59 protein-coding genes (2 of these 59 running past the window's edge) are annotated in these 55,435 nt (G+C 65.8%); 40 read left to right on the top strand and 19 right to left on the bottom strand.

The features are described 5' to 3' along the window. The 3 genes from E5675_RS12575 to E5675_RS12565 all read left to right on the top strand — a co-directional run. Nucleotides 1-974, top strand: the 3' portion of a protein-coding gene (locus E5675_RS12575) for an amidohydrolase family protein (protein ID WP_136174819.1). The gene continues 328 nt to the left of window position 1, outside the view; only the last 974 of its 1,302 coding nucleotides appear in the window; its start codon lies beyond the left edge, outside the window; its stop codon occupies nt 972-974. A 152-nt stretch (nt 975-1,126) separates the two neighbouring features. Continuing rightward, nucleotides 1,127-1,828 (top strand): NnrU family protein, encoded by a 702-nt coding sequence (locus E5675_RS12570; RefSeq protein ID WP_136174818.1) that lies wholly within the window; start codon nt 1,127-1,129, stop codon nt 1,826-1,828. Nucleotides 1,829-1,835: 7 nt separating this feature from the next. After that, nucleotides 1,836-2,375, top strand: coding sequence for a DUF1003 domain-containing protein (locus E5675_RS12565; RefSeq protein ID WP_247594602.1), 540 nt, complete (start codon nt 1,836-1,838; stop codon nt 2,373-2,375). 210 nt (nt 2,376-2,585) lie between these two features. On the opposite strand, the gene E5675_RS12560 is transcribed toward E5675_RS12565, so the two are convergent. Together E5675_RS12560 and gltX are read right to left on the bottom strand one after the other, a co-directional pair. Then, complete coding sequence (locus E5675_RS12560) at nt 2,586-3,869, bottom strand: citrate synthase (RefSeq protein ID WP_136174816.1); 1,284 nt, start codon at nt 3,867-3,869, stop codon at nt 2,586-2,588. Nucleotides 3,870-3,907: 38 nt separating this feature from the next. Then, nucleotides 3,908-5,374, bottom strand: coding sequence for a glutamate--tRNA ligase (gene gltX / locus E5675_RS12555; protein WP_136174815.1), 1,467 nt, complete (start codon nt 5,372-5,374; stop codon nt 3,908-3,910). A 59-nt stretch (nt 5,375-5,433) separates the two neighbouring features. Between gltX and E5675_RS12550 the strand changes: the two genes are divergently transcribed. Continuing rightward, complete coding sequence (locus E5675_RS12550) at nt 5,434-7,593, top strand: ComEC/Rec2 family competence protein (RefSeq protein WP_136174814.1); 2,160 nt, start codon at nt 5,434-5,436, stop codon at nt 7,591-7,593. On the opposite strand, the gene lexA is transcribed toward E5675_RS12550, so the two are convergent. From lexA to E5675_RS12505, 9 genes are all read right to left on the bottom strand, one after another. Further along, nucleotides 7,547-8,230: a transcriptional repressor LexA gene (gene lexA, locus E5675_RS12545; RefSeq protein WP_136174813.1), complete on the bottom strand. Its 684-nt coding sequence runs from the start codon at nt 8,228-8,230 to the stop codon at nt 7,547-7,549. The two genes, E5675_RS12550 and lexA, sit on opposite strands and share 47 nt — an antisense overlap. Nucleotides 8,231-8,294: 64 nt before the next feature. Beyond that, the gene (glp, locus tag E5675_RS12540; protein ID WP_136174812.1) at nt 8,295-9,485 is read right to left on the bottom strand and encodes a gephyrin-like molybdotransferase Glp; all 1,191 of its coding nucleotides are present in this window, start codon (nt 9,483-9,485) and stop codon (nt 8,295-8,297) included. After that, entirely contained in the window at nt 9,482-9,955 is a 474-nt protein-coding gene (gene moaC, locus E5675_RS12535) for a cyclic pyranopterin monophosphate synthase MoaC (RefSeq protein WP_136174811.1), read from the bottom strand. Before moaC ends, glp begins: the two co-directional genes overlap by 4 nt. A 272-nt stretch (nt 9,956-10,227) precedes the next feature. Beyond that, on the bottom strand, nt 10,228-11,013 hold the full coding sequence (gene trpC / locus E5675_RS12530; RefSeq protein ID WP_136174810.1) for an indole-3-glycerol phosphate synthase TrpC: 786 nt from the start codon (nt 11,011-11,013) through the stop codon (nt 10,228-10,230). Then, entirely contained in the window at nt 11,010-12,008 is a 999-nt protein-coding gene (gene trpD, locus E5675_RS12525) for an anthranilate phosphoribosyltransferase (RefSeq protein ID WP_136174809.1), read from the bottom strand. Before trpD ends, trpC begins: the two co-directional genes overlap by 4 nt. After that, nucleotides 12,005-12,595 (bottom strand): aminodeoxychorismate/anthranilate synthase component II, encoded by a 591-nt coding sequence (locus E5675_RS12520; RefSeq protein WP_136174808.1) that lies wholly within the window; start codon nt 12,593-12,595, stop codon nt 12,005-12,007. The genes trpD and E5675_RS12520 overlap by 4 nt, the downstream gene beginning before the upstream one ends. A gap of 96 nt (nt 12,596-12,691) precedes the next feature. Next, entirely contained in the window at nt 12,692-13,756 is a 1,065-nt protein-coding gene (locus E5675_RS12515) for an alpha/beta fold hydrolase (protein ID WP_136174807.1), read from the bottom strand. 226 nt (nt 13,757-13,982) lie between these two features. Then, complete coding sequence (locus tag E5675_RS12510; protein ID WP_136174806.1) at nt 13,983-14,978, bottom strand: aldo/keto reductase; 996 nt, start codon at nt 14,976-14,978, stop codon at nt 13,983-13,985. Continuing rightward, complete coding sequence (locus E5675_RS12505) at nt 14,975-16,222, bottom strand: dicarboxylate/amino acid:cation symporter (RefSeq protein ID WP_136174805.1); 1,248 nt, start codon at nt 16,220-16,222, stop codon at nt 14,975-14,977. The genes E5675_RS12510 and E5675_RS12505 overlap by 4 nt, the downstream gene beginning before the upstream one ends. A 175-nt stretch (nt 16,223-16,397) precedes the next feature. Here E5675_RS12505 and glmM point away from each other — a divergent pair, with 175 nt between their 5' ends. From glmM to folP, 7 genes are all read left to right on the top strand, one after another. Further along, the gene (gene glmM / locus E5675_RS12500) at nt 16,398-17,735 is read left to right on the top strand and encodes a phosphoglucosamine mutase (protein WP_136174804.1); all 1,338 of its coding nucleotides are present in this window, start codon (nt 16,398-16,400) and stop codon (nt 17,733-17,735) included. A gap of 132 nt (nt 17,736-17,867) precedes the next feature. Beyond that, the gene (locus E5675_RS12495) at nt 17,868-18,092 is read left to right on the top strand and encodes a DUF1272 domain-containing protein (protein ID WP_136174803.1); all 225 of its coding nucleotides are present in this window, start codon (nt 17,868-17,870) and stop codon (nt 18,090-18,092) included. Then, complete coding sequence (gene thiD / locus E5675_RS12490) at nt 18,089-19,234, top strand: bifunctional hydroxymethylpyrimidine kinase/phosphomethylpyrimidine kinase (RefSeq protein WP_136174802.1); 1,146 nt, start codon at nt 18,089-18,091, stop codon at nt 19,232-19,234. The genes E5675_RS12495 and thiD overlap by 4 nt, the downstream gene beginning before the upstream one ends. Then, a complete protein-coding gene (locus E5675_RS12485) occupies nt 19,231-19,785 on the top strand; it encodes a ribonuclease HII (protein WP_136174801.1) in 555 nt (184 codons plus the stop codon). Before thiD ends, E5675_RS12485 begins: the two co-directional genes overlap by 4 nt. A 297-nt stretch (nt 19,786-20,082) precedes the next feature. Next, a complete protein-coding gene (locus tag E5675_RS12475; RefSeq protein WP_136174800.1) occupies nt 20,083-20,979 on the top strand; it encodes an oxidoreductase in 897 nt (298 codons plus the stop codon). 359 nt (nt 20,980-21,338) lie between these two features. Continuing rightward, nucleotides 21,339-22,478 carry a site-specific DNA-methyltransferase gene (locus tag E5675_RS12470; RefSeq protein ID WP_136174799.1) on the top strand — a complete coding sequence of 380 codons (1,140 nt, stop codon included), beginning with the start codon at nt 21,339-21,341 and terminating at the stop codon, nt 22,476-22,478. Between the two features lie 110 nt (nt 22,479-22,588). Beyond that, the gene (folP, locus tag E5675_RS12465; protein ID WP_136174798.1) at nt 22,589-23,719 is read left to right on the top strand and encodes a dihydropteroate synthase; all 1,131 of its coding nucleotides are present in this window, start codon (nt 22,589-22,591) and stop codon (nt 23,717-23,719) included. Here folP and E5675_RS12460 read toward each other — a convergent pair. The 3 genes from E5675_RS12460 to E5675_RS12450 all read right to left on the bottom strand — a co-directional run bounded on the left by E5675_RS12460 (nt 23,716) and on the right by E5675_RS12450 (nt 26,333). After that, nucleotides 23,716-24,162: a metalloregulator ArsR/SmtB family transcription factor gene (locus E5675_RS12460; protein WP_247594601.1), complete on the bottom strand. Its 447-nt coding sequence runs from the start codon at nt 24,160-24,162 to the stop codon at nt 23,716-23,718. The genes folP and E5675_RS12460 overlap by 4 nt on opposite strands. Next, nucleotides 24,159-24,815 carry an SRPBCC family protein gene (locus E5675_RS12455; protein ID WP_136174797.1) on the bottom strand — a complete coding sequence of 219 codons (657 nt, stop codon included), beginning with the start codon at nt 24,813-24,815 and terminating at the stop codon, nt 24,159-24,161. The genes E5675_RS12460 and E5675_RS12455 overlap by 4 nt, the downstream gene beginning before the upstream one ends. Nucleotides 24,816-24,902: 87 nt before the next feature. Then, a complete protein-coding gene (locus tag E5675_RS12450; protein WP_136174796.1) occupies nt 24,903-26,333 on the bottom strand; it encodes a sigma-54 dependent transcriptional regulator in 1,431 nt (476 codons plus the stop codon). A gap of 239 nt (nt 26,334-26,572) precedes the next feature. Between E5675_RS12450 and E5675_RS12445 the strand changes: the two genes are divergently transcribed. The 7 genes from E5675_RS12445 (at nt 26,573) to E5675_RS12410 (ending at nt 32,167) form a co-directional block, all read left to right on the top strand. Further along, on the top strand, nt 26,573-26,695 hold the full coding sequence (locus E5675_RS12445) for an aa3-type cytochrome c oxidase subunit IV (RefSeq protein WP_136174795.1): 123 nt from the start codon (nt 26,573-26,575) through the stop codon (nt 26,693-26,695). A gap of 10 nt (nt 26,696-26,705) precedes the next feature. Then, nucleotides 26,706-27,827, top strand: a complete 1,122-nt coding sequence (locus E5675_RS12440) for an NAD(P) transhydrogenase subunit alpha (protein ID WP_136174794.1) — start codon at nt 26,706-26,708, stop codon at nt 27,825-27,827. A 7-nt stretch (nt 27,828-27,834) separates the two neighbouring features. Continuing rightward, a complete protein-coding gene (locus E5675_RS12435) occupies nt 27,835-28,200 on the top strand; it encodes a PH domain-containing protein (protein ID WP_136174793.1) in 366 nt (121 codons plus the stop codon). 113 nt (nt 28,201-28,313) lie between these two features. Next, entirely contained in the window at nt 28,314-28,907 is a 594-nt protein-coding gene (locus E5675_RS12430; RefSeq protein WP_136174792.1) for a fasciclin domain-containing protein, read from the top strand. A gap of 684 nt (nt 28,908-29,591) precedes the next feature. Further along, a complete protein-coding gene (locus E5675_RS12420) occupies nt 29,592-29,873 on the top strand; it encodes a proton-translocating transhydrogenase family protein (protein WP_136174791.1) in 282 nt (93 codons plus the stop codon). A 1-nt stretch (nt 29,874) separates the two neighbouring features. Then, on the top strand, nt 29,875-31,359 hold the full coding sequence (locus tag E5675_RS12415; protein WP_136174790.1) for an NAD(P)(+) transhydrogenase (Re/Si-specific) subunit beta: 1,485 nt from the start codon (nt 29,875-29,877) through the stop codon (nt 31,357-31,359). Nucleotides 31,360-31,471: 112 nt separating this feature from the next. Then, a complete protein-coding gene (locus E5675_RS12410) occupies nt 31,472-32,167 on the top strand; it encodes an amino acid racemase (protein ID WP_136174789.1) in 696 nt (231 codons plus the stop codon). Nucleotides 32,168-32,315: 148 nt separating this feature from the next. Here E5675_RS12410 and E5675_RS12405 read toward each other — a convergent pair whose 3' ends face one another. After that, nucleotides 32,316-32,729: a DUF2147 domain-containing protein gene (locus E5675_RS12405; RefSeq protein WP_136174788.1), complete on the bottom strand. Its 414-nt coding sequence runs from the start codon at nt 32,727-32,729 to the stop codon at nt 32,316-32,318. A 95-nt stretch (nt 32,730-32,824) separates the two neighbouring features. Here E5675_RS12405 and E5675_RS12400 point away from each other — a divergent pair, with 95 nt between their 5' ends. The 8 genes from E5675_RS12400 (at nt 32,825) to E5675_RS12365 (ending at nt 40,455) form a co-directional block, all read left to right on the top strand. Further along, nucleotides 32,825-34,042, top strand: coding sequence for a parallel beta-helix domain-containing protein (locus tag E5675_RS12400; RefSeq protein ID WP_136174787.1), 1,218 nt, complete (start codon nt 32,825-32,827; stop codon nt 34,040-34,042). Next, entirely contained in the window at nt 34,039-35,067 is a 1,029-nt protein-coding gene (locus E5675_RS12395) for an SO2930 family diheme c-type cytochrome (protein WP_136174786.1), read from the top strand. The genes E5675_RS12400 and E5675_RS12395 overlap by 4 nt, the downstream gene beginning before the upstream one ends. Before the next feature lie 7 nt (nt 35,068-35,074). After that, complete coding sequence (maiA, locus tag E5675_RS12390) at nt 35,075-35,707, top strand: maleylacetoacetate isomerase (RefSeq protein WP_136174785.1); 633 nt, start codon at nt 35,075-35,077, stop codon at nt 35,705-35,707. Next, nucleotides 35,704-37,773 carry a TonB-dependent receptor gene (locus E5675_RS12385; protein WP_136174784.1) on the top strand — a complete coding sequence of 690 codons (2,070 nt, stop codon included), beginning with the start codon at nt 35,704-35,706 and terminating at the stop codon, nt 37,771-37,773. The genes maiA and E5675_RS12385 overlap by 4 nt, the downstream gene beginning before the upstream one ends. Nucleotides 37,774-37,861: 88 nt before the next feature. Continuing rightward, the gene (locus E5675_RS12380; RefSeq protein ID WP_136174783.1) at nt 37,862-38,308 is read left to right on the top strand and encodes a MarR family winged helix-turn-helix transcriptional regulator; all 447 of its coding nucleotides are present in this window, start codon (nt 37,862-37,864) and stop codon (nt 38,306-38,308) included. Continuing rightward, a complete protein-coding gene (locus E5675_RS12375) occupies nt 38,301-38,582 on the top strand; it encodes an HPr-rel-A system PqqD family peptide chaperone (RefSeq protein ID WP_136174782.1) in 282 nt (93 codons plus the stop codon). The genes E5675_RS12380 and E5675_RS12375 overlap by 8 nt, the downstream gene beginning before the upstream one ends. Continuing rightward, on the top strand, nt 38,579-39,445 hold the full coding sequence (locus E5675_RS12370) for an HprK-related kinase A (protein ID WP_136174781.1): 867 nt from the start codon (nt 38,579-38,581) through the stop codon (nt 39,443-39,445). Before E5675_RS12375 ends, E5675_RS12370 begins: the two co-directional genes overlap by 4 nt. After that, nucleotides 39,442-40,455 (top strand): nucleotidyltransferase family protein, encoded by a 1,014-nt coding sequence (locus E5675_RS12365; protein ID WP_247594600.1) that lies wholly within the window; start codon nt 39,442-39,444, stop codon nt 40,453-40,455. The genes E5675_RS12370 and E5675_RS12365 overlap by 4 nt, the downstream gene beginning before the upstream one ends. On the opposite strand, the gene gph is transcribed toward E5675_RS12365, so the two are convergent. After that, nucleotides 40,452-41,114, bottom strand: coding sequence for a phosphoglycolate phosphatase (gene gph / locus E5675_RS12360; protein ID WP_136174779.1), 663 nt, complete (start codon nt 41,112-41,114; stop codon nt 40,452-40,454). The two genes, E5675_RS12365 and gph, sit on opposite strands and share 4 nt — an antisense overlap. Before the next feature lie 47 nt (nt 41,115-41,161). On the opposite strand from gph, the gene glmU reads away from it, so the two are divergent. The 10 genes from glmU to E5675_RS12310 all read left to right on the top strand — a co-directional run bounded on the left by glmU (nt 41,162) and on the right by E5675_RS12310 (nt 48,696). Then, nucleotides 41,162-42,526, top strand: coding sequence for a bifunctional UDP-N-acetylglucosamine diphosphorylase/glucosamine-1-phosphate N-acetyltransferase GlmU (gene glmU, locus E5675_RS12355; RefSeq protein WP_136174778.1), 1,365 nt, complete (start codon nt 41,162-41,164; stop codon nt 42,524-42,526). A gap of 4 nt (nt 42,527-42,530) precedes the next feature. Then, nucleotides 42,531-43,067, top strand: coding sequence for a GNAT family N-acetyltransferase (locus tag E5675_RS12350; RefSeq protein ID WP_136174777.1), 537 nt, complete (start codon nt 42,531-42,533; stop codon nt 43,065-43,067). Further along, a complete protein-coding gene (locus E5675_RS12345) occupies nt 43,064-43,378 on the top strand; it encodes a hypothetical protein (protein WP_136174776.1) in 315 nt (104 codons plus the stop codon). Before E5675_RS12350 ends, E5675_RS12345 begins: the two co-directional genes overlap by 4 nt. Next, the gene (locus E5675_RS12340; RefSeq protein ID WP_136174775.1) at nt 43,375-43,836 is read left to right on the top strand and encodes a GNAT family N-acetyltransferase; all 462 of its coding nucleotides are present in this window, start codon (nt 43,375-43,377) and stop codon (nt 43,834-43,836) included. Before E5675_RS12345 ends, E5675_RS12340 begins: the two co-directional genes overlap by 4 nt. A gap of 31 nt (nt 43,837-43,867) precedes the next feature. After that, complete coding sequence (locus E5675_RS12335) at nt 43,868-44,272, top strand: ribbon-helix-helix domain-containing protein (protein ID WP_136174774.1); 405 nt, start codon at nt 43,868-43,870, stop codon at nt 44,270-44,272. Continuing rightward, nucleotides 44,269-44,646, top strand: coding sequence for a type II toxin-antitoxin system VapC family toxin (locus E5675_RS12330; RefSeq protein ID WP_136174773.1), 378 nt, complete (start codon nt 44,269-44,271; stop codon nt 44,644-44,646). Before E5675_RS12335 ends, E5675_RS12330 begins: the two co-directional genes overlap by 4 nt. Nucleotides 44,647-44,661: 15 nt before the next feature. Continuing rightward, nucleotides 44,662-46,485 carry a glutamine--fructose-6-phosphate transaminase (isomerizing) gene (gene glmS, locus E5675_RS12325; protein WP_136174772.1) on the top strand — a complete coding sequence of 608 codons (1,824 nt, stop codon included), beginning with the start codon at nt 44,662-44,664 and terminating at the stop codon, nt 46,483-46,485. Then, nucleotides 46,482-46,895, top strand: a complete 414-nt coding sequence (locus tag E5675_RS12320; RefSeq protein ID WP_210727522.1) for an aldehyde-activating protein — start codon at nt 46,482-46,484, stop codon at nt 46,893-46,895. The genes glmS and E5675_RS12320 overlap by 4 nt, the downstream gene beginning before the upstream one ends. Before the next feature lie 4 nt (nt 46,896-46,899). Further along, on the top strand, nt 46,900-47,565 hold the full coding sequence (locus tag E5675_RS12315) for an HAD family phosphatase (RefSeq protein WP_168707854.1): 666 nt from the start codon (nt 46,900-46,902) through the stop codon (nt 47,563-47,565). 261 nt (nt 47,566-47,826) lie between these two features. Next, a complete protein-coding gene (locus E5675_RS12310; protein ID WP_136174770.1) occupies nt 47,827-48,696 on the top strand; it encodes a dienelactone hydrolase family protein in 870 nt (289 codons plus the stop codon). Nucleotides 48,697-48,711: 15 nt separating this feature from the next. Here the strand turns inward: E5675_RS12310 and E5675_RS12305 are convergent, their stop codons facing one another. Continuing rightward, complete coding sequence (locus E5675_RS12305; RefSeq protein WP_136174769.1) at nt 48,712-49,179, bottom strand: DUF411 domain-containing protein; 468 nt, start codon at nt 49,177-49,179, stop codon at nt 48,712-48,714. A gap of 47 nt (nt 49,180-49,226) precedes the next feature. Here E5675_RS12305 and E5675_RS12300 point away from each other — a divergent pair, with 47 nt between their 5' ends. Further along, on the top strand, nt 49,227-49,793 hold the full coding sequence (locus E5675_RS12300; RefSeq protein ID WP_136174768.1) for a hypothetical protein: 567 nt from the start codon (nt 49,227-49,229) through the stop codon (nt 49,791-49,793). A 139-nt stretch (nt 49,794-49,932) separates the two neighbouring features. On the opposite strand, the gene E5675_RS12295 is transcribed toward E5675_RS12300, so the two are convergent. Both E5675_RS12295 and E5675_RS12290 read right to left on the bottom strand, forming a co-directional pair. After that, nucleotides 49,933-50,913, bottom strand: a complete 981-nt coding sequence (locus tag E5675_RS12295; protein WP_247594599.1) for an aldo/keto reductase — start codon at nt 50,911-50,913, stop codon at nt 49,933-49,935. 99 nt (nt 50,914-51,012) lie between these two features. Further along, nucleotides 51,013-51,603: a LysE family translocator gene (locus E5675_RS12290; protein ID WP_136174766.1), complete on the bottom strand. Its 591-nt coding sequence runs from the start codon at nt 51,601-51,603 to the stop codon at nt 51,013-51,015. A gap of 73 nt (nt 51,604-51,676) precedes the next feature. On the opposite strand from E5675_RS12290, the gene E5675_RS12285 reads away from it, so the two are divergent. From E5675_RS12285 to E5675_RS12275, 3 genes are all read left to right on the top strand, one after another. Further along, on the top strand, nt 51,677-52,129 hold the full coding sequence (locus E5675_RS12285) for an Lrp/AsnC family transcriptional regulator (RefSeq protein WP_136176458.1): 453 nt from the start codon (nt 51,677-51,679) through the stop codon (nt 52,127-52,129). A 67-nt stretch (nt 52,130-52,196) separates the two neighbouring features. Next, entirely contained in the window at nt 52,197-53,183 is a 987-nt protein-coding gene (locus tag E5675_RS12280; protein ID WP_136174765.1) for an LLM class flavin-dependent oxidoreductase, read from the top strand. Nucleotides 53,184-53,293: 110 nt separating this feature from the next. After that, a protein-coding gene (locus E5675_RS12275) for a TonB-dependent receptor (protein ID WP_136174764.1) crosses the window boundary here: on the top strand, nt 53,294-55,435 show its 5' portion. Its footprint extends 444 nt past the window's final position; the window shows 2,142 of its 2,586 coding nt (coding positions 1-2,142); its start codon is at nt 53,294-53,296; its stop codon lies beyond the right edge, outside the window.

Here is a 55,435-nt window from a genome sequence, read left to right as displayed (position 1 = left end):
ACATCGCGCCCGCATTGAACCCGATGGGGTCGCCGGTCGCGGTCAATCGTGCGTCGGGGGTGACGCGCGCGATCGTCGCACCGGGCGGCAGCAGCAATTTGTTCGCAGGGCAGGGCGCGGTGGTCGACCTCGCCGACGACATGGACATGGTGACGCGCCCGCGCGCGCTCCAATATGTCGCGTTCGGCGAGGATGGCGCGTCGAAGGCCGGCGGCAGCCGCGCGGCGACTTTCCTCCTGTTCCGCGAACAATTGCTCGCGGCGCGCAGCTATGCCCGCAATCCGGCGGCGCTTGCCGAATGGGGCAATGACGCGATGATCCAGCGCGCCGACGCCGATGCGCTTGTCCGCGTCATCGACGGCACGACGCCGCTGTTCGTGCGCGTCGACCGTGCGGTCGACATCGTCAATGTGCTGAAGCTGAAGGGCGAATTTCCCGCGCTGAAGCTGGTGCTCGTCGGTGCCACCGAGGGCTGGCTCGTCGCGCGCGAGATCGCCGCGGCGAAGGTGCCGGTGCTCGTCTCGCCGCTCACCGACCTGCCGTCGAGCTTCGAACAACTCGGCGCGACGCAGTCGAACGCGGGACGGCTCAAGGCCGCTGGCGTCGACGTGTCGGTCGGGGTGTTCGACGACGATGACGCGCACAAGATGGGCTATGCGACGCAATATGCCGGCAACCTCGTCGGGCTGACGCGCGTGCCGGGGGCGAGCGGGCTGAGCTGGGATCAGGCTTTCGCGTCGATCAGCAGCATGCCCGCGCGCGCGGTCGGCATGGAAGGCAGCATCGGGTCGCTGCGCCCGGGGCGCGCCGGCGACGTCGTGATCTGGGACAATGACCCGCTCGAGCTGGGCAGCCGGCCGACGATGGTGTGGATCGACGGCAAGGCGCAGTCGCTGACGACGCGGCAGGACCGGTTGCGCGAGCGCTATGCGACGCCGGAGGAAGGGGCGCTGCCCAACGCATACGACTGGTAGGGAAGCGGCGCGGAGGTCGAACCTTCGCGCCGCTTCCACATCCTCTATGTTGACACTGTTATCTTTGTCGCGGATGGTGGCGATGACAATGTTCCGAGTCGCCCGAGGAGGGGGATGTCGGAGCAGCGGCATTGCTCGATGAGGATTTGGCCATGCAACCCATCTCGCTTCTGATCGTCACCTGCATTTTGTTCGTCGGATCGCATCTTCTTCTCTCGCATCCGCTTCGGGACGGGCTCGCGGGGCGGCTCGGCGAGCGGGGGTTCCAGATCGTCTATTCGATCGTCGCGATCGCGACGCTGATCATGGTCGTGCAGGCCTGGCGCGGGATGCCGCCCGAGCCGCCGCTGTGGGCGGTCGGCGATGCGCTGTGGGCGGCCGCCTCGCTGATCGTGCTGTTCGCCAGCATCCTCTTCATGGGGTCGCTGATCGGCAATCCGGCGCTGCCCGCGCCGCACGCCGCCAGGGACGCGGCCGCCGCCCCGCGCGGTGTGTTCGCGATCACGCGGCACCCGATGATGTGGGGGTTCGCGCTGTGGGCGGCCGCGCATATCATGGTCATGCCGACGCCAGGGCAGATCATACTCTCCGCGACGATCGCCTTTCTCGCGCTCGTCGGGTCGGCGGGGCAGGATGCGAAAAAGGCGCGGCTGATGGGCGACGCGTGGCGCGGGTGGGCGGCGCGGACGAGCTTTGTGCCTTATGCGGGGCAGCTTTCGGGCAAGGCATCATGGGGCGAAGCGATTCCCCGGCCGCACGCGCTGCTCGGCGGAATAGTGCTTTGGATCGTCGCGACATGGGCGCATGGTGCGCTCGGCTATATGGTCGCCGGGATCTGGCGCTGGGTCGGATAGGAGCGATGTGAACGCGGACACGCATCTCAACGATCTGTCGCTGCGATTGCTCGGCCGCGCCTTCGGCGAGCTCGATTCCGAGGAAAGCCGCGTCGTGCAGGCGATCGCGAAGCGCGCGCCGAGCAGCCGCGACGCCGCCGATATCGAGGATGCGCAGGCGAGCAGGGGCGACCGGCTCGCCGACAAGGTCGCTGCCGTGGGCGGCTCGTGGGGCTTCATCATCGCTTTTTCGCTGGTGCTGGTCGGCTGGATGCTTCTCAATTCGGAGGTGCTCGAACATTTCGGGCTGGCGTTCGACCCCTATCCGTTCATTTTCCTGAACCTGATGCTCTCGACCCTTGCTGCGGTGCAGGCACCGATCATCATGATGAGCCAGAACCGGCAGGCGGCGAAGGACCGGCTGACCGCGAGCGTCGATTACGAGATCAACCTGCGCGCCGAACTGGAGATCATGCGGCTGCACGAAAAGCTGGACCAGATGCGGATCGCAGAACTGGCGGCGAAGATCGATGCGCTGTGCGCGCGGATGGATGGAGAGGCGAGGTAAAAGAGCGGTTTCGGGGTGGGAAGCGGACCTCCGCTTTTTCTCCTTCGTCATCCCGGACTTGATCCGGGATCCATTGCGGCGCTGACGTCTTGGACCCCGGATCAAGTCCGGGGTGACGATGCAGGATAGGTCCGCAACCGGTCGGAAGCTGCCTAACATTAAAAAAGGGGCCGCAGCGCGGCCCCTTTGTTGTGTCGGTGAGGGTTCCGCTCAGCGCTTGTCGACGGGGACGAACGGACGGTGCGTCGGGCCGGTGTAGAGCTGGCGCGGACGGCCGATCTTCTGCGCGGGATCCGAGATCATCTCGTTCCACTGCGCGACCCAGCCCACGGTGCGCGCGAGCGCGAAGAGCGCGGTGAACATCGTCGTCGGGAAGCCGATCGCCGAGAGGATCACGCCCGAATAGAAATCGACGTTCGGGAACAGCTTCTTTTCGATGAAATAAGGATCGTTGAGCGCCATTTCCTCGAGCTGAAGCGCGACTTCGAACACCGGGTCGTTGACCTTCAACGCGTCGAACACCTCGCGCACCGTCTTTTGCATGACGGTCGCGCGCGGGTCGTAATTTTTATAGACGCGGTGGCCGAAGCCCATCAGGCGGAACGGATCGTCCTTGTCCTTCGCGCGGGCGATATATTCGGGGATGCGCTCGGGACGGCCGATTTCGCGCAGCATGTTGAGCGCGGCTTCGTTCGCGCCGCCGTGCGCGGGGCCCCAGAGGCAGGCAATGCCCGCCGCGATGCACGCAAAGGGATTGGCGCCGGACGAACCCGCGAGGCGGACGGTCGAGGTCGACGCATTCTGTTCGTGATCGGCGTGAAGGATGAAGATGCGGTCGAGTGCGCGCTCGACGGCGGGAACGACCTCATATTCCTCGGCCGGCACGCCGAAGGTCATGCGCAGGAAATTGCCGGTGTAGCTGAGCTTGTTGTCGGGATAGACGAAGGGCTGGCCGACCGAATATTTATACGCCATCGCGGCGATCGTCGGCATCTTCGCGATCAGCCGGTGGCTCGCGATCATCCGCTGGTGCGGGTCGTGGATCTCGGTCGAATCGTGGTAGAAAGCCGAAAGCGCGCCGACGACGCCGCACATGACGGCCATCGGGTGCGCGTCGCGGCGAAAACCGCGATAGAAGGTCGCGAGCTGTTCGTGCAGCATCGTGTGGCGGGTGATGGTGTTGTCGAATTTCGCGAGTTCGTCGGCATTCGGCAGCTCGCCGTTCAGGAGGAGGTAGCAGACCTCCATGAAGCTCGAATTTTCGGCGAGGTCGCCGATCGCGTAGCCGCGGTGGAGCAGGACGCCTTCGTCGCCGTCGATATAGGTGATCTGCGATTCGCAGCTCGCGGTCGAGGTGAAGCCGGGGTCGTAGGTGAAGGCGCCCGTCTGGGCATAGAATTTGCGGATATCGACCACATCGGGGCCGACGGTGCCCGACAGGACAGGGCTGTCGACGGTCTTGTCGCCCAGCGTGATTTTCGCGGTGTCGGTCATATTTTTTTCCCTGTTCTGACGGCGGGGAGAGAGAGTGGCTACGCCCCTGCCGGATAATGTTGCGCTGCGTCAAGTCGGGCGAGACTGACATCGCGTCCGAGCAAGAGCAGCACGTCGAAAATTCCCGGGGAAACGGTTCGGCCGGTTAATGCAGCGCGTAGAGGCTGCGCGAGTTTTCCGAGCCCCAGTTCGGCGGCTTCGGCTTCGGCGCGCACGGCGGCGTCCAGCTCTTCTGTCGTCCAGTCGTTCAGCCCGCGCAGCCGCTTGGTCACCGCAGCCAGCAGGCCTTCGGGCGCAGCCTTTAGCACCTCGGCCGCCTTTTCGTCCATCGGCAACGGGTCCGGCTGAAACAGGAAAGTCGCGCCGTCGGCGATCTCGTCGAGCGTCTTCGCGCGCGGTTTGAGTGCGTCCATCGCGCGCGTCAGCAGGTCGCGATCAACGCCGTCGAGCGCGCGGCCGACCAGCTTTTCGACTCGCGGCGCGACGAGGTCCGCAAGGCGCGCGTCGTCGGCCTCGCGGAGATAATGGCCGTTGAGATTTTCGAGCTTCTTGAAGTCGAAGCGCGACGGCGAGCGGCCGACATGGTCGAGATCGAACCACTCGGTCGCCTGTTCGCGGCTGATGATCTCGTCATCGCCGTGGCCCCAGCCGAGACGGAGGAGATAATTGTTCACCGCTTCGGGCAGATAGCCCATCTCGTCGCGATAGGCATCGACGCCGAGCGCGCCGTGACGTTTCGACAGCTTCGCGCCGTCGGCGCCGTGGATCAGCGGGACATGTGCATAGACGGGCTCGCGCCAGTTCATCGCGCGCAGCAGCGCCAATTGGCGGAAGGCGTTGTTGAGATGGTCGTCGCCGCGGATGACGTGCGTGACGCCCATATCGTTATCGTCGACGACGACGCTTAGCATATAGGTTGGCGTGCCGTCGCTCCGCAGCAGGATGAAATCGTCGAGTTCGGCGTTCTGGACGGTGACCTCGCCCTGTACCTTGTCGGCGATCGTCACCGCGCCGTCTTGCGGCGCGCGGAGGCGCAGCACATGCGGCGCCGCGGGATCGCCGTCGTCGCGGTCGCGCCACGGGCTGCGCACGCGGAAGGGCTGGCGCTTTTCCTGCGCTTCGGCGCGCATCGCGGCGAGCTCGTCCTGCGTCAGATAGCAGCGATAGGCGGCGCCCTTGGCGAGCAGCTCGTGCGCGACCTCGGCATGGCGCGATGCGCGCGCGAACTGATACACGGTCTCGCCGTCCCAATCGAGATCGAGCCACTGCATCCCGTCGAGAATCGCATCGATCGCGGCATCGGTCGAGCGCGCGCGGTCGGTATCCTCGATGCGGAGCAGGAATTTTCCGCCGTGATGGCGAGCGAAGAGCCAGTTGAACAGCGCGGTGCGCGCGCCGCCGATATGCAGATAGCCGGTCGGCGAGGGCGCGAAGCGGGTCACGACATCGGCGCCGGTCGCCTCGGGGGTCGCTCCGGCCGTTCTGGTTGGGTTTTCGGTTGCCACTACGGCCTCTTTCACTCACTTTGCCGCCCTGTTGGACGGGGATCGGGGGTGCCCCTAGCATGGCGACAAGTCCGCTTCAAACGCCCATTTCGACGCGTCGGGCGGCTATCCTGCAACGGACGGGCGAAGCGCTCGAAGCGCGGCTCGAAGCCGAGCGCGAGCGGATCGGGCTTTGGCTCCCCGTCGCATTGGGCGCGGGGATTGCGGCCTGGTTCGCCTTGCCGGCGCATGCGCATTGGATCGGGCTGCTGCTGGCGCTGGCGGCGGGCCTGTTGTTCGGGCTGCTCGTCGGATGGCACAGCCGGCTCGGCCGCTCGCTTTTCGTCGGAAGCGGGGCCGCGGCGGCAGGAATCCTGTTGATCTGGACTCGCGCGCTGTGGGTCGCGGCGCCCGTGCTCGCGGCGCCGGTGACGACGAGCTTTTCCGCCATCGTCGAGCGTGTCGAGCCGCTTCCGGCAAGGGGACAGGTCCGCATCCTCGCGCTGCCGCAGCGGCGGAGCGACCTGCCGCCGCGTGTGCGCCTGACGCTGCGCGCGGGGCAGGCCGCGGGGCTGGCCGAGGGCGAAACGATCGGCGTCCGCACGCGGCTGATGCCGCCGCCGACCGCGAGCCTGCCCGGCGGCTATGATTTTGCCCAGCGCGCCTGGTTCGACGGCATCGGCGCGGTCGGGACGATACTGGGCGAGGTGTCCCGCGTGCCGGGAAAGGAAGCCGCCGCGCCGCCGCTGCGCACACGGCTGAGCGCGCATATCCAGGGCGAGGTCGAAGGTTCGGCGGGCGGCATCGCGGCGGCGCTGGTGACCGGCGACCGCGGCGCAATTTCCGAGGCCGACGAGGAGGCGATGCGCCGCAGCGGCCTCGCGCACCTGCTGTCGATCAGCGGGCTGCATGTGACCGCGGTGGTCGGCTTTGCCATGCTGCTGGCGATGCGCTTGCTGGCGCTCAACCGGCGGCTGGCGCTCGCGGGCCTTGTCCTGCCGCTCGCGGCGGCGGCGGGGGCGCTCGCGGGCGGGGGCTATACATGGCTCGCCGGCGCCGAGGTGCCGACGCTGCGGTCGTTCATCGCGGCGCTGCTCGTGCTCGTCGCCTTTCTGATGGGGCGCGAGGCGCTGACGCTGCGGCTTGTTGCCGCGGGCGCGCTGATCGTGTTGATCTGGCGGCCCGAGGCGCTCGTGGGCCCGAGCTTCCAGTTGAGCTTCGCCGCGGTCACCGCGATCATCGCGCTCCACGAGGGCCCACCGATGCAGCGTTTCCTCGCGCGCCGCGACGAGCCATGGCTGTTCCGCCTGGGGCGCGGGATCGCCGGATTGCTCATCACCGGGCTCGTCGTCGAGGTCGCCCTGGCACCGATCGCACTGTTCCATTTCCACAAGGCGGGGCTCTACGGCGCGCTCGCCAATGTCGTCGCGATCCCGCTGACGACCTTTGTCATCATGCCGGCGGAGGCGCTCGCGCTGCTGTTCGATAGCGTCGGGCTGGGCGCGCCCTTCTGGTGGGTGGCCGAACAGGCCCTGCGCGCGTTGATCGCGCTGGCGCATGGGGTCGCCAACGCGCCGGGTGCGGTGGCGACGATGCCGAACTTTCCACCGTGGGGATTTGCGTTCGCGGTCTTCGGCGGGCTCTGGATATTGTTATGGCGGACGCGCTGGCGCTACGCGGGGGCGGTGCCGCTGGCGATCGGCATGGCGGCGCTGCTCGCCGCGCCGCGCCCCGACCTGCTCGTCACCGGCGACGGGCGCCATATCGCCGCCGCGCTTCCCGACGGCGGCTATGCGCTGCTGCGCGACCGCGCGGGCGATTATGTCCGCGATACGGTCGCCGAGGCGGCCGGGGTCGACGCACCGCTCCTTGCCCTCGCCGAGTTGGGTCATGTCGAATGCAATCGCGATTTCTGCCGCTGGGCGCAGGGTGAGGGCAGCGCGCGGCGCATCATATTGGCATCGCACGGGCGCGACCGGATCGAGGGAGCCGACATGGCAGCGGCATGCGCCGCCGCCGACGTCGTGATCAGCGACCGCTGGCTACCGCACGAATGCGTGGGGCGCTGGATCACGATCGACCGCGACAGCCTCGCCGAAACCGGCGGGCTGGCGATCTATCTGGGCGAAGCGCCAGAAGCCGTCGCCGCGCTTCGCGCGGGCGACGCGCATCCGTGGCGGCTGCCGCAGCAGCTTAGTGGTAACGACGAAGCAGTCCCGAAAGCCGCCCTTGCACGATGACGCGCTCGGCGGGGTAACGCTGCGGCTCATAGGCGCTGTTCGCCGGGTCGAGCCGGATCATCTGCCCTTCGCGGCGGAAATATTTGAGCGTTGCGTCCTGCCCGTCGACGAGTGCGACGACGATGTCGCCCTCGCGCGCGGTGCTCGCCTTCTGGATCAGCGCATAGTCGCCGTCGAAAATTCCTGCTTCGACCATCGAGTCGCCCGATACTTCGAGCGCATAATGTTCGCCCGAGCCGAGCAGCGCGGCGGGGACGGCGAGATTGTTGTGATCCTCGAACGCTTCGATCGGCACGCCGGCGGCGATCTTGCCGTGCAGCGGCACCTCGACGATGTCGTTCGCCGCGATCGGGCGCATCGCGGGCGCGGGCTTGCGCAGCGGCACGACATTTTCGCGCGCCGGTTCGCGTGCCGCTGTCGCCGATTCGGGCACCTTGAGCACTTCGAGCGCGCGCGCACGGTTGGGAAGACGGCGGAGGAAACCCCTTTCTTCCAGGGCGCTTATCAGCCGGTGTATGCCCGATTTCGACTTGAGGCCCAGCGCCTCCTTCATCTCCTCGAACGAGGGCGAAATGCCGCTCGCGTCGAGGCGTAGCTGGATGAAGTGGAGCAGTTCATGCTGCTTCGCGGTCAACATCGGTCGTTCTCCATGATGTCATATCGGACATATTGAGAACGATAGTGGAACAAAGCGGAACTTGTCAAGCGATGACGATATAGTCCGCCATGGCTCCGGCATCGCGCGCGGGCGCGCCGATATCGCGGATCAGCAGCGCATTGGCCGCGGCGAGTGGAAGCGTGCGGCCGCTTTCCTGCCCGATCATCGGCGTCAGGCGGCCATTTTCGAGTCGCGCGCGGAGGTAATCGCGGCGCGTTCCGCCTTCGCCGAGCGGCGCGGCGAGCGGTGCTCGATGCACGGGCGGCAAGGGATGGCTCGCGCCGGCAAGGTGACGGACGAGCGGGAGCAGGAACAAGGTCGCGGTGACGAAGGCCGACGAGGGATTGCCGGGCAAACCGAGGAGGACCGCGTCGCCGAGCGTTCCCGCAATCAGCGGCTTGCCGGGCTTCATCGCGATCTTCCAGAAATCGAGCCGTCCACCAGCATCGGCGAGCGCGCCGCGGACATGGTCGTGATCGCCGACCGACGCGCCGCCGACGGTGACGATGACGTCGTGACGTCGCGCCAACTCCTTGAGCGCACTGGCGAGTTTCGCGCGGTCGTCGGGAATATGGCGCGGCGGCGTGGGCGCAGCTATCTCGCCGACGAGCATCGCGGCGAGCATGACGCCGTTGCTTTCGGGGATATGGCCGGGCGCGAGCGGCCGTCCGGGCTGGACGAGTTCGTCGCCGGTCGTGACGATCGCGACGCGCGGGCGGCGGCCGACGGCGAGGTCCCCCGCACCGCTCATCGCCGCCGCGGCGATGGCGCCCGGGGTCAGACGCGTGCCCGCGGGGAGAAGGCAGTCGCCCGCAGCGAAATCGGCTGCGCGCGAGCGGATGTGGCGCCCGCGCGCGCCGGGGCCGTCGCGCGTCAGCGTCAACGCGTCGCCCTCGCGTGCGACATCCTCCTGCACGATCACCGCGTCGGCGCCGGGGGGAAGCATCGCGCCGGTGAAGATGCGCATCGCCTCACCGGGACCCACGCTGCGGTCGGGCGCGGTCCCTGCAGCGCTTTCGCCGGTGACGGTCCACGGGCCCGGCAAGTCGTCGAAGCGGATCGCGTAGCCGTCCATCGCCGAGAGCGGTGCCGCGGGCTGGTCGCGCAGCGCAACGATATCGCGCGAAAGATGGCGTCCAAGTGATTCGGAAAAGGCGATATTTTCGCTATCGAGCGGTTCGCGTAGCGCGACGAGCCGTGCCTGTGCATCCTCGACGGCGAGCAGTCCGCTCATTCGGCGCGCCAGTCGCCCGAGCGGCCGCCGCTCTTTTCGAGGAGGCGAATGTCGCCGAGCACCATCGCCCGGTCGAGCGCCTTTGCCATGTCGTAGAGGGTGAGCAGGGCGACCGAAGCAGCGGTGAGCGCCTCCATCTCGACGCCTGTTGGTCCCCTCGTCTGGGCGACGGCCGTGACCGCGATGCCACCCTCTTCCCACGTAAAATCGACGCCGACCTTGGTCAGCGCGAGCGGGTGGCAGAGCGGGATGAGGTCGGACGTGCGCTTCGCGGCCATGATCCCGGCGATGCGCGCGGTCGAGAGCACATCGCCCTTCGGCGCGTTGCCGCTCCGGATCGCTTCGAGCGCCTCAGCCGACATGGTGATCCGCCCGCCGGCAACCGCGCGGCGCTCGGTTGCTGGCTTGGCGCCGACATCGACCATGTGCGCGGTGCCGGTCTCGTCGAGATGAGTCGGTTTGAGTGTCATGCGCGGGGAGCGAAGCAAGGTGGGGGGCGAAAGGCAAGGGGGATGGGGGTAAAGCGTTTGCAGTTTTATCCTCCCTGTGGCGAAGCCATGGGGAGGTGGCAGCGGCGTAGCCGCTGACGGAGGGGCTAATAGTGCGAGGTTGCGGCCCCTCCACCACCGCTTCGCGGCGGTCGAGGTTGCGGCCCCTCCACCACCGCTTCGCGGCGGTCCCCCTCCCCATCGCTTCGCGACAGGGAGGATCGGCAATAGCAGTTCCCACCCTAAAGCGAACGTCAGCCCTCCAGCAGCGCCCTCGTTGCCGCCGTGACGTCATCCTGGCGCATCAGGCTTTCGCCGACGAGGAAGGTTTTGACGCCGCTTTGCGCGAGTCTTTCGCAATCGGCGTGGCTCGCGATGCCGCTTTCGCCGACTAGCAAAGTGTCCGGCGGGACCAGTTTTGCGAGGCGTTCGGTGACCGCTAGGTCGGTTTCGAAGGTGCGGAGGTCGCGGTTGTTGACGCCGATGAGGCGCGACTTGAGCCGCGTCAGCGCGCGGTCGAGTTCGGCTTCGTCATGCACCTCGACGAGCACATCCATGCCGCGCTCGATCGCCGCGGCCTCGATCTCTTGCATCGCGCCGTCGTCGAGCGCGGCGACGATGATCAGGATCGCGTCGGCGCCGATCGCGCGCGCTTCGGCGACCTGCCACGGGTCGACCATGAAATCCTTGCGGAGAACGGGAAGCGCGCAGGCGGCGCGCGCGGCGACGAGATAATCCTCATGCCCCTGAAAATAAGGCCCGTCGGTCAGCACCGACAGGCAGGCGGCACCGCCGGCGGCATAGGCCCGGGCGTGGTCCGCAGGATCGAAATCCGCTCTTATCAATCCCTTGGAAGGCGATGCTTTCTTGATTTCGGCGATCAGGCCGAAGCCGCCGGCCTCGATCTTCGCCTGTAACGCCTTGGCGAAGCCGCGCACCGGGCCGGTGTCGACGGCGTCGAGATCGGAAAAGGATCGCGCCGCGCGGCGCTCGGCGACCTCTTCGGTCTTGGTCGCAAGTATCTGGGTCAGCTTGTTCATTTATAGGCGATCCAGCAATTGAGCAGCGCGTTGGCAAGACCCTTGTCGATCGCCTCGGCGGCTTCCTCGACGCCTTCGAGCAAGGTCGTGGCGGCGCCGGCGACGACGAGCGCCTCGGCGGCGTTGTAGAGCACGGCGTCGCGATAGGCGCCGGGTTCGCCCTGCAGCAGTCCGCGGAGCGCCTTTGCATTATATTCGGCGTCGCCGCCGCGGATTTCGGCGAGCGAGCGCGTCGGAAGCCCGGCATCGGCCGCGACGCTGCGCTGCATCCGCACCCCTTCGGGCGTCACCACCGCGACCTCGTTGCCGCCCGCGAGCGACAGTTCGTCGAGCCCCTCGTCGCCCGAGATGACGCGCGAATGATCGGTACCGAGCCGGTGGAGAGCCTCGGCGTAGACGGGGACATAGGCGGGGCGCGCGATGCCGACGAGCTGGCGCGTGACGCGCGCGGGATTGGCGAGCGGCCCCATCAGATTGAAGATCGTCCGCCGCCCGATCGCCCGGCGGATCGGCATGATGCGCTTCATTGCCGGATGGCGCGTGCCGGCGAAGAGGAAGCAGATGCCGAGATCGGCGAGCTGTTCCTCCGCCTGGCGGTCGGCGCGCTCCATGTCGAGGCCCAATGCTTCCAGCGTGTCGGCGGCGCCGGATTTCGAGGAAGCGGCGCGATTTCCATGCTTTGCGACCGGAACCTCACACGCCGCGACGACGATCGATACGGCGGTCGATACGTTGAGCGTATGATGGCCGTCGCCGCCGGTGCCGCAGACGTCGATCGCGCCGGCGGGGGCGTCGATCGGGATCAGCCGCTCGCGCATCGCCTGCGCGGCGGCAGCGATTTCGACCATCGTCTCGCCGCGGTCGGACAGCGCGATCAGGAACTGGGTGACCTGTTCGTCGGTCGCGCCGCCGTCGAGCATCGTCGCGAAGGCGTCCGCCGCCTCGTCGTGCCCCAGCAGCTCCGAGGGGTCGGGAAAGGGGCCGAAGCGGCTCATGCCGCCTGCCGCTCGCCGGCCGGCAATCCCGCGATCTTCAGGAAATTGGCGAGCATCGCATGACCATGTTCGGTCGCGATGCTTTCGGGATGGAACTGGACGCCGTGGATCGGGAGGTCGGCGTGGCGGAAACCCATGACGGCGCCGTCGTCGCTCGTCGCGTTGATGACGAGGCTTTCGGGAATGTCGACGACCTCGAGGCTGTGGTAGCGCGTCGCCTGAAAGGGCGAGGGCAGGCCCGCGTAAAGCCCGCTGCCGTCGTGGCAGACGGGCGAGGTCTTGCCGTGCATCAGGTGACCGCGCTGGACCGTGCCGCCGAAATGCTGGCCGATCGCCTGATGGCCGAGGCACACGCCGAGCAGCGGACGCCGCGCGTCGGCGCAGGCGGCGACGAGGTCGAGGCTGATGCCCGCTTCGTTCGGGGTGCAGGGGCCGGGCGAGATCAGGATCGCGTCGGCGCCGGTCGCCAGCGCCTGTGCCGCGGTGAGCGCGTCGTTGCGCTCGACGCGCACCTGAACCCCCAGCTCGATCAGATAGTGAACGAGGTTAAAGGTGAAGCTGTCATAATTGTCGATGACGAGGATCATGGGCGCGCACTAACGGTTTTGCGGGAATTGGGGAAGGGATAGAAGCTTGGGATGCCGCAAACCCAGCTTCGTCGTCGCGGTGAAGGCGCGGCGACCCTATTCCGCCATCAGTTTGGCGAGGTCGGCCTTCCAGAATTTCGCCCATGTGTGGGTGCTGTGGCCCTTGGTCTCGGCGCTCGCGGGGATGAGGACGAACCTCGCCCGCTTCATGCGCGGGGCTGCCTTTTCGGTGATGCCATAGGCGGGCGGGTTGATGAAATCGTCGGCCGAATTGATCCACAGGACGGGCACATCGATTTTTTCGAGATCCGGCCAGGGATTATAGGTTCGCGAGCTGTCGAGCTGGTAAATCGCATCATTGGCGTCATTGCGGCCATAGGCGCGCGCGAAGGCTTGATCCTTATATTGTTCCGCGGCTTCGCGCGTCGGATATTGCGCCTGCAGCGCATAGGGGTTGGCGCCCGCGATCAGGACGAGCGAGGCGGCGGTGCGCAGGCCCGATGCCGGCGGCTCCTTGTAATCGCCGCCGTTCCATATCGGGTCGGCCTTGATCGCGTCGATCGACAGCGTCCGCCACATGCGGTTCTGCCCCGCGATCTCGACCGGCAGGCAGGCGAAGGGCGCGAGCTTTTCAGCGAAGCCGGGGCGCGTCGTTCCCCACATGAAGGCGTGCATGCAGCCCATCGAGGTGCCGAGAATGAGCTCCAATTTCTTCACGCCGAGCTTTTCGGTCAGCATCCGATACTGGGCGCTGACCATGTCGGTGTAATCGTAGCGCGGGAATTTCATGCGCAGCCCGTCGCTCGGCTTCGACGAACCGCCGTGGCCGATATTGTCGGGCAGGATGATGTAATATTTGCCGGCATCGAGCGGCTGCCCGGGGCCGAACAGCTCGTTTGCGAACTGCGGCTGGAAGAATTGCTTTCCGGTGCCGCCGGTGCCGTGGAGGATCATCACCGCGTTGGTGACATCGCCCTTGGCATCGCGCCGCGGCGTGCCGAGCGTGGTGTAATGAATCTTGAGCTCGGGCAGTTTTTCGCCGGTCGCGAAGGTGAAATCCTGAAGGATCGCATCGCCCTCGACCGCGCCATCGATCGTTTGCGCGTGGGCGGCGGCGGGGCTGGTCAGGACGAGGGCGAGCGAGGCGAGAATCTGGCGCATGGGGGCGAGGCTAGCGGGTTTGCCTTGCGGGGGTAAGCCTTGTGTGCGGTACGTGAGGGGGACGTCTGTTTTGGGGTGGGAAGCGGACATTCCACAACCGTCGCCCCCGCGAAGGCGGGGGCCGCTGTCGTTTACACAATGCCGCTGAGTAAGGCCGCTAGCGGCCCCCGCCTTCGCGGGGGCGACGGCTAGGTTCGGTCGCCGGCCGCCACGACTCGCTACAAGATCACAGCCGCACCATCCGCATCCCCTGTTCGCCATAGCGCGGGCCGCTGGTGCCGCCCTTGGGCGCGGCGGCGTCGATCGCGGCGAGGTCTTCGGCGGTCAGCGTGACGTCGGCGGCGGCGACGCTGTCCTCCATCGTCGCGCGGCGCTTGGTGCCGGGGATGGGAACGATGTCGTCGCCTTGCGCGAGCAGCCAGGCGAGCGCGACCTGCGCCTTCGACACGCCATGCCTGTCCGCCACCGCGCCGATCGCATCGACGATCGCGAGGTTGGCCGGGAGATTCTCGTCCGAATAGCGGGGGTCGTTCCGGCGCCAGTCGCTTTCGGGAAGTTCGTCGCGGCTGCGCACCGCGCCCGCGAGGAAACCGCGGCCGAGCGGCGAATAGGGGACGAAGCCGATGCCATGCTCGCGGCAGACGGGAAGGATCTCGTCCTCGATATCGCGTTCCCAGATCGAATATTCGCTTTGCAATGCGGTGATCGGCGCGGCCTTTGCGGCGCGGCGGAGCGTTTCGGGCCCGGCTTCGGAGAGCGCGATGTGGCGGACCTTACCCTCCTTCACCAGCTCCATCATTCCGCCGACGGTCTCCTCGATCGGCACATTGGGATCGACGCGGTGCTGGTAGAAAAGATCGATCGTGTCGATGCCGAGCCGCTGGAGCGAGCCTTCGCACGCGGCGCGGGCGTTGGCGGGCGAGCCGTCGACGCCGGTGATCTGTTTGCCCTCGAACCGAAAGCCGAATTTGGTCGCGATGACCAGCCCGTCGCGCTTGCCGCGGATCGCCTCGCCGAGCAGTTCCTCATTCGAGAACGGGCCATAGATTTGCGCGGTGTCGAAAAAGGTCACGCCAAGGTCGATCGCGCGGTGGATCGTGCGCGTCGATTCGCCCAAGTCGGCGGCCTCGCCATAAAGGATATTGCCGCCGCGGATCATCGGCATGCAGCCGATGCCGATCGCCGAAACTTCGAGGCCGTGGCCGAGCTTGCGATATTTCATGGCGTTTCTCCTACTGCTTCATTCTCGACGCCGTCGGCGGCATATTTCGTCGCGGCGACATCGCCGATAACATTGCCCAGTGTCCGGAAGATGTCGGGAAAAGTCTCGACCGCGACGAGCAGCCCCAAAGGCGCGACGGGGACGCCCATCGCGATCGCGATCGGCGCAATCGAGGTCACGAAACTGATCGAGCCGGGCAGGCTGACCGAAGAGAGCGCCGCGGCGAGCGCGACCGCAAGCCCCACCGCCATCTCCCACGGTGTCAATTCGACGCCGAACAGCCACGCGACATAGACGACGACCGCGAGGTTCATCGCGGGGCTGGTGAAGCGGAACAATGCGACCGCGAGCGGCAGGACGATATCGGCCTTTTTCGGGTCGACGCCGAGTTCCTCCGACGATTTCAGCATCGCGGGCAGGCTGGCGAGCGAGCTTTGCGTGCTGATCGCGACGGCGAAGGTCGGCACCATCGCGCGCACGAAGCGTGGCAGGGGCACCCCGACGACGAACATTGCGAGAGCCAGGCCAAGGATGATGGTGCAGGCGCCGATCGCCGAAAGCATCAGCACATAATGTACGAGCCCGCCGAACGCGGCGACCCCGGCCTTGATCGCAAGCGCATAGCCCAGCGCGAAAACCCCGAGCGGGGCGAGCGCCAGCACCCATCCGATGACGACGAGCATCGCATCGCCCAGCGCCTTGAAGAAGCCCGACAAGGTTGCGCGCTCCGCGCTACCTACACGGCTGATCGCGAAGGCGAATATGGTCGTGAAAACGATGAGCGGAAGAATCGATGTGTCGGCCGCCGCGGCGATCGGATTGGTCGGGATGAGGCCGAGGACAAAATCGGTGAAGGTGGGCGACGGCACGGCCTCGGTCGAGCCTCCGAGCCCATGACGCAACCCCTCGGCGGCGGCGGCGGACATGGGGAAGGCGCGGAGCAGAAGCGGGAGCACCACCAAGGTCATCAGCCCGGCGACCAGGTTTGCGCCGACGAAGATCGCCACCGCACGGCCGGCCAGTTTGCCCGCCCGCGCGGCATCGGCCGTGGCGGTGATGCCCGTTACGAGGAGCGCGACGATCAGCGGGATGATCGTCATCTTGAGTGCGTTGAGCCACAGCAGGCCGATCCATTCGACATAGGGCAGCGATGCCGTTCCCCATTCGACCGAGATCATCTCGACGCCGATCCCGAGCAACATGCCGGCGACCAGCGCCGAGAGAATGAACCAAGCGGATTTCAAAGCGGATTCTCCCGGCGATTTTTATGGCCAGCTTGCCAAGCAAAAGAGGGTGACTTAGAGCACCTCTCGAAAGAAACGGGAACCGGTTTTTGGGCCGGGAAATGCTCTGCGGGGGCCATCCCGCAGGAAGCCGGGACGGGCATTTGCCGGTCGATGGTCAGATAGCAGAGGGAAGATGCGCAAGTTTTTCGGAACCGACGGGATTCGCGGCCTGACCAACCGGGCCCCGATGACGGCGGAGGTCGCGATGCGCGTCGGCATGGCGGCGGGCGCGCATTTCCTGCGCGGCGACCACAAGCATCGCGTCGTGATCGGCAAGGACACGCGATTGTCGGGCTATATGCTCGAAAACGCGCTCGTTGCGGGCTTTACCAGCGTCGGCATGGATGTCGTCCAGGTCGGCCCGATGCCGACGCCGGCGATCGCGATGCTCACGCGCTCGATGCGCGCCGACCTGGGCGTGATGATCTCCGCGAGCCACAATCCCTATCAGGACAACGGGATCAAGCTGTTCGGCCCCGACGGATATAAATTGTCCGACGAGGATGAGGCGCAGATCGAGCACCTGCTCACCGTCGAGCCGAGGCTGGCCGATGCGGCGCATATCGGCCGCGCCAAGCGCATCGACGACGCGCGCGGGCGCTATATCCACGCGGTGAAACAGAGCCTGCCCGAATCGGTGCGTCTCGACGGCCTGCGTATCGTGCTCGATTGCGCCAACGGCGCGGCGTACAACAGCGCGCCGACGGTGTTCTGGGAGCTGGGGGCCGACGTCGTCGCGATCGGAGTCGAACCCAATGGCACCAACATCAACGACAAATGCGGATCGACCGCGCCGGCGATGCTGCAGGAAACGGTCGTCGCGAGCGGCGCCGATATCGGCATCGCGCTCGACGGCGATGCCGACCGGCTGATCGTGGTCGACGAAAAGGGAACGATCATCGACGGCGACCAGATCATGGGACTGATCGGTGCGAGCTGGGCGCGGCAGGGGCGGCTGAAGGGCGGCGGCGTCGTCGCAACGGTGATGTCGAACCTCGGCCTCGAACGTTTTCTGGAGGGCGAAGGGCTGCGGCTTGAGCGCACGAAGGTCGGCGATCGCTATGTCCTCGAACGGATGAAGGAAGGCGGCTTCAACGTCGGCGGCGAGCAGTCGGGCCACATGATCCTGTCGGACCATGCGACGACCGGCGACGGCACGCTCGCGGCACTGCAGGTGCTCGCCGAACTCGTCGCGGCCGGGAAGCCCGCGAGCGAGCTGCTTCACCGGTTCGACCCGGTGCCGCAGCTTCTGAAGAATGTCCGCTTTGCGGGCGGCAAGCCGCTTGAGCACAAGGATGTCGTTGCGGCGATCGCCGAAGGCGAGGCTACGCTCAACGGGCGCGGACGTCTGGTCATCCGTCCGTCGGGTACCGAACCCTTGATCCGCGTGATGGCGGAGGGCGACGACGCGGGGCAGGTGGAGCAGGTCGTCGACATGATCTGCGACGCGGTGCGCGCGGCGGCGGCCTGAATATCAACCCTCTCCCGTTTGTCCCCGGGCCGGACCCGGGGTTGTCGAAGCATCGTTCTTTTCTCTATGGATGGGAAAGGAAGAACGGCCCTTCGACAAGCTCAGGGCGAACGACTTTTAAGGAATCTAGACATGCTTGAAATGCGACCCGATTGCGAAAAATGCGGACGCGATCTGCCCGCCGACATCCACGGCGCCTTCATCTGCTCGTTCGAATGCACTTTCTGTGCGAACTGCGCCGACAGGCTTGACGAGCGTTGCCCCAATTGCGGCGGCGACCTGCTCGACCGTCCGCTGCGCGAGGGGGCAGCGCTGGCGAAATTCCCGGCATCGACGGAGCGAAAGTATAAGGGGTGACCGCACGCGTTCTGATTGTCGCCGGATCGGATAGCGGCGGCGGCGCGGGCATCCAGGCCGATATCAAGGCGGTCACGATGCTCGGCGGCCATGCGATGACCGCGATTACTGCGATCACCGCGCAAAATACGCTGGGCGTGCAGGGCGTCCATCCCGTTCCGACCGACATGGTGCTTGCGCAGATCGACAGCGTTGCGTCGGACATCGGCGTCGATGCGATCAAGATCGGCATGATCGGCGGCGCCGAAACGGCGACAGCGGTGGCCGAGCGGCTGTCGCGGCCCGACCTCGCGCAAGCGGCGCTGGTGTTCGATCCGGTGATGATCGCGTCGAGCGGGTCGGTGCTCGCCGACGCCGCGACGATCGCAGCGTTCAAGGCCTTGCTCGATCGCGCGATGGTCGCGACGCCGAACCTGCCCGAACTCGAAGCGCTGGGCGGCGAGGAGGCGGTGCTCGCGCACGGCTGTTCGCTGCTCGTCAAGGGCGGCCATGCCGAGGGCGAAACCGTGACCGACCGCCTGCTCGAAACGGGCGAAGGCGAGGTCGCGCGCTGGGAAGCGCCGCGGATCGACACGCCGCACAGCCACGGCACCGGCTGCACTCTCGCCAGCGCGATCGCAACCGGGCTGGCACAGGGCATGCCGCTGGAACCCGCGATCGCGCGCGCGCGCGATTTCGTGCGGCTGTCGCTGCATGGCGCGCCGGGGCTGGGCGCGGGGCATGGCCCGATGGGGCAGCAATATGTGCGCAACGACGGGCTGTTCACCGGGCCGGCGCTCAATCAGATCACCGTGCCCGCGACCGATTATGCGGTGTCGATCGCTTTCTACAAGCAACTCGGGCTGACCCAGATCGTCGATAGCCCGGACAATGGCTATGCGCGTTTCGAGGCGGCGAACGGCGTCACCCTATCGATCCATGCCGGCGACGGCGCGGCGGGCGGCGCGACGACCTATCTGGAGAGCGGCGCGCTCGATGCGTGGGTCGCCTATCTCGCGCGGCGCGGGGTGCGTTTCGACCAGATGCCGAAGGACGAGGAGTGGGGCTGGCGCGAGGCGCGGCTGACCGACCCGGCGGGCAACCGGCTGTGTCTGTATCAGGCGGCCGAATATCGGCGTTACCCGCCGTGGCGGATTTCATGATCGTCGGGGTCGACGAAGCCGGGCGCGGTCCGCTCGCGGGCCCGGTGGTCGCGGCGGCGGTGCTGCTCTGCGAAGGCGGGATTACCGGGCTCGACGATTCCAAAAAGCTGACCGCAAAGCGCCGCGGCGAGCTGGAGATCGAGATCAAGGCGCGCTGCCGCTGGGGCGTCGGCGAGGCGAGCGTCGTCGAGATCGACCGGATCAACATATTGCAGGCGACGTTCCTCGCGATGACGCGCGCGGTCGAGGCGCTGGGGTTCGATCCGCATGAGGTGCTGGTCGACGGCAACCGGCTGCCCAAATGGCGCTACAGCGCGCGCGCGATCATCGGCGGCGACGCACTGCATCCGTGCATCTCGGCGGCGAGCATCCTTGCGAAGGAACATCGCGACCGCTTCATGGTCGCGGCGGCGCGTGACTATCCCGGCTTTGGCTGGGAGACCAATATGGGCTATGGCACGGCATATCATCTCGCGGCGCTGCGTCAGCATGGCCCCACGCCGCACCATCGGACCAGCTTCGCTCCGGTCGCACAAATGCAGCTGGTCTGACCGCCCGACAGCCTAGGGTCAGGACCCATTAATTCCGCGATCGAGGTTTGAAGCGATTTTGCTCAGGGCGAGGAGAAAAGGCGAAGGAATATGTCGATATTTCCAGACTTTTCGACGAAGCTATGGGCAAAATCGGTCAAATCCCGCAGGGACGCCGAAATGACTTCGATCTCGGGCCCGCGCGGCCTTGCGGGTAGCGATGCTACCCGCTGCACCCGCCCAAGCCCGATATCTTCGTCATTTCGACGCCTCGAACGTGGAATTAATGGGTCCTGACCCTAAGAAGGGGAAACGGCGATGAGCAGGGGATTTTCGGCCGACGATGTCGCCACGCAGGCGGGGCGGCGTTTCCTTGTCACCGGCGCCAACGCCGGTATCGGTTTCGAAGTGTCCAGAGTCCTCGCCGCGCGCGGCGCGCACGTGATCGTCGCCTGTCGTGACGGCGACAAGGCCGAGGGGGCGATAAACCGCATCCGGGCCGATGTGCCGGGCGCCGAGCTGTCCTTCCAGCCGCTCGATCTCGCCGATCTCGATCAGGTCCGCGATGCCGCGAAGGCCATAGTCGCGGGGCCGCGGATCGACGTGCTGGTCAACAATGCCGGGGTCATGATCCCGCCCAAAACACTCACGGAACAGGGTTATGAGCTGCAATTCGGGGTGAATCATCTCGGCACCTTTGCCTTCACGGGCCTGGTCCATCCGCACGTCGACGATCGCATCGTCATCACCGGCAGCATCGCGCATAAAAGCGGGACGATGGATTACAGCGATCTGTCGGCGTCGCGCGGCTATCACAACTGGTCGCGTTACCAGATGAGCAAGCTCGCGAACCTGCTCTTCATGTTCGAGCTCGACCGCCGATTGAGCGCCGCGGGCCGCGCGACGCAGGCGATCGGTTGCCATCCCGGCGTCGCGCTCACCGAGTTGCAGCGCCACCTGCCGCTGCCGCTGCGCGCATTGACCCCGCTCGCGTCGCCTTTCTTCAACAGCGCGGCGCAAGGGGCGTGGCCGACGTTGCAGGCGGCGACGGGCGCGCATGTGCAGGGCGGCGACTATCTGGGGCCGCAGGGGCTGGGTGAAGTGACGGGCCGCTCGGGTCCGGCACGCGCGACGCGCATGGCGCGCGATCCGAAGCTGGCGCGCGAGCTGTGGATGCGCTCGATCGAACTGACGGGGGTCGATCCGGGTCTCTAAGTCCTTCTCCCCTTGGGAAGAAGGATAGGTAGCCTTATCGCAAAGCGATTAGGCGGACTTGGATGAGGGCATTTGCGCCATCAGACCCTCACCCAGCTCCGACTAGGCAGCAAGCTGCCAAGTCTCCACATCCCTCTCCGCCAAGGGGAGAGGAAAAAATTTTCGCCAGTGAGTCCTCATCGCCACACTACCAGTGGTTGAGTCTGCGATTCGCGGCAGACTCCATATCCTGTGTCAGACTCCTTTCGTTCTCATCGCGTTAACCAGTTAGTCACGCGGAATCCCTAGAGTCCTGCGCTTGACGGCGGTTGCCGCCTGACTCATCAGGGCCTTCTTTCAGTCGAAGACAGGGGCGAAACATGGGTGTGATGGAACGGGTCAAGGCGCCGGCGACGAAGCAGCGGACGTCCAAGGTCGACCCCGCGGACCTGCCGCTCGACAGCATCTTGCAGGGCGATTGCGTCGAGATGATGCGCAGCCTGCCCGCCGCGTCGGTCGACATGATCTTCGCCGATCCGCCCTATAATCTCCAGCTCGGCGGCGATCTGCTGCGTCCCGACGGCAGCCAGGTCGACGCGGTCGACGACGATTGGGACAAGTTCGACAGCCTTGCCACCTACGACCGTTTCACCCATGCTTGGCTCAAGGAAGCGAAGCGCATCCTGAAGCCGAACGGCAGCATCTGGGTGATCGGCAGCTATCACAACATCTTCCGCGTCGGCACCGCGCTCCAGGACAATGGCTACTGGATCCTCAACGACATCGTGTGGCGCAAGGCGAACCCGATGCCCAATTTCAAGGGCACGCGCTTCACCAATGCGCATGAGACGTTGATCTGGGCGTCGATGGGCGAAAAGTCGCGCTATACCTTCAACTATCGCGCGATGAAGACGCTGAACGACGAGCTTCAGATGCGTTCGGACTGGCTGATCCCGATCTGCGGCGGCCAGGAACGGCTCAAAAAGGGCGGCACCAAGGTGCACCCGACGCAGAAGCCCGAAGCCTTGCTCTATCGTATCCTGCTCGCCTGTTCGAACCCCGGCGACGTGATCCTCGATCCCTTTTTCGGTACCGGCACGACGGGTGCGGTCGCGAAGCGCCTCGGCCGCCATTTCATCGGCATCGAGCGCGAGGATGACTATATCGCCGCGGCGAACGAGCGCATCGAAATGGCGCTGCCGCTCGACGAGAGCGCGGTAAGGACGATGATGGCGCCGAAAGCCGCGACGCGCGTCGCGTTCGGCACGCTCGTCGAATGCGGGATGATCGCGCCGGGAACGCTGCTGACCGATACGAAGCGCCGCTGGAAGGCGAAGGTGCGCGTCGACGGCAGCCTCGATTGCGAAGGGCAGGCGCCGGGATCGATCCACAAGGTCGGCGCGGGGGTGCAGGGCGCGCCGAGCTGCAACGGCTGGACTTTCTGGCATATCGATACCGGCAAGGAATTGCGCGTGATCGACGCGGTGCGGCAGGACTGGCTGCTGGCGAACGAGGCTTAACAGGCGTCGCCCCCGCGAAGGCGGGGCCGCAGTCGGCTTGTCACGACGTGGCGGCTCAATGATGCGAGCGGCCCCCGCCTTCGCGGGGGCGGCGGATAGGGGGGACGGGCATGTTTCAACCACTCACCAAGTCCGGCCTCGGCAAGACCTGGGAGGACGCGCGCGTCTATCTCCGCCCGACCTGCTTCGTCGACCGCCCGCACGAGCTGGACGAGCATTGCCTGCGCATCGCCGACACGATGGTCTGGTTCGCGGCGTGGCATGTCAGCCTGCGCGACGATGGCGCGGTTAAATCGGCGATCGTGCCGGTCGCCGAACTCGACGGCTGGATCGCGGCGATGCCCGACCGGCTCGCCGAGGCAGCGACAGCACAGCGCGCCGGAGTGGCGCGGCCGCGCGGTAATCTCCAGCTCGGTGAGCGGACCGTCCGGCTGGGCGAGCCGCAGCTGATGGGCATTTTGAACGTCACCCCCGACAGCTTTTCCGACGGCGGCAAGCATGTCGATGCCGCCGCCGCGGCCGAAGCGGGTTTCGCGATGGGCGCTGCGGGCGCGGCGATTATCGACGTTGGCGGTGAATCGACGCGCCCCGGCGCGCCGCTGATCTGGGAAGGCGACGAGATCAAACGGATCGAGGGCGTCGTTGCCGCGCTGGGGAAAGGCGGCGTCGCGGTATCGATCGACACACGCAAGGCCGCGGTGATGGAGGCCGCGCTCGCGGCGGGCGCGCACATCGTCAACGATATTTCGGCGCTGCGCTACGACGACCGCGCGATGGAGGTCGTGGTCAGGGCGGGCTGCCCGGTGGTGCTGATGCACGCGCCGTCGGCGAAGAGCGATCCGCACGAGGGCGGCAATTACGCGCATGTTTTGTACGACGTCTACGACATGCTCGCCGAGCGCGTCGCGGCATGCGTCGCGGCGGGGATCGACCGCGCGAAGATCATCGTCGATCCGGGGCTAGGTTTCGGCAAGGGCGTCGGCGACAATCTCGCGCTGATCAACGGCCTTGCGCTGTTCCACACGCTCGGCTGCCCGATCCTGTTCGGCGCGAGCCGCAAGCGGATGATCGGCGCGCTCGATAACGAAGCCCCCGCCGATCAGCGGCTCGGCGGCACCGTCGCGCTGCACTATCAGGCGGCAACGCACGGTGCGCAGTTGCTGCGTGTCCATGACATTGCCGAGAACCGGCAAGCGCTGCGCATCTGGCGCGGGCTGCGCGACGCGGCGCTGACGGCTTAATTCCCCTCCCGCTTGCGGGAGGGGTTAGGGGAGGGCCTGTAGGTCTCCCGCTCTTGGCTCCCGGAAACAGGCCCTCCCCCGGCCCCTCGCGCAAGCGGGAGGCAAGAATCTTCCGCCCGCCGCGCCTTCTTTCCGCGCGCGACCTCGGTCGCGAGCGCCTCGAAGCGCGGTTCCCAAGTGCGGCGGAAGCGTTGCACCCACGCGTCGACCTCGTCGAAGCGTTCGGGCGCTACGGCGTAGAGCCGCCGCCGCCCGTCGGCCTGTGAGGTCGCAAAACCGCTGTCGCGCAGGATGCGCAGATGCTGCGACACCGCCGGCTGCGAGATGGCGTATTCGGCGGCGATCACCTCGACGATCTCGCCGGACGCGCGCTGGCCGTCTGCCAGCAGTTCGAGAATACGGCGGCGCACCGGATCGCCGAGGATATCGAAGGCGTGGCTCATTCGGGCGCGGCGCCGCCGGTGTAGAAGGCGGTCGTATTGGCGCCCGCGCGGGTCGCGGCATCCGCGGCGGTGCCATAAGCGATCGACGCGGCGGCCCACGCGTCGCTACTCGATGTCGCGAACGCCTTGCCTTCGTCGCTCAACGGCCATGTCTCTTCGGCGAAGCGCTCTTGCACCGCCTCGCCGGTTTCGAGATGCCAAGCGAGCCCGAGCAGCGACAGGTCCCAGCCGACGCCGACCGCGCCGGGACCGAACCTGTCCCAGAATTCCTCCGACTTGTCGTCGAGCGGGGCGATATGACGGAGGGTCAGGCGCGTGCTGTCGACGCCAGCTTCGGCCAGCTCGACCTCGACCCAGCTCATGCCTCCGCCGAATTCCCAAGTGAGCGCGAAGCTCTTCGGCGGTTCGCACGCGGTGACGGTGCCGCCGGCATTGCCCTTGATCTGATATTTTCCGCCGAGTTCGAGCTCGCCCTCGACCGGCGCGAACCAGCGCGGGATGCGCGCCTTGTCGGTGATCGCGTTCCAGAGATCGTCGATATGGGACGGATAGTCGCGCGAGGCGACGACCGCGCGCGCCGGCGCGCCATCGTGGGTGACATTCTCGACCTTGCGGACGACCATGGCGGCCTGGGCGATGGTATCGAACGGCATGATGATTCTCCCGATTGCTGTCGGGACAAATATATAAGCTGTGACTTATATATCAAGCGCGATCGGTCGACCCGGGCGAGAGGAAGGTCAGGCTGCGGTATCGATCCCGAGATCGCTCAGCTTGCGGTAGAGCGTCGAGCGGCCGATGCCGAGGCGGCGGGCGACTTCGCTCATGCGGCCGCGGTAGTGGCCGATCGCGAGGCGGATGACGTCGGCTTCGATCTCCTCGAGTGGACGCAAATTGCCGTCGGGCAGATAGAGGGTGACGCCGATCGCCTCGCCGTTGATCGCGACCTCGCCGTCGCTGCTCACGCCGCCGCCGAGCGCGGCCTCGATCGCGCGGAAATCGGCACTGGTCAGCACGTCGGTCGCGCTCTCGACCGCGGCGCGGAACAGCACGTCCTGCAATTGGCGGACATTCCCCGGCCAGGCATAGGCGGCGAGCAGGCGCAACGCGTCGTCGGTGACGCCGATCGGTCCCATTCCGGGAAGGCCGCCGATGCGTGCTAGCAGGTGACGCGCGAGCGGGCCGACGTCGCCGCGGCGCTCCGAAAGCGAGGGCAGGGTGAGCTGCGCGCTCGACAGCGCGTAGAACAGATCTTCGCGGAAGTGCCCGGCCTCGATCAGCTTGTCGAGCGGGCTTGCGCTCGTCGCGATGATTCGCACGTCGACGCTCTGGCGGATAGAGCCGCCGATCATCTGAACTTCGCCCGAGTTCAGGAATTCGACGAGCTTCGCCTGCGTTTCGAGCGGGATGCACTCGACATGGTCGATGATGATGCTGCCGCCGTCGGCCTGCACGAGGCGGCCGACCTGACGGTCGAACGCGCCCGGAAAGGCACCGCGTTCGTGGCCGAACAGTCCCGAGCCGATCAGGCCTGGCGAGACCGCCGAGCAATCGACCATCACGAGCTGCCCGCGCGCACGCGGACTCGCGCTGTGGATCGCGCGCGCGAAGACTTCCTTGCCGGTACCGGGCTTGCCGTTGATCATCACCGGCACGCGGGCGCGCGCCGCCTTCGCGGCGATCGCGAGCGCGCTGCGGAAATTGGGGCTCGACCCGATGATTTCTTCGAAGGCGAGCGGCGCGCGCAGCTTTTCGGTGAGCGGGCGAAGCTCCCCCTGCGGACCACTGGTCGATACGACGCGGTCGAGCGCCTCGAGCAATCGGTCGGGCGCGATCGGTTTCTGGACGAAGTCGCTCGCCCCGGCGCGCATCGCGCCGACCGCGACCTCGACCCCGTTACGCATCGTGATGACGACGAGCGGCAGCGCGGGGCGCCAGCGGCGCAGTTCGGCGACGAATTCGGCGATATCCATGCCCGGAGCGCCCTGATCGACGAGCACCGCATCGAGTGCCATGCCTTCCTGCGTGCCGAGCTTGGCGAGCGCGGTATCGGTGTCGGGCGCGACGACGCTTCGCCAGCCGCCGCGCGACGCCAGCGCCGAAAGGAAGCGCTGCTGGGCAGGCTCGCTGTCGACGATCATCACCGTTCGCGTGTCGCGCGTGCTAGTCATCGTTTCGAATCTGCCCCCTGAACCGACATTGCTACGGGTATGTTCTGCTGTGGGACGCATATCTATCCGATAGGGGTAAAAGGGCGATTAAGGCCAATCCTCTTTTGCCACAGGCTTATAATGGTGCCAAACCCGCACTTGAGCATCGCGGGGCGCGTGGCTAAGACCGGCGCGATAACCGATTCTGGGCGCTGCGCTGTGCGTTTGCGCACAGCAAATGACGTAATAGGGGAAAAGCGATGGCACAGCAGGAAATGAAGGCAGCGAACGAAACCTATTCGGGTTTCCTCAGCCTGCTAAAAGTCGGGTCGATCATCACCGCGGTGGTCACGCTCTTCGTCGTTCTCCTCATCGCCTCCTGATCCGGCCGGCATGCGCATCGCCGTATTGAAGGAGCTCGTCGCCGGCGAGACCCGCGTCGCCGCAACCCCCGAAACCGTGAAGAAATTCATCGGTCTGGGCGCCGAACTTGCCGTCGAGTCGGGGGCGGGCGAACAGGCCTCGATCGCCGATGCCGATTATAGCGCCGCGGGCGCGAGCGTCGGCAGCCGCGCCGATGTGCTCAAGGGCGCGAACATCATCCTCGGCGTGCAGGGGCCCGATCCGGCGAGCCTGTCGGGCTTTGCCGATGGGGCATGGCTCGCGGCGGGGCTCAACCCGTTCGGCGAGCGCGAACGCGTCGATGGCTATGCCAAACTCGGGATCGAGGCGCTGGCGATGGAATTCATGCCGCGCATCACGCGCGCGCAGTCGATGGACATTCTTTCCAGCCAGGCGAATCTCGCGGGCTACAAGGCGGTGCTGATGGCGGCGAACGCCTATGGCCGCGCCTTTCCGATGATGATGACCGCCGCGGGCACCGTCAGCGCCGCCAAGGCGTTCGTGATGGGCGTCGGCGTCGCGGGACTTCAGGCGATCGCGACCGCGCGGCGCCTCGGCGCCCAGGTCAGTGCGACCGACGTGCGCGCGGCGACCAAGGAACAGATTCTTTCGCTCGGCGCCAAGCCGATCTTTGTCGAGAGCGTCGCGGGGATCGAGGGCGAGGGCGCGGGCGGCTATGCCACCGAAATGTCCGACGAATATAAGGCGGCGCAGGCCGAGCTCGTCTCGTCGCACATCGCCAAGCAGGACATCGTCATCACGACAGCGCTGATCCCGGGGCGCCCCGCGCCGCGGCTGATTTCGGATGCGCAGCTCGCGACGATGCGCAGCGGCAGCGTGATCGTCGACATGGCGGCCGAAAGCGGCGGCAATGTCGAGGGCTCGGTGCCCGGCGAAGCGAAGAAGATTCACGGCGTCACCGTGATCGGCGCGAAGAATATCGCCGCGCTGATGCCCGCCGACACGAGCGCGCTGTTCAGCCGCAACCTTTTCAACTTCCTCTCCGCCTTTTGGGACAAGGAAGCGGGCAAGCCCGTGCTCGACGAGGAAATCGGCAATGCCGTCCGCCTGACGCAGGGCGGCAAGGTCGTCAACGAGCGGCTGCTGGGATAAACGAAATATGGGTCTGTTCAGCGCCGGGGATATCGACGTCGCCGGCGCGCAGGCCGAATTTCAGGCTTGGCTGATCGATGGCGAGCGCGTGCTCGCCGCCTTTCGCACCGTTCGCGACACCGCGCTGCTCACGAACCTGCGCTTCATCTTCGTTGACGTGCAGGGGCTCACCGGATCGAAGAAGGAATTCCTGAGCATTCCGTGGCGTTCGGTCACGCGCTTTTCGTTCGAGACGGCGGGCACCTTCGATCTCGACGCCGACATGAAGATGTGGGTTTCGGGCGCTGCGACACCGCTCGAGGTCAAGATTTCGCGCAAGAGCGACCCGCAGCATATCCACCGGCTGATGACGCAGTTGATCGTCGGCCGCTGAGGCTGGCGTCATAAATCTCCGCCGCGCGGTAACAAGAGCGTCACCGACGGCGTGTTGATGCCGGTGCGTGGCGGCCGATTCGGGCCGCGGACAGGCTTTTCGAAGGATATCATATGAAGACCCTCCTGATTTCGGTCGCCGCCGCGGCCGCGCTCGCGCTGTCGGGCTGCGGCAAGGGCGAAACGCCGGCTGAACCGGCCGCGGCCGATGGCGCGATGTCGTCCGCGATCGGCGGCGATGCGTCGGCGATGCAGGCGACGAGCACGATCGCCGCGAACCTCGCGGCCTCGCCGAACCACAGGATGTTGACGGCGGCGCTGACGCAGGCGGGGCTCGCCGCGACGCTGTCGGGTACGGGTCCGTTCACGCTCTTCGCGCCGACCGACGCCGGTTTCACCCAGGTCCCGCCGGTGACGCGCGACGGCTGGATGCGCCCGGCGCAGCAGGCGGTGCTGGCGGGCGTGCTCAACCATCATATCGTCCCGGGCAAGCTGACCGCCGCCGACTTGGCAGCGAAGATCGACGCAGGTGGGGGAAGGGCGGTGCTCAAGACCGCGGGCGGGCAGGATCTGACCGTGACGAAAAGCGGCAACGCGATCCTGCTGACGAGCAGCAGCGGCAACAAGGCGGCGGTGACCGGCGCCGACCTCGACCAGTCGAACGGCGTCATCCATATTGTCGACGCGGTGCTGGTGCCTGCGATGTAGAAAGCTCGCCGTCGCTCCGATGCGGACTGGCTGCTTCCGACCGATTGCGGACGTCAGTTATCTATGAGAGCGAAATGTGGCTCGCCGCAAGTTATGATATCGAGGCACCCAGCGCCCGTCATGAACCGATAGTGCGTGGGAGATCCTTCAACGAGACGCCAAGTTTCTGATTGCGCGCCATAAAGCGGATCGCCCTCTACGCGATATGCAAAATGATGCGGAATCAGGCCAACCCAGTCTTTGGGGTCGCTTTCCGTGCTCAACGGAAATTCATCCAACATCCGCACTATAACCGGGCAATCAGGAAAGCTCACGACCATGGTTCGGCTGTCTCCCACTATCGCAAACTCTGCGGTTCCGCTCTGCCAATTGAATGACAGAAGGTCGGCCCCGTCAGCGTCCGTCCATGGCGCGCAGCTTTCGATCGGATAGTATTGGATCATCGGACAGTATTAGACGCCGGTAGCAACGCTCATCAACGACTTCTTCGTCCGCTTCCCACCCCGACCGGGACGTTCGATTGCCCAAGCCCAAGACTTTGGTAACGACATTTTATGTCGAAAGGCGCCCGCATTTCCGGTCTTCGGAAATGCGGGCGCCTCTTTTTTGTCCGCTTTGGAGTCGACAGGCCCGACCGCGCGCGGCAAGAGGTGCGCGAAACGGAATCAGCAGGGGAGCGAGCCCGTGGATTTTATCGCGATTTTTTCGATTTTCGTATTGGCGTGCTTCGTCGGCTATTTCGTCGTCTGGTCGGTGACCCCGGCGCTGCACACGCCGCTGATGAGCGTCACCAACGCCATTTCCTCGGTCATCATCGTCGGCGCCCTGATCGCGAGCGCCGCGGCGGGCTCGGCCTCGTCGAAATGGCTCGGGCTTGCCGCCGTCGTGATGGCGAGCATCAACATTTTCGGCGGCTTTGCGGTGACGTCGCGCATGCTTGCGATGTACAAGAAGAAGGGGCGCTGAGATGGATATTCAGGCCATTCTCTCCGCCGCGGCCGGCGGCCATGGTGCCGTGAACCCCTGGGCGGCCGTTGCCTATCTCGTGTCGGGCGTTCTCTTCATTCTCGCGCTCCGCGGTCTTTCGAGCCCGGCGACGGCGCAGAGCGGCAACCGCTTCGGCATGATCGGCATGGCGATCGCTGTGGTGACCACGATGCTCACGCATGCACCGGTGGGCGCCGACGGTCTACTCGACACCATCTCGCTCGTCGAAATTCTTGTGGCGATCGGGATCGGTGCGGTCATCGGCATCGTCATGGCGCGCAAGATCGCGATGACCGCGATGCCGCAGCTCGTCGCGGCGTTCCACAGCCTCGTCGGTCTGGCCGCCGTTGCGGTTGCGGCGGCCGCCTATCTCAACCCGCTCGCGTTCGGAATCGCCGATGCCGCGGGACAGATCCACACCGTCAGCCGCGTTGAAATGGGGCTCGGCATCGCGATCGGCGCGATCACCTTCTCGGGATCGGTCATCGCCTTCCTGAAGCTCAACGGCAATATGTCGGGCGCGCCGATCATGCTGCCGGGGCGGCATGTCATCAATCTCGGCACGCTTGCCGCGATCATCGGCCTCGTTGCCTATTTCACCTTCGATCAGTCGCCGTGGGTGTTCTGGACGGTCACGGGCCTCAGCTTCCTGATCGGCTTCCTCTTGATCATCCCGATCGGCGGCGCCGACATGCCGGTCGTCGTGTCGATGCTGAACAGCTATTCGGGCTGGGCCGCCGCGGCGATGGGCTTCACGCTCGGCAACACCGCGATGATCATCACCGGCGCGCTCGTCGGCTCGTCGGGTGCAATCCTGTCGTACATCATGTGCCGCGCGATGAACCGCAGCTTCATCAGCGTGATCGCGGGCGGCTTCGGTGGCGACGATGCCGCGGCGGCGGCTGGCGGCGCGAAGGAACAGCGCCCGTGGAAGCCGGGCAGCGCCGACGACGCGGCCTTCCTGATGAGCCAGGCCGAAAATGTCATCATCGTCCCCGGTTACGGGATGGCGGTGGCGCAGGCGCAGCACGCGCTGCGCGAAATGGCCGATCAGCTCAAGAAGGAAGGCGTCAACGTCAAATATGCGATCCATCCGGTCGCGGGGCGTATGCCGGGGCATATGAACGTGCTGCTCGCCGAGGCCAATGTGCCCTATGACGAGGTGTTCGAGCTCGAGGACATCAACGGCGAATTCGCACAGGCCGACGTCGCTTTCGTCATCGGCGCCAACGACGTGACAAACCCGGCGGCCAAGACCGACAAGACGTCGCCGATCTATGGCATGCCGATCCTCGACGTCGCCAACGCCAAGACGGTGCTGTTCGTGAAGCGCTCGATGGGCGGCGTGGGCTATGCTGGCGTCGACAACGACGTCTTCTATATGGATCAGACGATGATGTTGCTCGGCGATGCCAAGAAGATGGCCGACGACATCGTCAAGGCATTGAGCGGAAGCGGGCACTGACGCCTTGCCGCAAAACTTCGTTCGCGGGCTTGCCCGCGGGCGCCAGTTTTTCTAGCCAAGTTCGGGACCGGGTCCGGCGAGACCCGGTCCTGTTGTTTTTCGGAGGACCATTTTGCGAAAGATCGGCCTGATCGGGGGAATGAGCTGGGCGTCGACCGAGCTATACTACCGTCATCTCAACAAGGGGGTGCAAAAGCGCCTTGGCACCGCCTGTTCGGCGCCGATCCTGATGGAGAGCCTCAACTATTGCGAGTTGTCGCGCATCACGACGGCCGAGCAATGGGCGCATGCGAAGGAGGTGCTGATCGCTTCGGCGAAGCGGCTCGAGGATGCCGGCGCGACCGCGCTGATGATCGCGGCCAATTCGATGCACAAGGTCGCCGAGGATGTCGCGGCGGCGATCTCGATCCCCTTGCTGCATATCGTCGACGAGACCGGCGAGAAGATGAAGGCCGACGGCGTCAAGGCGGCGGCGGTGATCGGCACGCGCAACGTGATGACCGAGCCCTGGTTCCGCCAGCGGCTCGTCCGCCACGGGCTGACGCTCGCACCCTATGACGCGAGCCGCGCCGACGAGATCGACCGGATCATTTACGAAGAACTGATGCTCGGCAAGGTGAACGAAAGCTCGCGCCGGACGATGAAAACCTTCATCACCGACATCGCGAAGCAGGATATCCAGGCGGTCGTGCTTGCCTGTACCGAATTGGTGATGCTCGTCGACACCGACGCCAACGTCCTGCCGATCTACGACACGACGCGCATCCACGTCGCGGCGGGCGTCGACTGGATTTTGGGCGAGGGGTGATAAAAATCCTCCCTGCGGCGAAGCCGTGGGGAGGAGGACCGCCCGCGCAGCGGGTGGTGGAGGGGCCGCGACGGCAGTGCTATGGGGCCCCTCCGTCAGCGCTTCGCGCTGCCACCTCCCCATGGCTTCGCCCCAGGGAGGATCAGATTTATCCCACCCGCGTCCACGTCACCGTGCGGCAGAACACCGACACACAGCCCTTCATCGTCAGCTTGTTGCCCTTCACGCGAAGGTGGGCGTTGTAATAACGGCCGTCCTCCGGGCTATAACCTTCGCCCTTCCAGCCGTCGCCGTGGGGCACGAGGTCCCAATAGATTTGCAGACCCTCGACCATGCGGCCGCGTTTCGCCTTGTCGGGATTGCGCTCGTCGCGCTGGCCCCCGGCGGGTTCCTTGATCAAAAGCTCGGCAATGCGGCCGCACATCTTCGCGCCGCACTTTGTCATCGCGACGATGCCCTTGCCGTCGTCGGTTTTCCAGCGGCCCGCAAGCGATGCGGGCGCCGCCGCGATCGATGGCACGGCAATGAAGGCGACAAGCGCCAGTCCAATTCTGTGAATCAAGCGACCTCTCCCCGGTTAGCTACACATATGTCAGCAACACGCTTGGCATCCGTCAAGTCTTGCAGCATGCTCCCCGAAAATCAGGGGAGAGACATATGCGATTCCATGGCCTCAGCCACCACGCGGCGACGCTTTGCATCGTGGCGGCGCTTGCCGCCCAGCCGGCGGCGGCGAAAGTCATCAGCGTCAGTGCAACAACGCCCGACGCCAACGAAAAGCTGCAAGAGGCGCTGATCCTCGCCGAGCCGGGGGACACCGTGCAACTGGGCGCGGGCACCTGGAAACTGACCGACGGGTTGTCGCTCGACGTCGCGAATGTCACGGTGCACGGAGCCGGGGCGGGCGAGGGCGGCTCGATTCTCGACTTTGCGGGACAGCAGGGGGCGGGCGAGGGGCTGCTCGTCACCTCCGACGATGTGCTGCTTACCGAGTTCGCGGTGCTCAATACGAAGGGCGACGGGATCAAGTCGAAGGGCGCCGACCGCATCGTCTATCACAAGCTGCGCGTCGAATGGACCGCGGGCCCGAAGGAAACCAACGGCGCTTACGGCATCTATCCCGTCGAAAGCAGCGACGTGCTGATCGACAGCGTCTATGTGCGCGGCGCATCGGACGCGGGCATTTACGTGGGCCAATCGAAGAATATCGTCGTCCGCGATTCGGTCGCGACCGAGAATGTCGCGGGGATCGAGATCGAGAACAGCTATGACGCCGACGTCCACGACAATGTCGCGACGAAGAACACCGGCGGCATCCTGGTGTTCGACCTGCCGAGCCTGCCGATGCAGGGCGGGCACAATGTCCGCGTGTTCGACAATATCGTCAACGACAACAGCACGCCTAATTTCGCGCCCAAGGGCAATATCGTCGCGAGCGTGCCGACGGGCACCGGCGTGCTCGTGATGGCGAACCGCAATGTCGAGATTTTCGACAATGTCTTCGACCAGAACGGCACCGCCAATGTGATGATCGTCGGTTATCGCTACGAACATAAGGATCCGAAATATCAGCCGCTGCCCCGCGCAATCGTCGTGCGCGGTAACCAGCATGGCAAGGCGGGCTATGCGCCGAAATTCCCCGGCGGCGATCAGATCGCGGCGGCGATGGGCGGCAGCATTCCGCCGATATTGTGGGACGGCGCGGGCGATGCGATCGTGCTCGACAAGGTCGGCGTGCTGTCGCTGAACCTGCCCGACGTGGCGACACCGCAGAGCGCGGCGAAACCCGCGCCCGCCGACTTGTCGAAGGGCACGCCGCCCGCCGCGCTGCCGGCGATCAAGCTGCCCGAAAGCATGGAGGCGAAGGTCAAGTGAAACGCGTTTTCGCCGCGCTGGCCGCGGCGCTGTTATGTGCGAGCGGGGGAGCGGCGGGATCGCTGCCCGGCGTCGATCAAGCGCTGGTCGAGAGCGACGCAATGCCGCCGAAGCTCTCGGCGTTCGGCCTGTTTCGCGGCAACGACCCCAGACAGCCCGCGACCGGTATCGGCTACACGCTGCGCGCGCCGCTGTTCAGCGACTATACCAACAAGCATCGCTTCATCTCGATCCCGGCGGGGAAGAAAGCGAAGGTCGCCGCCGACGGGACGGTCGAATTTCCGGTCGGGACGGTGCTCGTCAAAAGCTTCGGCTGGGCGGACGTGAACGGAGGGCGGCCGGTCGAAACGCGCCTGCTGATCCACCGCGCGTCGGGCTGGACCGCCTTGCCCTATATCTGGGACGCCGACGGCAAGGATGCGACGCTGGCGCTCGGCGGGCGGCGGGTGCCCGTGAGCTTCAAAAGCCCAGACGGCGAGGTCCATGATATCCGCTACGCGGTGCCCAACAAGAACCAGTGCAAGGAATGCCACAGCCTGAACGGCGCGATCGTGCCGATCGGGCCGAAGGCGCGGAATTTCATCCTCGATCCGGCCGCGTCGGACAAGCTGCGCAGCCTTTATTTCGAGAACCCGGCGGCGCTCAAACCCGTGATGCCGCAGTGGGACAACCCCAAATCGGGCAGCGTCACCGACCGCGCCCGCGCCTATCTCGACGTCAATTGCGCGCATTGCCATAATCCGGCGGGCAGCGCGTCGAACAGCGGGCTGTTCCTGCGCTGGACCGATGACCCCAAGGGCGTCAATTACGGCATCGGCAAGCGGCCGACCGCGGCGGGGCGCGGCAGCGGCGGCATGGAGTTCGCGATTGCGCCCGGCGATCCCGATCACAGCTTCCTCATCTATCGCCTCGAAAGCACCGAACCCGGCATCGCGATGCCCGAGGTCGGACGATCGACGGTGCACAGGGAAGGCGCAGGGCTGCTCCGGCAATGGATTGCGGAGATGCCGAAAGCGTCGCATTAGGCTGTACATGACCCAGCTCGTCCTCCACGATTATTTCCGCTCCTCGGCCAGCTTTCGCGTTCGCATCGCGATGAACCTGAAAGGGCTCGACTATAGCCGCGTCGAGGTCAGCCTGATCGCGGGCGAGCAGCGCAGCGACGCCTATCTCGAGCAGAATGCACAGGGCTTCGTTCCGATGCTCGTCGTCGATGGCGAACCGATCATCCAGAGCATGGCGATCATCGACTGGCTCGACCGCGCCTTTCCCGAACCGCGGCTGATCCCCGAAGATGCCATGCCGCGCGCGGTCGCGCTCGCACGCGCGCAGGTGATCGCGAGCGACATCCACCCGCTCAACAATCTGCGCGTGCTCAAATATCTGAAGCGCGACCTCGGGCTTAACGAACAGACCAAGGACCGCTGGTATCGCCACTGGATCACCCAGGGCTTCGACGCGCTCGAAGCGATGGCGGGCGAGGGGCGCTTCCTAGGCGGTGACACGCCGGGGATCGCCGACTGCTGCCTCGTCCCGCAGATGTATAATGCGCGGCGGTTCGAGACCCCGCTCGACGATTATCCGCGGCTCGTCGCGATCGATGCGGCGTGCATGGAGCTGGAGGCGTTCCAGAACGCGCATCCCGACGCGGTCAAGCCGGCGTGATTCGCCTGATAGCAGGGGTTGCGGCGCTGGCGTTGCCGGCGGGCGCGATGGCGCAGACGGAGCAAGCCGAGCATGGCGAGGCGGAATTCGATGGGGGCTGTTGCAGCTTCTGGGTTCCGCGCGTTGCGACCGAAATCATCGTCGTCCGGGGTAGCGGCTCGCTTCAGCCCGCCGACAGCGATACGGTGCAAGGTTCCAGCCTTATCGCCTATCCCGAATTCGGATTGGGTTCCCGCATCGAAAACCGTCTGCGTGACGAAGCGGGCATTGTCCAATTCCGTCGCAGCGACGGACGCAGCGCGCATCCGACGAGCCAGGGCGTGACGCTGCGCGGTCTCGGCGGCAACGCATCGAGTCGCGCGCTTGTGACGCTCGACGGTGTACCGCAGGCGGACCCCTTTGGCGGCTGGGTCGCGTGGGGCGCCTATGACGCGATCAATCTCGGCGGGGTGATCGTCACGCGCGGTGGGGGCAGCGGGGTGGACGGCCCCGGTGCGCTCGCGGGAACCGTCGGCCTCTACTCCGAAATGACCGACGGCGCCGAGGCAAGCCTTGCCTATGGCAGCCGCGACGGCTGGGATGCGACGGCGTCGATCGGCGGCGAGATCGGTGCCGGTCAGGTCGCCGTCGACGGGCGCTATACCCGGGGCGACGGCTTCATCCCCGTCGTGAAGGGCCAGCGCGGGTCGGCCGACCGCGCGGCGCCCTACGAACAGGGCGGGCTTGGTTTGCGCCTGCGTTTCGATGCCGGCGACGACGGCCGGATCGAAGCGAGCGTCCGCGGCTTTTCGGACCGGCGCGACCGCGGGGTCGATTTTACGACCAGCAGGACCGACGGCGTCGATGCCAGCCTGCGCTTTGTTCACGATCCGGCAGGCGCGACCCAGTGGCTCGCGCTCGGCTATGTCCAGCTTCGCGATTTCGAGAGCGGTTTCGCGAGCGTCGCGGCGGAGCGCGATAGCGCGAACCCCGTCTTGTTCCAGCGCATCCCCGCGACCGGTCTCGGCGGTCGCTTCGAGCTGCGCCCCGCGATCGGCGACGCGAACCCGCTACGTATCGGCGCCGACTGGCGCCGCACGACCGGCCGGACCGAGGAGGATTTCTTCTTTACCGGTGGCATTCCCGGCCGCCACCGCTCCGCCGGGGGCCGCAGCGATACCGTCGGCGCCTTCGCCGAATGGACCTCGGGCGATGCGAGCGACGGCTTCCTCTGGACGCTGAGCGGGCGTGTCGATCGCTGGTGGCTCGGCACCGGCTATCGGCTCGAGCGCAATCGCGGCGGCGGGCCGGTCATCACCGACCTCCGCTTTGCCGCGCGGCAGGGATGGGAAGGCGGCGGGCGCGCGGGCGTGCGCTGGACGTCGGATGCTGTTTCGCTGCGTGCCGCCGCCTATCGCGGCTGGCGGCTGCCGACGCTCAACGAGCTTTACCGCCCGTTCCGCGTCGGCGCCGAGACGACGATGGCGAACGAGTCGCTGAAGCCCGAACGGCTGTGGGGCGGCGAGGTCGGCGCCGACTGGGAAAGCGGTGACACGAAATTGTCGGCGACGCTCTTTGCCAACCGGCTCACGAACGCGATCGCCAATGTGACGCTCGCGCCGAACCTCAACCAGCGACAGAATCTCGACGCGATCGAGAGCAAGGGCGTCGAGGTGGCGGCGGAGCAGCGGATCGGGCCCGCGACGCTGCGCGCCACCTATGCCTTCACCGACGCGGAAGTGGACGCGTCGGGCGGAGCAGCAACGCTCGACGGCCGCCGCCCGGCGCAGATCGCGAGGCATGGCGGCAGCGTCTCGCTGCGCAGCCATGCGAGCGGCCCGCTCGGCGGCTTTGCGACGCTGCGCTATATCGGCGAGCAGAATGAGGACGATCTGGGGCTGCTCGCGCTTGATGACGCTCTCACACTCGATGCCGGGCTGTCGTGGCAGTTCAGCGACGCGATCAGCATCGAGGCGCGCGGCGAGAATCTGTTCGACGAGTTGGTTCCGGCCGCGATTTCCTCGTCGGGCATCGTAGAGCGCGCGACGCCGCGGACCTTGTGGATCGGCGCGCGCCTGTCTTTCTGATTTTCGGGACATTCCGGCCTTCACAGGTCCGAAACAGGCGATAGGATGGGCGCCGCCGGGGATGGCAAGACTGTGGGGATGATGAGGAATGACCGCGAAGACGCTGAATCTGGACAATTTCCTGCCCTACCGCCTCTCCATCGCATCCAATGCCCTGTCGAGCCGGATCGCCGCCGAATATGAGAATCGTTTCGGACTCAAGATTCCCGAATGGCGGCTGATGGCGGTACTCGGCGAAGGCCAGCCCAAGACGCAGCGCGAGCTGGTCGCCGCGACGCGCATGGACAAGGTGACGGTGAACCGCGCCGCAAAGGCGCTCGCGGATCGCCAGTTGATCGCGCGCCAGGCGCATGAGGCCGACGGGCGCTCGCACCATCTCGAGCTCACCGAAACCGGCCGCTCGCTCTATGACGCGATCGTTCCCGCAGCGCTCGCGAGCGAGGCGCAGCTCGAATCGAACATCAGCGCGGGCGAACGCGCGAAGCTGATGGCCATCCTTGCCAAACTGACCGCCGCCGCCGAAGATTATGGCTGATCGCGCCTATCGCGCCGCTCCGGCCGATGCGCTGCGGGTCGAGTCGATCGGCGAGCTGACCGCGATTTTCGACCGGCGTTCGATGCAGACGCACCTCGTCGTCTCGCCGATGCCCGAGATATTGGACGCAATGGGCGCCGACGCCTGCACCCCCGCGCAGGTTACCGAGCGGCTTGCAGCGACCTTCAACCTTGACAGCACCGAGGATGCGCAGCCGATCCTCACCGAGCGGCTCTGCGAACTCGCGGCGATGGGGCTGGTGGAGCGCGCATGAGGCACAGCGTGCGCATTGCCGTCGGGCCGGTGCAATTTCGCATCGGCAGCGATTGGGCCGGACCCGTCGCGGCGCTCGAACATCTCTATGCCAATTATCCGCGCGACGATGCGCGCCCCGCCGACGCGACGGTGCGGTTGTTCGCGGCGCGGCCGTGGCGGCGCCGGCTGCGCCCGTCGGTGCATATCGGCGGCGATTTCGTCGTTCCCGGCGCGCTTCCGCTGCCGCTGTCGATGGGGCTGCTCGCCGCCGAAATGGGAATGAACCTGCAGGTTGCATTGGGATGGCGGCGGCACCTGCTGCTCCACGCGAGCGCGGTCGCGCGGGACAGCCGCGCGCTGATCATGTCGGGCGAATCGGGCTCGGGCAAATCGACCCTCGCCGCGCTGCTCGGCGAGGGCGATTGGCGGCTGATGGGCGACGAGTTTACGCTGATCGACCCGGCGGGCGGCGACGCCTTCGCCTTTCCGCGCGCCGTGAGCCTCAAGAATGAAGCGATTACCGAGGTCGCGGCGCGCGTCGACCCGGAGCGGCTCGGCCCTCTGCTCGCCGGCACGCCCAAGGGCGACATCCGCCACCTGATCCCGCGCGCCGATGCGATCGCCGCGATGCACGCGCCAGCGCGCCCGGCGCTGCTGCTCTTTCCGCGCTTCGGCGGCACGGCGGGCATCGAGCCGATGGGCGAGGGCGAGGCCTTCGTCCGGCTGACCGAGGCATCGACCAATTATGTCGCGCTCGGCGAAGCGGGCTTTGCGGCGCTGACGCGGCTCGTTCGCGAAACGCCGGCGTTCGGCATCACCTATCCCGACAGCGCGGCGGGGATCGCGCTGGTAGAAGAATTATGGGCGGAGGCGGCACGGTGAGCGCCGTCGCCGCCTTCGTCGACCTGCTCGCCGGGCGGCGCGATCCGGCGACGCTCGCGCCGCGCGACTGGGAGGGCGTGATCGGGGTCGCGCGCAGCGAAGCGATGCTCGCAACGCTCGCGCACCGGCTCGACGGCGCGGCACTCCCGCCCGCCGTTGCCGCGCTGTTCGCCGATCAGCGCGCGGCGGCAGAGGTCGCGCAGCGCCATGCCTTGTGGGAAGCCGAAATGGCGCGCCGCGCGCTCGCGCCGGTGGGGATCGAGTTCGTTCTCCTGAAAGGCGCAGCCTATGCCGCCGCCGGGATGGGCTGCGCGGCGGGGCGACAGATCGGCGACCTCGATATCCTCGTCCTCGCCACCGACATCCGCCGCGCCGAAAATGCGCTGCTCAATGCGGGCTGGGAATGGGTCAAGTCGGACCCCTATGACGATCATTATTACCGCGCGCACATGCACGAGCTGCCGCCGATGATCCACTCGGGCCGCGACCGGATGATCGATGTCCACCACACGATCCTGCCCAAGACGCACCGGATTACCCCCGACGCGCTCGCGCTGGTCAGCGATGCGGTGACGAGCGACGGCGGCTTTGCGGTGCTGCAACCGGCGGACATGGCGGCGCATTGCGCGGCGCACATGCTCGCCGACGGCGATCTGCAGGGGGGCTTGCGCAACCTGTGGGATTTTCACCTGATGACGCGCGATTTCGCGGCTGCCGACGCGGGGTTTTGGGGGCGGCTCGACGGGCGCGCCGACCTGCACGGGCTGCGGGGCGCGGTGCATCGCGCCGCGCGGCTGTCGCGCGACCTTTATGGCGCGGCGCTGCCGGGCGGGTGGGACCGGCAGGATCCGGCCGATGGCTGGTTCCGCCGCCGCCTGCTCGCGCGCGACGACTGGGGGCGGGTGACGAACCCGCTGCTCGAGCAGGCTTTTTACATCCGCTCGCACTGGCTGCGCATGCCGCCCGCGATGCTCGCAAAGCATCTCTGGACGAAGTGGCGCAAGCGCTAGAGCCGCGCGAGCAGCGGGACCAGTTCGTCGAAATGATCGATTACATGATCGGCGCCCAGTTCGCCCGCGGGCCGGTCGAGAAAGCCGAAGCTGGCCGCGACGCTCGGCACGCCCGCATGTTTCGCCGCCATGACGTCATAGATGCTGTCGCCGACAAAGACCGTGCGCCCGCGGCCGCACCGCTCGATCATCGCGCGGATCGGTTCGGGGGAGGGTTTGCGTGTTCCCACCGTGTCGCCGCCGATGATCGTCGCCATGCGGTCGGCGAGGCCCAGTTCGCCGAGCAGTTGCCGCGCGAGCCCCTCAAGCTTGTTGGTGACGACCGCGGTGCGCACGCCCAGCGCGTCGAGCCGGTCGAGCGCTGCGACGACGCCCGGAAAGGGGAGGCTGTGGACCGCGATATGGGCTTCGTAAAAGCGCAGCAGCTCGGGATAGAGACGCTCGACCGCGCCATCGGGGACGCCGCCCGAAGCGCGAAGCCCCTCCTCGAGCATATGCTTCGCGCCGCGCCCGATCATCGGCCGCACTGCGGCCTCGGCGAGCGGCGCGCGGTCCAGTCGCGCCAGCGTGTGATTGACCGCCGCGGCAAGGTCGCCGAGCGTATCGATGAGCGTGCCGTCGAGATCGAAGCCGACGATCGCAAAAGGAAATCCGTTCATCCGCCGCGCATGGCGCGATGCTCTGGAAACCGCAATGATTTGCTGGCATGGCAGCGCGCATGAGCAATCCCATCGCCGCCATCATCCTTGCCGCGGGCAAGGGTACCCGCATGAAATCCGACCTGCACAAGGTGCTGCACCCGATCGCGGGGCGGCCGATGCTGCTGCACCTGATGGCGAGCTTTTCCACGCTGCCACCTGCGAAGACGGTCGTCGTCGTGGGCGACAAGCGCGATCAGGTCGAGGCGGCCGTCGCCGGGACGGGCGCGCTGGTCGCTGTGCAGGATCCGCAACTGGGAACGGCGCATGCCGCACTTCAGGCGAAGGATGCGCTCGCGGGGTTCGACGGCGTCGTGCTCGTCTGTTTTGGCGACTGTCCGATGCTCACCGCCGAGACGATCCGGCGCCTCTGCGCTCCCTTGGAAACGGGGGCGCTGGTCGCGGTGCTGGGTTTCCGCCCGCGCGATACCGCCGCTTATGGGCGGATTATCGCCGATGCCGATGGAAATGTGTCGAAGATGGTCGAGCACAAGGACGCGAGCCCCGAAGAACGCGCGGTCGATCTGTGCAACTCGGGCGTCATCGTGGCCGCCGCCCAGGACATGTGGCGGCTGCTCGAAGCGGTCGGCAACGACAATGCCGCGGGCGAATATTATCTGCCCGATGTCGCGACCGGCGCGATCGCGGAGGGCAAGCGGGTCGCGGTCGTCGAAACCGACGCCGCCGAGGTCGCCGGCATCAACAGCCGCGCCGAGCTCGCGGCGGCCGAGGCGCAGTGGCAGGCGTTCAAGCGCGAGGAAGCGATGGCGGGCGGCGCGTCGCTGCGCGCGCCCGAGACCGTCTGGTTCTCATGGGATACCGAGCTCGGCCGCGACGTGACGATCGAGCCCAATGTCTTTTTCGGTCCCGGGGTAACCATTGCCGACAATGTGAAGATCCGCGCCAACAGCCATATCGAGGGGGCGACGATCGGCGCAGGATGCGAAGTCGGGCCCTTCGCGCGCCTCCGTCCCGGCACGGTGTTGGGCGAAAAGGCGAAGGTCGGCAATTTCGTCGAGACCAAGAAAGCCGTGCTCGGCGAGGGCGCGAAGGCGAACCACCTCACTTATCTGGGCGACGTCAGCGTCGGCGCGGGCGCCAACATCGGCGCGGGCACGATCACCTGCAATTATGACGGCTATTTCAAATATAAGACCGAGATCGGCGAGCGCGCCTTCATCGGATCGAACAGCGCGCTCGTTGCGCCGGTCAAGATCGGCGCCGATGCGATCGTCGCGGCGGGAAGCGCGGTGACACGCGATGTCGCTGACGGCGAGCTTCGCATCGTGCGCGGCGAGCAGTTGATGAAGCCCGGCTGGGCCGATCGTTTCCACGACGCGATGCGCAAGAAGAAAGCGGCGGAGAAGAAATAGCCCGATGCCCGCGCCGACACTGACGACCGCGCGGCTGGTGCTGCGCCAGCTTCGCGAGGATGACGCCGCGGCGCTGTTCCCGGTGCTGTCCGACACAGAGGTGATGATCTGGTGGTCGAGCGGCCCGCACGCGTCGCTCGCCGAGACCGAGGCCTATGTCAAAGGCAATGCGGCGGAAGGGCAGGGCTATCATTGCTGGGCGATCACGGCGGGGGACGATGTCGCGCTCGGCTGGGTGATCCTGATCGACGGCAAGCCGCAAGTGAAAGAGATCGGCTATATCCTGCACCGCGACCATTGGGGCAGCGGCATCGCGCGTGAAGCCGTGGCGCGGGTGATCGCGCATGGTTTCGACGATCTCGGGCTCCGCCGCATCTTTGCCGATACCGATCCCGAGAATGGCGGATCGATCGCACTGCTCGAACGGCTGGGCTTCCAGCGCGAGGGCCGGCTACGGGGTGAATGGGAAACGCATATCGGCGTGCGCGATTCGCTGATCTTCGGCTTGCTGCACGGCGAATGGATGGAGAAGACGAATTGACCGACCGCTACACCGACAAGCCTTTCCTGCGCTTCGTCGACGCCTGGGTGCTGAAGGCGATCGGTCACCTCGACGAGCCGACCGAGACCTGGTGCAAGGCGATGGTGCCGCAGCTCGAGCAAAGCTTCGGCACGACCGGAAGCTGGGAGCAGATCGTCGAGACGCAGATGAAATTCGGCCCCGAATTGCCCGCGCAGATCCGGAAAATATGGGAAAGCGGCAAAGCGCGCTTCGAGCAAGGCAATGGCGAGGCGGCCGATCCGCGGCAGTTCGCGATGATCTTCGTCGACCGGAATTTCGGTAGGGCATGAGCGGGCTGATCGCCCGCGCGGTGGTCCGCGCCGATTATGACCGATGGCTGCCGCTGTGGAACGGCTACAACGAATTTTACGGCCGCAGCGGCGAGACAATGCTGGCGCCGGAAATCACGACGACGACTTGGGAGCGTTTCTTCGATCCCTATGAGCCGATGTTCGCGCTTGTTGCCGAGCAGGATGGCGCGCTTCTGGGCCTGACCCATTATCTGCTCCACCGCAGTACGACCTCGTTGCTGCCCTCGCTTTATCTGCAGGACCTGTTCACCAGCGCCGAAGCACGCGGAAGGGGCGTCGGCCGCACGCTGATCGAGGCCGTGTGCCAGGCGGCGCGGGAACGGGGGTTGCCGCGCATCTATTGGCTGACCCACGAGACCAACGAAACCGCGATGGCGCTCTATGATCGTGTCGCCGAAAAATCGGGTTTTCTGGTCTATCGCAAGTCGATCGGTTGACATGATATCATGATATGATATCAGTATATCAATGACTCGCATCCTTGCCGATCTGCCGGACGATGACATCAAATGGCTCGACCAGCTCGCGGCCGAGCAGGGGAAGTCGCGCGCCTCAGTGCTCCGCGAGGCCGTGGCCGCCTATCGCGCCGAGACACCGAAGGACTGGCTCGACGTCGGATTTGGGGCGTGGAAAGATCGCACCGACATAGGCGATGCCGTCGAATGGCAGCGACGCGAACGCGCGTCATGGACGCGGCCGTGGGATGCCGATTATGCCGAGGTTCGCGCCGAATTTCCCGACCTGTTCGACGAAGGCGATGACCGCGAGCATGAAATTCATAAGGCATGGGCGGCCGAAAACCGTATCGCGTTGGGCGCTTCGAAAGCGTCGGCGACCAAGCCGAAGAAAAAGAAGAAGCAAGGCCGGACGTGAGCGGCTTTACTTTCGACAGCAATATATTGATCGACGCACTACGCGGTTTTCCCCAGGCGCGCCGGGAGATCGAGCGCGCGCTTCAACGCGACCGTCTCTGGGTAAGCCGGATGGTGTGGATCGAGGTGATGTCGAAGGGCGAGGGCGAAGGGCTGCGCCGCGCGGAGACGCTGCTTTCGGGTTTCGGCGTCGACGAGGTCGATGAGGAGATTGCAGGGCGTGCCGCCAACCTTCGCCGCGATCGGCCGCGCCTGAAATCGCCCGACGCCATCATATTGGCGACAGCCCAGTCGCGCGGCCGTGTGCTGGTGACACGAAATACCAAGGATTTTCCGGCCAACATGCCGGGAATCCGCGTTCCCTATACGCTCTAAAGAAGGCCATTATCCATGTGCGGAATTATCGGAATCATCGGCAAGGACCAGGTGGCGGACCGGCTGGTCGATGGCCTCAGGCGCATGGAATATCGCGGCTATGACTCGGCGGGCGTCTGCACGGTCGAGGATGGGCAGCTGATCCGCCGCCGCGCCGAGGGCAAGCTTAATAATCTCGTCAAGGAACTTGGCAGCAATCCCGCGCCGGGCACCGTCGGCATCGCGCACACGCGCTGGGCGACGCACGGCGCGCCGACGACGAGCAACGCGCACCCGCATGCGACGGGCGAAGTCGCGCTCGTCCACAACGGCATCATCGAGAATTTCAAGTCGCTGCGCGAAGCGCTGCAGGCGCGCGGGCGCAAATTCGAAAGCGAGACCGATACCGAGGTCGTCGCGCATCTCGTCAGCGAACAGGTCGAAGCGGGCAAGTCGCCGACCGAAGCGGTCCAGGCCGTGCTGTCGCAGCTTCGCGGAGCCTTCGCGCTCGCCATCGCCTTCCGCCAGCATCCCGACCTCCTGATCGGTGCCCGCCTCGGTTCGCCGCTCGTCGTCGGTTATGGCGAGGGCGAGACCTACTTGGGCTCGGACGCGCTCGCGCTCGCGCCGCTGACGCAAAAGATCGCCTATCTCGACGAAGGCGACTGGGTCGTCATCACCAAGGACGGCGCGCAGATTTACGACGCGGGCAACAAACCGGTAACGCGCGAGATCACCACCTCGGGCGTCACCGCCGCGGCGGTCGAGAAGGGCAATTACCGCCACTTCATGCAGAAGGAGATTTTCGAGCAGCCGACGGTGGTCGCGCAGACGCTTTCCTCCTACATCCGCCCGCTCGAACAGACGGTGGCGCTGCCGCAAATGGACTTCGACCTGTCGGCGATCGATCGCATCACGATCGTCGCGTGCGGCACCAGCTTCTACGCCGGAATGGTCGCCAAATATTGGTTCGAGACCTTCGCGCGCGTGCCCGTCGACATCGATGTCGCGTCCGAATTCCGCTACCGCGACCCGGTGCTGCAACCCGGCGGACTCGCGCTCTTCATCTCGCAGTCGGGCGAGACCGCCGACACGCTCGCGGCGCTCCGCCATTGCAAGGCGCATGGCCAGACGATCGCGGTCGTCGTCAACGTGCCGACCAGCAGCATGGCGCGCGAAGCCGACCTGTTGCTCCCGACCCATGCCGGGCCCGAGATCGGCGTTGCCTCGACCAAGGCCTTCACTTGCCAGCTTGCGGTGCTCGCTGCGCTTGCGGCGCATCTTGCCTTGAAGAAGGGCAAGCTTTCGGCGGCCGACGAGCATGAGATCGTCAGGCATCTGATCGAGGCGCCCGCCGCGCTCAACGCCGCGCTCGCGCATGACGAGGATATCGCCGCGATGGCGCATCTCGTCGCCCCGGCGCGCGACGTGCTCTACCTCGGCCGCGGCCCCGACTATCCGCTCGCGCTCGAAGGCGCGCTCAAGCTCAAGGAAATCAGCTACATCCACGCCGAAGGCTATGCGTCGGGCGAGATGAAGCACGGCCCGATCGCGCTGATCGACGAGGCGGTTCCGGTGATCGTCCTCGCGCCGTCGGGCCCGCTGTTCGAAAAGACCGTCAGCAACATGCAGGAAGTCATGGCGCGCGGCGGCAAGGTCGTGCTGATCTCCGACGCCGAGGGTCTCGCCGAAGCGGGCGAGGGCTGCATGGCGACGATCGAGATGCCCAAGGTCCACCCGCTGATCGCGCCGCTCGTCTATGCGGTTCCCGTGCAGCTGCTAGCCTATCATGTCGCGGTGGCGAAGGGGACCGACGTCGACCAGCCGCGCAATCTGGCCAAGTCGGTGACGGTCGAATGACCTGGAACACCAGCTGCCACTGCGGTGCCGTCGCGGTGCGTCTCGCCAAGGCGCCAGAGGAGCTTGCCGAGTGCAATTGCTCGCTCTGTTTTTCGCACGGGATCCTCTGGGCCTATATGTCGCCGCGCGACGTCGCAATCGAGGGTGCGACGCGGACCTATAATCGCGCCGACCGCGAAAACCCCAATTCGGACCTGCATTTCTGTCCCACCTGCGGCTGCTCGACCCACTGGTCGGCGACCGCGGGGCTGATCGAGCGGATGGGCGGTTCGGTCGACCTAATGGGTGTCAACATGCGCCTGTTCGCGCCCGCACAGCTCAGCGGATTGAAGCTCAGCTTCCCCGACGGGCGCGGCTGGTCGGGCGAGGGGGCGTGGGGTTATGCGCGCGACGCAGAGATCATGTCCTAGGCCCATGTCCTACGCCGCCATCATCTTCGACTTCGATGGCGTCATCGCCGACAGCGAGGTTCGCGCGAACCTGTCGCTGTCCGAAAGCCTGACCGCGGCTGGCATGCCGACGACCTATGAAGAGAGCCTGCGCGACTATTACGGCCATAATTGGCAGGAAACGCAGCGGCGGATCGAGGCGCGTTTCGGCCGCCCGCTGCCCGCCGATTTTCGCGAAACGCACCGCACCCGCGCGCGAGCACGCTTCATGGAAGGCTTCGACGCGGTTCCGGGTGTCGCCGATTTCCTGAGCGCGCTCGGCGCCACGCCGCGCGCGATCGCCTCGTCGAGCCGCGCCGAATATATCGGCTGGGCGCTCGGACTGTTCGGGCTTGGCCATCATTTCGGCGAGCATGTCTACAGCGCCGACGGCTGGGATCGCGGCAAGCCCTTTCCCGACATCTACCTTGCAGCGGCAAAGGGGCTGGGGGTCGACCCTGGGAATTGCCTCGCGATCGAGGATTCGCCGACCGGTGCGCGTGCCGCGATCGCGGCGGGGATGACGGTGCTCGGCTTCTGCGGCGCGGGGCATATCGTCGACCGCGCCGCGCATGGCACAATGCTGCGCGAGGTTGGCGTTCATCATGTGGCGATGGCGTTCGACGAGATAAGTTTCCTCCCTGTCGCGTAGCGATGGGGAGGGGGACCGCCGAAGGCGGTGGAGGGGCGGCGACCTCGCGCTAAAGCCCCTCCGTCAGCGCTTCGCGCTGCCACCTCCCCATGGCTTCGCCACAGGGAGGATTTAAGCGGGCAAAAACTGCTGTCCTATAAGGCTGGGCTGGATTAGCTTCGCCCTCTGATCGATCCCGATCACGGGACGAAATCTGCAATCGCGAGTAAAGTTGCGCAGTTTTCTGCGCCTTTTTCCGAAAAGCCCCAAGGAGAGAGCCCCATGTGTACCGAAAAGATGGAAGCCGATCGCGACCGCGCCGGAATGCCCGTCGCGCGCCGCAGCTTCACCGCGCTCGCGGGCGCGGGCGCATTGGTCGCGGCGCTGCCCGCGCGCGCGATGGCGGGAAAGCCGGTGACGGGCCGCGACGTCACCATCACGACCGCCGACGGCATTTGCGACGCCTATTTCGTCGCCCCGGCCGAGGGCAAGCATCCGGGCGTGCTGGTGTGGCCCGACATTCGCGGGCTGCGTCCCGCCTTTCGCCAGATGGCCGACCGGCTCGCCGGCGAGGGCTATGCGGTGCTGACGGTGAATCCCTTTTACCGCTGGCAGAAGGCGCCCGTGGTCGATGCCGAGAATAATTGGGGCGTCGCCGCGGTGCGCGAGAAGCTGTTCGGCTACCTCAAGCAGCTCACCAGGCCGATCGTCGAGACCGACGTGAAGGCTCATCTCGCCTTCCTCGACGCGCAGGGCGAGGTCGATACGAAGCGGGGGCTCGGCACCACCGGTTATTGCATGGGCGGGCCGATGGTCATTTATACTGCGGCGCTGAAGCCCGACCGCGTCGGCGCGGCGGCGAGCTTTCACGGCGGCGGCGTCGGCACCGACAAGCCCGACAGCCCGCACCTGCTGATCCCGGGCACCAAAGCCGGCTATCTCTTCGCGATCGCCGAGGATGACGACAAGGAAAGCCCGAACGAGAAAGTCCTGCTGAAATCGGTGCTCGAACCCCGCTCGCAGTGGCACGAGGTCGAGGTCTATCCGGCGCAGCACGGCTGGTGTCCGCCCGACGGCCGCGTCTATAACGAAGCGGCGGCGGAGAAGGCGTGGGCGCGGATGCTCGAACTGTTCAAGGCCGAGCTGGCTTGACGCGCAGCTCGACGGTCAGTGCGCGTGCGCGCCGCCGCTCGCGGCGTAGCTTGCATAGACGCGCTGGCCGGCGGGGCCGAAGGTCATGACCTTATAGGCTTCGCGGTGGTCGCCATGCTCCATGCCGGGGGAGCCCGTCGGCATGCCCGCGACCGCGAGGCCCTTCACGCCCTTCGGCTTCTCACGGAGCAGGCGGGCGATTTCTTTTGCGGGGACATGGCCTTCGATCACATAGCCGCCGACAAGCACGGTGTGGCAGCTTCTGAGCGCCCGCGGCACGCCCTGCTTGTCCTTGACCGCCGCCATGTCGGGCGAATTGACGACGATCGCCTTCTGGCCGAACGACGCCTTTACCTGTTCGAGCCATTTGAGACAGCAGCCGCAACCCGCGTCGCGGAACATCGTGGGGTTCGCGGCATGCGCGGTCCCGATAATGGCGGAAAAAGCGGCGAGGGCGAAAAACGCGCGGCGGGCAGAAGTCATCGCAAATCCTTTTGGCAGAACCGAAGGCGAAGCTACAGACAGGTCCCATGAAAGTCCATTTCATCCGCTCGGGCGAACGCCGCTACTCCATGCGCATCGAGCGCGCCGGGCTACCGGTATTGGTGATGGACCCCGCGCCGGGCTTCGATCCCGACCTGCCGCACGACATGGTACATTTCGTCGTCGAGGCGGCATTGGGCCTGAAGACTGGCGTGTTCGGCCAGATCGCGGCGGGCGGCGACGCAGGTTCCTTTCACGTCGAGGCGGGCGGTGCGCTGTCGGCGACGGAGCGCCAGCGCGCAGCGCGCAAGCAGGTCGCAAAGGGCGCGAAGCTGATCAAAAGCCAAGGTCGTGACGGCGAATTGTCCGAACTCGCCGCCTTCCTTTTCGATGTCGACTGGCGCAGCAGCACGCGCCCTGACAGCGCGGCCCAGCGCGCCGCGTTGGGTGAGGCCGAGCGGACCCGCGCGTCGCTCAGCGCCGACGAACGCGCGCGGATCGACGCCGCGCGGCCGCGCGTGTTTGGGGATTTCGAGCGGCTGTCGAAGGCGTGGCGCGCGCTACGGGTCGGCGGTGCGCTGGTCCTCGAATGGCCTTCAGGACACATCATCTGAATCGTCACCCCCCGGACGAGGCAAGTAACTCGCGCGACTTGATCCGGGGTCCATTCGTGCGGCGTTTGGAAGAATGGATCCCGGATCAAGTCCGGGATGACGAGGAGAATGAGGTCTCCTTCCTCAAAACCACTCAGGCTCACCCCATCGGGTAGAGGATGTCCTTGCTGACCTTGTGCAGCGCCTTCATCACCTCGTCCGAAAGTACCAGTTCCATCGCATCGAGGATCGGCTGGACCTGATCATAGGCGCTCACCCCGACGATCGTCGAAGCGACGAAGTCATGTTGTTTCGACCAGGCGGTCGCCATCGTTACCGGATGCAGCCCGGCCTCTTCGGCGATCTTGAGGTAGCGTTCGGTCGCGGCAAGGCTCTTTTCATTGACGAAGCGACGACCCATCGCCGCCTGCCGCCCTTCCATCTGGAGGTAGCGCGAGAAGCGCGCACCCTCGGGGGTCGCGCCGCCCTGATATTTGCCCGACAGCACCCCGCCGGCGAGCGGCGAATAGGGGATCAGGCTGACGCCTTCCTGTCGGCACACCTGCGCCAATTCGTCCTCGAAGCGGCGATTGTTGAGGCTGAAATTATTCTGGATCGTGTGATAGCGCGCGCCGCCCAGCTTTTCCGACGCTGCGAGCGATTTCATCAGCCCCCAGCTTGTTTCGTTCGAACAACCTAGGACGCGGACCTTGCCCGCGCGGACCAACTCGTCGAGCGCATCCATCATCTCGTCATAGGGCGCGTCATGGTCGGGCCAGTGCGTCTGATAGAGATCGATATAATCGGTCTGCAGCCGCGTCAGGCTGTCGTCGATGGCCTGAAAAATATTCTTGCGGTCGAGCGCGGTCATGCCGTTCCGGCACGGCGATTTGAACCACACATGGCTCGGCCCCGAAACCTTGGTCGCGAGGATGATCGCGTCGCGCGGCTTGGTCTTCATCCAGCGCCCGACGATCTCCTCGGTGCGGCCGACCCATTTGACGTCGGGCGGCACCGGATATCCCTCGGCGGTGTCGTAGAAATTGATCCCCGCTTCGAAACAGCGGTCAAGGACGCGGAACGCCTCGGCTTCGTCGGTCTGACTGCCGAAGGTCATCGTCCCCATGCAGATATCGGACACATGGATGGCGCTTCGTCCAAGGCGTCGGCTTTGCATGGCTCTGTTCTCCGGTCAGAAGAGGGGAGCGCCGTCTTTAGGTTGCGGGATGCAACCTTGCAATCAGATCAGCAGCGCAAGCGACCCCACCAGCAGCGCCGCCATCGTCCAGTTGAATGCCTTCAGCCGCGCCGGGCTCGACAGCCATCTGCGCATCACCTGGCCCATTACCGCCCACAGGCTGGTCGAGGGCAGGTTGATGATCCCGAAAACCACCGCGACGAGCAGCACCGCGGCGAAATTGCGGTCGGGCGCGTAGAGGGCGATCGCGGTCAGCGCCATCGACCAGGCTTTGGGATTGACCCATTGGAACAGCACCGCCTGAAAAAAGGTCATCGGCTTGCTGCGTGCGCCGCTTGCCGTGTCGGGCGCAGCGGCATTGGCTATCTTCCACGCGAGCCACAGCAGATAGAGGACGCTCACCACCTTGAGCACGGTATTGAGAACGGGGAACAGGTCGAACAAGCCCATCAGGCCGACGCCGACGAGGATGATCATCAGCGTAAAGCCGAAGCCGACGCCGAGCGCGTGCGGGACGGTACGGCGAAGGCCGAAATTGGCGCCCGACGCCATCAGCATCATATTGTTCGGCCCCGGCGTGATTGACGAGACAAGTGCGAAGGCGGAGAGCGCGGCGAGGGTGGTCTGGTTCATCCGCGCAACATAATGCGTTTCGATGCACGACGGATTGCAAAGATAGGCCGCATTCGGCTAGATCATGCAATCCATGATCAAGATTGACGCCATCGGCCGCAAGATATTGCACGAATTGTCACGCGACGGCCGAATCTCGAATCTCGAACTCGCCGATCGCGTCGGTCTCTCCCCATCTGCCTGCCTGCGCCGCGTGCAGGAGCTCGAACGCAGCGGTGTAATCAAGGGCTATCGCGCGGTGATCGACCCCGCGAAGCTCGGCCTTACCTTCCTTGCCTATGTGACCGTCGGGCTCTCGTCGCACACCAAAAAATCGCAGGCCGATTTCGAGGCGGCGATGGCGGAGGCGCCCGAGGTGCGCGAATGCCATAATATCACTGGCACGATCGAATATCTGCTGCGCGTCGAGACCGAGGATCTCGCATCCTACAAACATTTCCACACCGAGGTGCTGGGGGTGCTGCCGCAGGTCCATTCGATCACGACTTATGTGCTGATGGACTCGCCGAAGGACGAGCGGGCGTAGTTTTTCTTCGCGCCGCCCGCGAAGGGGTGCGCTTGAACCTGCGCGGCGCCCACCGCATATCGGTTTCATGACGAAACTCTCTTTCCTCGACCTTGTGCCCGTCACCGATAACGGCACGATCGCCCAGTCGCTCGCCAACGCCGCCGATCTCGCAAGGCACGCCGAAGCGCTCGGCTACGAACGCTACTGGGTTGCCGAGCATCACGGCATGGCGGGGATCGCAAGCGCCGCGACTTCGGTCGTGCTCGCGTATATCGGTCAGGCCACCAAGAGCATTCGGATCGGATCGGCCGGTATCATGCTGCCGAACCATGCCCCGATGGTGATCGCCGAGCAGTTCGGAACGCTTGAGGCCCTGTTCCCCGGCCGCATCGACCTTGGCCTTGGCCGCGCACCCGGATCGGATCAGCGCGTCGCGCGCGCCTTGCGCCGCACCCTCGCCAGCGACGAGCGCCAGTTTCCGCAGGATGTGCTGGAATTGCAGGCTTTTCTCGCCGGAGACGAACAACTCGGCATCACGGCGGTTCCGGGCGCGAGCACGCATATCCCGTTGTGGATATTGGGATCGAGCACCTTTGGCGCACAGCTCGCGGCGATGCTCGGGCTGCCTTACGCCTTCGCCAGCCACTTTGCGCCCGACGCGCTCGACGAGGCGCTCGATATCTATCGCCGCCAGTTCAAACCCTCGGCGCAGCTCGCAGAACCCTATGCCGCGGCGGCGTTTAACGCCTTCGCCGCCGACACGCGTGAGGAGGCCGAACTCCTCGCCTCGTCGCAGCAGCAAGCGTTCGTCGCGCTGCGCACCGGCAATCCGGGCAAGATGAAGCCGCCGCTCGCGGGCTATAAGGACAGTCTGCCGCCCAACGCGCGCGCGATCCTCGACCATGTATTGCAATGCTCGGCGGTCGGCACCGCCGACGACATCGCGGCGGGACTGAAGGCGTTCACTCAGCGCACCGGCGTCGACGAGGTGATCATCGCTTCGTCGATGTACGATCATGATGCGCGCAAACGCTCGCTGGCGCTGACGATCGAGGCGGCTCGCTCGTTTTGACAATGTGACGGTCGCGTCACGAAAGCATATTTATATTGTCATTGATGCGTCGTCGAATCGACGCCGCAGGCCCCTAGGCGCAGCGCGTCTTTCCAAAAGGGGTCGCTTTCATGTCCGTCAAATTCTCCCTCGCCGGCGTCAGCGCCATCGCGCTGCTCACCGCCTCGCCGGCTGTCGCACAGGATGCGCCGACCGATGAGGGCGACGCAATCGTCGTCACCGGCCAACGCGCGCAACAGGAGCGTGCGATCGAGATCAAGCGTGAGGCTGTCGGCATCATGGACGTCGCTGCGGCGGACGAGATTGGCCAGCTTCCCGACCGCAACGTTGCCGAGGTGATCGAGCGGCTGCCCGGCGTCGGCGTCCAGTACGACCAGGGCGAGGGGCGCTATGTCGCGATCCGCGGCATTCCGTCGGACCTCAACAATTATACCGTCAACGGTTTCGAACTCGGCAACCCCGACGGCAATACCCGCCGCCTGCCGCTCGACATCGTATCGGGACAATTGCTCAATCGTGTCGAGGTGACCAAGGCGAAGACCGCCGACCTCGATGCGCAGGGCATCGGCGGCACGATCAACCTAGTCACCCAGACCGCGTTCGACTTCGCCGAGCCTTTCGTCCTCTCGGCCAATGTGCAAGCGGGTTACCAGACGCTCAACGAGAAGGTGCCGGTCCGCGGCGATGCGAGCATCGGCGGCCGCTTCGGCAGCGACGAACAATTCGGCATCCTGATCGGCGCGAGCTATTCGAAGCGCGATTTCCAGAGCTTCGGCATTTTCCCCGACGATTGGGCGCCGTTTCCGGGCGCGGCGCGCGGCGGGCTGCCGACCAACATCAAATATACCGATTACCAGCTCGAACGCGAACGCATCGGCGGCATCGCCTCGCTCGACTGGCGGTCGAGCGACACGACCCACCTGTGGGCGCGCGGTCTCTACAGCAAATTCACCGAGAATGAATATCGCCAGCGCTTCCGCCTCGATTTCGCGACGCAGGCGCAACGGGACAATGGGACCGTAACATTGAACTCAGATGGCTTAACCGGCGTATCGACCGTGACCGAGCAGCGATCGGACCTGCGGCTCGAGTATAAGGAGAAGTCCGTTCTCGTCGGCATGATCGGCGGTAAGACCGAGACCGACGACTGGACCTTCGACTATGGCCTCGCGCATTCGCACAACGAAGTGATCGAGCCGAACCAGCTCTGGCAGTTCCGCGGCAATCCGGGGACGGTCGATTTCGACTTCACCGACAAATTGTTCAGCGCCGCGCCGCGCACCCCGCTGACCGCCGACGGCCTCGGTTTCCGCCAATATACGGTACAGGACGAAAGCGGCGACGAATATATCTGGACCGGACGGCTCGATGTCACGCGAAAGCTCGGCTTCGGCGACGATAGCTGGCTGAAGATCGGCGGAAAATATCGCGCGACCGACAAGGATTTCGATGCGAACAACAGCATTTTTTCGCGGGGGAGCAATGCGGCGACGCGCTTCACGCTCGGCCAGTTCGGGCTGCAGGGCGCCGACGTGATTTCGCATGTCGGCGGCGGCCACGACTATCTGATCACCCCGGTGATCGACGCCGGCCTGATCGACGCCTTCACCGCCGACCCCGCGAACGCTGCCTATTTCGTGCTCGACGAGAGCTCGACGCTCGCCAATGGGACCTTGAGCGATCTCGACCTCGGCGAGGATATCGCCGCCGGCTATGCGATGGCAAACCTCGATTTCGGGTCGATCACCGTTACGCCGGGCATCCGCATCGAACGCACCGACCTGACGATCCGCGGCTTCCAGCTCGAGAACGAGACCAACGTGGTCGCGGTGAACGCGAAGCGCAGCTACACCAACTGGCTGCCGAGCCTGATCGTGCGGATCGAACCGAATGACGAGGTCATCGTCCGGCTCGCCTACACGCGCAGCGTCGGGCGCCCCAATTATTCGGACCTCACCCCCGGCGGCGAGATCGCCTATGAAGCGAACGACGACGGCACCTTCGACGGGTCGGTGTCGCTCGGCAACCCGAACCTAGAGCCTTATATCGCCGACGCGCTCGATGCTTCGGCCGAATGGTATTTCGCGAAGGGCGGACTGTTTTCGATCGGCGTGTTCGCGAAATTCATCCAGAACCCCGTCTATACGCAAAGCTATACGCTGCTCGACACCAGCTATGGCGGGCGCGATTATGCGGTGCTCGGTTTCTCGCAAAAGGCGAACGGGACGAGCGCCGACATCATCGGGCTTGAG

Source organism: Sphingopyxis sp. PAMC25046, from assembly GCF_004795895.1.
Lineage (GTDB): Bacteria > Pseudomonadota > Alphaproteobacteria > Sphingomonadales > Sphingomonadaceae > Sphingopyxis.
Note: the sequence above shows the minus strand (reverse complement) of the source record. Positions and strands in the feature narration are given on the sequence as shown.

Excerpts from the sequence above, each read along its gene's own strand:
- E5675_RS12570 (WP_136174818.1), top strand. The coding sequence starts at position 1,127 with ATGCAACCCATCTCGCTTCTGATCGTCACCTGCATTTTGTTCGTCGGA.
- E5675_RS12560 (WP_136174816.1), bottom strand. The coding sequence starts at position 3,869 with ATGACCGACACCGCGAAAATCACGCTGGGCGACAAGACCGTCGACAGC.
- E5675_RS12550 (WP_136174814.1), top strand. The coding sequence starts at position 5,434 with ATGGCGACAAGTCCGCTTCAAACGCCCATTTCGACGCGTCGGGCGGCT.
- lexA (WP_136174813.1), bottom strand. The coding sequence starts at position 8,230 with ATGTTGACCGCGAAGCAGCATGAACTGCTCCACTTCATCCAGCTACGC.
- glp (WP_136174812.1), bottom strand. The coding sequence starts at position 9,485 with ATGAGCGGACTGCTCGCCGTCGAGGATGCACAGGCACGGCTCGTCGCG.
- moaC (WP_136174811.1), bottom strand. The coding sequence starts at position 9,955 with ATGACACTCAAACCGACTCATCTCGACGAGACCGGCACCGCGCACATG.
- trpC (WP_136174810.1), bottom strand. The coding sequence starts at position 11,013 with ATGAACAAGCTGACCCAGATACTTGCGACCAAGACCGAAGAGGTCGCC.
- trpD (WP_136174809.1), bottom strand. The coding sequence starts at position 12,008 with ATGAGCCGCTTCGGCCCCTTTCCCGACCCCTCGGAGCTGCTGGGGCAC.
- E5675_RS12520 (WP_136174808.1), bottom strand. The coding sequence starts at position 12,595 with ATGATCCTCGTCATCGACAATTATGACAGCTTCACCTTTAACCTCGTT.
- E5675_RS12515 (WP_136174807.1), bottom strand. The coding sequence starts at position 13,756 with ATGCGCCAGATTCTCGCCTCGCTCGCCCTCGTCCTGACCAGCCCCGCC.
- E5675_RS12510 (WP_136174806.1), bottom strand. The coding sequence starts at position 14,978 with ATGAAATATCGCAAGCTCGGCCACGGCCTCGAAGTTTCGGCGATCGGC.
- glmM (WP_136174804.1), top strand. The coding sequence starts at position 16,398 with ATGCGCAAGTTTTTCGGAACCGACGGGATTCGCGGCCTGACCAACCGG.
- E5675_RS12495 (WP_136174803.1), top strand. The coding sequence starts at position 17,868 with ATGCTTGAAATGCGACCCGATTGCGAAAAATGCGGACGCGATCTGCCC.
- E5675_RS12485 (WP_136174801.1), top strand. The coding sequence starts at position 19,231 with ATGATCGTCGGGGTCGACGAAGCCGGGCGCGGTCCGCTCGCGGGCCCG.
- E5675_RS12475 (WP_136174800.1), top strand. The coding sequence starts at position 20,083 with ATGAGCAGGGGATTTTCGGCCGACGATGTCGCCACGCAGGCGGGGCGG.
- E5675_RS12470 (WP_136174799.1), top strand. The coding sequence starts at position 21,339 with ATGGGTGTGATGGAACGGGTCAAGGCGCCGGCGACGAAGCAGCGGACG.
- folP (WP_136174798.1), top strand. The coding sequence starts at position 22,589 with ATGTTTCAACCACTCACCAAGTCCGGCCTCGGCAAGACCTGGGAGGAC.
- E5675_RS12460 (WP_247594601.1), bottom strand. The coding sequence starts at position 24,162 with ATGAGCCACGCCTTCGATATCCTCGGCGATCCGGTGCGCCGCCGTATT.
- E5675_RS12455 (WP_136174797.1), bottom strand. The coding sequence starts at position 24,815 with ATGCCGTTCGATACCATCGCCCAGGCCGCCATGGTCGTCCGCAAGGTC.
- E5675_RS12450 (WP_136174796.1), bottom strand. The coding sequence starts at position 26,333 with ATGACTAGCACGCGCGACACGCGAACGGTGATGATCGTCGACAGCGAG.
- E5675_RS12445 (WP_136174795.1), top strand. The coding sequence starts at position 26,573 with ATGGCACAGCAGGAAATGAAGGCAGCGAACGAAACCTATTCGGGTTTC.
- E5675_RS12440 (WP_136174794.1), top strand. The coding sequence starts at position 26,706 with ATGCGCATCGCCGTATTGAAGGAGCTCGTCGCCGGCGAGACCCGCGTC.
- E5675_RS12435 (WP_136174793.1), top strand. The coding sequence starts at position 27,835 with ATGGGTCTGTTCAGCGCCGGGGATATCGACGTCGCCGGCGCGCAGGCC.
- E5675_RS12430 (WP_136174792.1), top strand. The coding sequence starts at position 28,314 with ATGAAGACCCTCCTGATTTCGGTCGCCGCCGCGGCCGCGCTCGCGCTG.
- E5675_RS12415 (WP_136174790.1), top strand. The coding sequence starts at position 29,875 with ATGGATATTCAGGCCATTCTCTCCGCCGCGGCCGGCGGCCATGGTGCC.
- E5675_RS12400 (WP_136174787.1), top strand. The coding sequence starts at position 32,825 with ATGCGATTCCATGGCCTCAGCCACCACGCGGCGACGCTTTGCATCGTG.
- maiA (WP_136174785.1), top strand. The coding sequence starts at position 35,075 with ATGACCCAGCTCGTCCTCCACGATTATTTCCGCTCCTCGGCCAGCTTT.
- E5675_RS12380 (WP_136174783.1), top strand. The coding sequence starts at position 37,862 with ATGACCGCGAAGACGCTGAATCTGGACAATTTCCTGCCCTACCGCCTC.
- E5675_RS12375 (WP_136174782.1), top strand. The coding sequence starts at position 38,301 with ATGGCTGATCGCGCCTATCGCGCCGCTCCGGCCGATGCGCTGCGGGTC.
- E5675_RS12370 (WP_136174781.1), top strand. The coding sequence starts at position 38,579 with ATGAGGCACAGCGTGCGCATTGCCGTCGGGCCGGTGCAATTTCGCATC.
- gph (WP_136174779.1), bottom strand. The coding sequence starts at position 41,114 with ATGAACGGATTTCCTTTTGCGATCGTCGGCTTCGATCTCGACGGCACG.
- glmU (WP_136174778.1), top strand. The coding sequence starts at position 41,162 with ATGGCAGCGCGCATGAGCAATCCCATCGCCGCCATCATCCTTGCCGCG.
- E5675_RS12350 (WP_136174777.1), top strand. The coding sequence starts at position 42,531 with ATGCCCGCGCCGACACTGACGACCGCGCGGCTGGTGCTGCGCCAGCTT.
- E5675_RS12340 (WP_136174775.1), top strand. The coding sequence starts at position 43,375 with ATGAGCGGGCTGATCGCCCGCGCGGTGGTCCGCGCCGATTATGACCGA.
- E5675_RS12335 (WP_136174774.1), top strand. The coding sequence starts at position 43,868 with ATGACTCGCATCCTTGCCGATCTGCCGGACGATGACATCAAATGGCTC.
- glmS (WP_136174772.1), top strand. The coding sequence starts at position 44,662 with ATGTGCGGAATTATCGGAATCATCGGCAAGGACCAGGTGGCGGACCGG.
- E5675_RS12320 (WP_210727522.1), top strand. The coding sequence starts at position 46,482 with ATGACCTGGAACACCAGCTGCCACTGCGGTGCCGTCGCGGTGCGTCTC.
- E5675_RS12315 (WP_168707854.1), top strand. The coding sequence starts at position 46,900 with ATGTCCTACGCCGCCATCATCTTCGACTTCGATGGCGTCATCGCCGAC.
- E5675_RS12310 (WP_136174770.1), top strand. The coding sequence starts at position 47,827 with ATGTGTACCGAAAAGATGGAAGCCGATCGCGACCGCGCCGGAATGCCC.
- E5675_RS12305 (WP_136174769.1), bottom strand. The coding sequence starts at position 49,179 with ATGACTTCTGCCCGCCGCGCGTTTTTCGCCCTCGCCGCTTTTTCCGCC.
- E5675_RS12300 (WP_136174768.1), top strand. The coding sequence starts at position 49,227 with ATGAAAGTCCATTTCATCCGCTCGGGCGAACGCCGCTACTCCATGCGC.
- E5675_RS12290 (WP_136174766.1), bottom strand. The coding sequence starts at position 51,603 with ATGAACCAGACCACCCTCGCCGCGCTCTCCGCCTTCGCACTTGTCTCG.
- E5675_RS12285 (WP_136176458.1), top strand. The coding sequence starts at position 51,677 with ATGATCAAGATTGACGCCATCGGCCGCAAGATATTGCACGAATTGTCA.
- E5675_RS12280 (WP_136174765.1), top strand. The coding sequence starts at position 52,197 with ATGACGAAACTCTCTTTCCTCGACCTTGTGCCCGTCACCGATAACGGC.